The organism is Mesorhizobium album (assembly GCF_033977205.1).
GTDB classification, from domain to species: Bacteria; Pseudomonadota; Alphaproteobacteria; order Rhizobiales; family Rhizobiaceae; genus Mesorhizobium; species Mesorhizobium album.
This window is the reverse complement of sequence record NZ_JAVIIW010000021.1, coordinates 52,153-104,460: the sequence shown is the minus strand read 5'-3', so window position 1 is coordinate 104,460 and position 52,308 is coordinate 52,153. Positions and strand designations below refer to the sequence as shown.

Sequence of the window (52,308 nt, the reverse complement as noted above, 5' to 3'; positions counted from 1 at the left end):
GGTCGATGCCGGGCGCGGAGAAACCGGTGCAAGAGGTGACGATGAGATGGGTGATGCGCGACGCCTCGCCGCCAAGGTGCAGTCCGTCCACGGCGTTTTGCGCCAGCACGGGCGCGGCCTCTGCGAACATCGCCATTCTCGCGGCCGTTCCGGGAAACGCGCCGCGCGGGAACTTTCCACCGAGGTCGGCCGAGGGCCCTTCCGGGTCGAGAGCGGGGGCAAAGCAGGAAAAGCGATGCTCGATGCCGGCGAAGCGGGCCATTCGTTCGAATATCCTCCTGCGATCGGCGGCGAGCATCGAGGCCGCGTAGCGCAGGTAGAACTGATGGACTTCGTGCTCCGGAACCGCTGTCGCGATCCGGTTGATGTAGGCGTTGACAGGCATGTTTTGTCTCCTTGGGCGTCGGGCACGGAAGAACCGTGGCGCTGCTGTCGGAGGATTGTGCTCATTGCAGCCCTGCGCCTTGGGGCGCGCAGCGCGGACGCGGGCATTGAGCGTTGCCTATTCGTTAACGTTTCAGAGACCGATTTCGTCCCAGGAAATCGCCCGGGCGGGCAAAGGACCGGCGTTAAACAGGGGGCCGCGGCTGAGACTCGATGCCGCGCCGGGAGAGATCACGGGCCTGCGACTTGCAAAAGCCGGATTTTGCCGTCAGCCTAAGCGGGCAATGGCTCGACTGTCGCCAAAACACCTCCTGGTCATGCTGCTCGCGGTCTTCCTGACTGCAGGGTTCAGCCTGTCCGCCTCGCAGGCCAGCATCATGTCAGCCAGGATGGCAGGCGAGAACGCCATGGCGATGTCTGTCGCCGGCGGTATGAGCAAGATGGCCGGCGCCATGGACAGCGACTGCAAGGCGTGCCTCAAGGATTCGGGCGGCAATGCCGGACCGATGCATTGTCCGCCGGATTGCATCGCGCCCGTCCTCGCGGTGCTGCCGCAGGGTCCGGCCATGACGATCGTGCCGCGGATGCAGCAGCCATCGGCGCTGCCCACCCCGTTGCTGCGCGGGCGAAGTTCCCTGCCCGACCCATCCCCTCCCCGACCCACAGATCTCGTCTGACGCCGTATCGGCCGCGCAGCGGCTGATACGTGCCGTCTGATCGTCCGCGTCGCGCCATCGCACCGCGGGCGCGCACGGCAATCCGGCTCATGCCGGAATGCCCGTCGTCGATCGAGATCGCAGAGGGCAAAAAATGCATTTCCGTTCCAATCGTTTCCTGTCGCGCCGCGGCTTTCTCGCCGTGGCGGCGGGAGTCGCCATGTCGCGGCCGATGCGTTCCGCCCGCGCATCCGCCGTCGACGAACGCACCCTCAGGGCCGCGCCAGGCCAGGCGCGATTGACCGGCGCTGACAGCGCGCCTACTCCGACCTGGGCGTACAACGGCACCGTCCCCGGCCCGGTGCTGCGCCTGCGGCAAGGACAGCCGGTGCGGATCACGGTCGAGAACAGCTTGGCCGAGGACACCACCGTTCACTGGCACGGCATCCGCTTGCCGAACGCCATGGACGGGGTGCCGGGGCTGACCCAGCCGCCGATCGCGCCGGGAACAAGTTTCACCTATGAGTTCACGCCGCCCGACGCCGGCACCTTCTGGTACCATCCGCATGCCGACGGCCTCGTGCAGCTCGGCCGCGGCCTTGCCGGCGCGCTGATCGTCGAGGAGGCAGAGCTTGTCGCCTTCGACCGCGACCTCATCTGGCTGCTGCAGGACTGGCGGCTTGCCGCCGACGGCCGGATCGCCGGGGGCTTCGGCAGCGCGATGGATGCGTCGATGTCCGGCCGGGTCGGCAACCTCGTCACCGTCAATGGCTCGGCGTCCGCCGATCAGAGTGTGGGGGCGGGCGAGCGCATTCGGCTGCGGCTAGCCAATGCCGCGCTTGCCCGCATGATGGCGCTGCGCTTCGAAGGCCACCGGCCGGTCATCCTGGCGATCGACGGTCAACCCTGCGAGCCGCACGAGCCGGAGGACAGCCGCCTGGTGCTGGCCCCGGCAATGCGCGTCGATATCGTTATCGACATGCTGGGCGAACCGGGCGGCCGGTATCGGGTGATCGACGACTTCTATGATGGCCTTGCCTATACGCTGGCCACGCTTGCCTATGACAAGGCGCCGCCGCTGAGAGCGCATCCACTGGACGCGCCGGCGGCCCTGCCGCGCAATCCCCTGCCCGAGCCCGATCTCGCCAACGCCGTGCGGCAGGAGATCGTCCTGCAGGGCGGCATGATGGGCGGCGGCAAGCTCGCCGGCGTCGGCGGGATGATGTCCGGCATGATGGGCATGAACATGAAGGGCATGGCGATGCCTGGCATGAACGGGACGCCCGCCTGGGCGATCAACGGCGTGTCGATGACCGGCGACGGTCATGCCGGCATGGCGCCGCAGTTCACGCTGCGGCGCGGCGTCACCTGCCATCTGACCATTCGCAACGAAACCGCATGGTGGCATCCGATGCATGTGCACGGGTTCAGCCTTTCGGTGCTTTCCCGCAACGGCTCGCCGGTACCGCATCGGCAATGGCAGGACACGGTGCTGCTCGCGCCAAAGGACACGGTCGAATGCGCCTTCGTCGCTGACAATCCCGGCGACTGGATGCTGCACTGCCATGTCGCCGACCACCAGATGGCCGGGCTCATGACCGTCTTTCGGGTGACCTGATCCCTTCGCTTGGCAACTTCAAAAGGAGAAAACTGACCATGAAACTCACCTATGCCCTTACCGCCCTCGGCCTCGCGGTCGCAACGCCACTGCCGGCGCTCGCGGCGACGATCAATGCGGTGATGTACAAGAACCCGCAATGCAGCTGCTGCGAGGCCTATGCCGCCTATCTCGGGCAGAATGGCTTCAAGGTCGACATCAAGCCGGTCAACAACCTCTCCCAGATCAGCAGCGATGCCGGCGTGCCGGCCGACCTCGAAGGCTGCCACACGATCATGGTCGACGGCTATGTCGTCGACGGCCTGGTGCCTGTCGAGATCGTCAAGAAGCTCCTGATCGAACGGCCGGCCATCACGGGCATCACGCTGGCCGGCATGCCGGCGGGCGCGCCCGGCATGGGCGGCGAGAAGAGCGAGACCTGGACCATCTACGCCTTCACCAAGGACGGCAAGGCGCCGACCGTCTATGCGACGGAGTGAGGCCGCCATGATCCCGGGCAAGCTGGCCATCGCGCTCGCGTTGCTGTTGGTCGCGCTGCCGGCAGCGGCCGCAGGCCCGCCAGCGGATTTTGTCGTTCCGGAAGCACCGGTCGCCGTGCCCGGCATCAGCTTCACCGACGAGGCCGGCAAGCAGAAAACGCTCGCGGATTATTCCGGCAAGGTGGTGCTGCTCAACATCTGGGCGACATGGTGCGCGCCCTGCCGCAAGGAAATGCCGACGCTCGACCGGCTGCAGGCGAAGCTCGGCGGGCCGAACTTCGAGGTCGTCGCACTGTCGGTGGACCGTAAGGGCCCCGACGCCGTGAAGAAATTCTTCGCTGAGACGGGCGTCACGCACCTTGCGCTCAACATCGACACCTCGACCAAGGCGATGTTCACGCTCGGCGCGGTCGGGCTGCCGATGACCTTGCTCATCGATCGTGACGGCAAGGAAATCGCCCGGCTGATCGGCCCGGCCGAGTGGGACGCTCCCGACATGGTCGACTTCATCCGCGGCCGTATCGCCGCCAATCGCGAAGGGAAATGACCGATGCTTTTGCAAACCGGGAGGCGCGGGGTCTTGTTGCCTTGGAACGGATGGCCGCCGATGCTGCGCGGCCTTGCCGCGCTGGCGATGCTGGCCTTGGGCTTTGCCCACGGCGCGCTGGCGCATTCGCTGGATGAAGTCGACGCCTTGCTCAAAGACGACGAGAAATATTTCCAGCCTATCGACAAGCCGGCCCCCGATTTCACGCTGCGCGCCGCCGACGGAACCGCCGTGCGGCTCGCCGATCTGCGAGGCAAGGTCGTGGTGCTGCACTTCATCTACACCTCCTGTCCGGACGTATGTCCCCTGCATGCCGAGAAGATCGCCGAGGTCCAGAAGATGGTGAACGCCACACCGATGAAGGGCCAGGTCGTCTTCGTGACCGTCACCACCGATCCCAAGCGGGACACGCCCGACGTGCTGCGCGCCTACGGGCCGGCGCATGGGCTCGATCCGGTCAACTGGCTGTTCCTGACCACCACCCAGGATCAGCCCGAGGATGCGACCCGGAAGCTGGCCGAAGCCTTCGGCCACAAGTTCACACTGACCGACGGCTACCAGATGCACGGCACCGTGACGCATGTGATCGACAAGGAAGGCCATTGGCGCGCGAATTTCCACGGCCTGAACTTCGCGCCGGTCAATCTGGTCACCATGGTCAACGCGCTTACCAACAACCTCGAACGCCCGCACGCCGAGCCGGACGAAGGCTGGCTGGCAAGATTGCGAAACCTGCTGTGAGGCAGGAGCACTCAACCGACAAGGAAAGGGGAAAACGCATGCTCACCATGACAAGACGGGTAGGCCGCTGTCGCGGCGCCGTCCGGATGCTGCTCATTGCCGGCCTGGCGGGCTGGCTCCTGCTCAATCCCGGCGCCCGGCAACCGGCGAGCGCGGCCGGCGAAATGTCCCAGGACCAGCTCGACCAGCGGATACACGACTACATCCTGGCGCACCCCGAGGTGCTCATGGAGGCGCTGCAAAAGCTTGAGGAGCGCCAGCGCGAGGCGGAGGCGGCCGAGGTCAAGGCCGCATTGTCCAAGCATGCCGACGACCTGTTCCGCGACAGAGAGAGCCCGATCGGAGGCAATCCGCAAGGCGACGTCACTATGGTCGAGTTCTTCGACTATAATTGCCCCTATTGCCGACTAATGGCGCCGATCATGGATCAGGCTGTTGCCGGCGATCCGCAGCTCAGGATCGTCTACAAGGAATTCCCGATCCTCGGCCCGGATTCGGTGTTCGCCGCCAAGGCGGCGCTGGCAGCCGACAAGCAAGGCAAATATACGGCGTTTCACAAGGCGCTTTACGGATCCAGGACGAGAATGACGGAGGCAGCCGTGCTCAAGATAGCGGCCGAGACCGGGCTCGATGTCGAGCGCATGAAGACCGACATGCAGCAGCCCGAGATCCAGGCATCGATCGATCACAATGCGGAGCTCGCCCAGGCACTGCGGATCACGGGCACGCCGGGCTTCGTCGTCGGCGACCAGATCTTTCCGGGCGCGACCGACCTTGTGACGATGAAGAAACTGATCGAACAGGCGAGGAGCAGAAAATGAGCGCGAAACTGAATCGGCGAACGGCCGTTCTCGGCATCATCGCCGCCGCTACCGTATCTGGATTGCCGGAGGTTGATATCCCCGCGCAGGCCGAGGAGGACCCCGGCCTGGCAAGCCGTTTTCAGGATCTGAGCCGCAACGGCAACGCCACCTGCTCGGCCAAATTCACGGAGTCGATCGCGACCATGCCGCCGATGTCGCGGATCAAGGGCTCGTGCTGCAGCCCGATGGAGATGAAACGCTACGTCGAGCAGGTGAAGGGCCTCACGAAATACCGCGCCATAGCGATGATCCCGCCCGACCCCTACGACATTGCGGCTCCGACCGCGCAGCAGATGATGCCTTACTATGACCGACAACTCACTGCCGAGGAGCAGCGCCGTTACGACTTTGCGATGGCCAATTCCAACGAGAAAGGACCGTGCTGCTGCCCGTGCTGGCGCTGGAAGCTTTATGGCGGACTGGCCAAATACCTGATCCGGGAGCACGGCTTTACCGGCGAGCAGATCGTGGATGTCTGGAACCTCTCCGACGGCTGCGGCGGGAACGGGTAGTTCGCGCAGGCTGGCAGGCGGGCCTGACCGCCTTGACGCAAATGCACGAGGAGCTAGTTCACGCTTTTTCGACGATATGCGTCGGCGAAAAAGCCTACCTTCGCCGTCGTAAGGATGATTGGCAATGATAGACGGTTCAAACAGCATGTGGATGATGGGCGGCATGGCCATTGTCTGGGTGCTGGTGATTGCTGCGCTCGTGCTCGCGATTGCCGCGCTCGTCAAATACCTTCGGGCATGACGATCTGCACCCGCGACCTCAAAGCGAGAGAACGCGAGGAGGCACAAGCGCGACAGCACTGCAGCCTGGAGATGCCTGCGCGCGGCGGAGGCCGCTTGAGGCTTTAGGCACGCGCGGCCGCCAGCCCGCCAAATCTCGCTTGACCTTCCAGCTACTGGAACCCGTAGCGTGCGGAAAGGTCGCCTCGGCGGCCTCCCGATCACGATCGAGGAGAAAAACGGTGCATCGACGCAGCTTTCTGGCGGCAGGCCTGGCGACGGTTCTGTCGGGCTCGCGCGCGCTGGCGCAGATGAAGATGGACGGCATGTCGGATATGCCGGGCATGGACATGGGCCATGCGGGCCATGAGATGGGCGCCATGGGCCAAGGCGCTGCCTCGCTGCCCGAAGGCGAGGCGCTGCGCGCATTGCCACCGCTTGCCAACGAGGCCGGCCGGCCGGGTTTGTTCAAGGCGCGGCTGACGGCTCAGTCCGCCACGGCGCGTTTTGTCGCCGACCGGGACACGCCGATCCTTGCCTATAACGGTACGAGCCCTGGCCCGCTGATCGAGGCCTTCGAGGGCGATCGCGTCGAGATCACCTTCGCCAACCGGATTGGCGAGCAAAGCACGATCCACTGGCACGGCATGCCGGTGCCGGCCGACCAGGACGGCAATCCGATGGACCCGGTGGCGGCGGGCGCGGACCGGATCTACGCCTTCGATCTGCCGGAAGGCAGCGCCGGCTCCTACTGGTATCATCCGCATCCACATGGCCGGACGGCCGAGCAGGTCTATCGCGGCCTTGCCGGCGCCTTCGTGGTCAAGGCGAAGGCCGATCCCGTGCCGGCCGCCTATGGCGACACGGTGCTCATGTTCACCGACCTTCGCCTTGCCGCCGACGGCTCGATGCCCGACAGCACCATGAACGACCAGATGAACGGCCGCGTCGGCGACCATGTGCTGGTCAACGGCCAGAAGAACCCCAAGCTGACTGTGGCGATGGGCGCGAAGCGGCGCCTGCGGCTCTACAACGCCACCAATGCGCGCTTCCTCAGGCTCGTCTTCGCCAACGCCGTAATGACGGTGATCGGCAGCGACGGCGGCCTACTGGAGAAGCCGGTGGCAACCGATGAGATCCTGCTCAGCCCGGCCGAGCGCGTCGAGCTGGTGGTCGCCTTCGAAAGGCCGGGCGCGGCGACGCTCACCACGCTCGATTATGACCGCGGCTGGATGGGGCCTGGCCGGCCGGCAGACGCCGGGCAGACGCTGCTGACGGTCGATGTCTCGGACGCGCCGGCCGAGGCGATGCCGCCGCTGCCCGAGCGGCTGAGGTCAATCGCGCGGCTTGCGGCTCCCACCGTCAGCCGCCGCCTCGTCTTCACTGAAACCATGGCGATGAACGCCACCGGCATGGAGATGGGCTTCCTGATCAACGGCAAGGCGTTCGACATGGGGCGCGTCGACATCGTCGCCAAAGCCGGCGAACCCGAGCTGTGGGAAATCGTCAACCAGGCCGACATGGACCATCCGTTCCATCTCCACGGCACGCAATTCCAGGTGGTCGAGCGCGAACGCGGCGGCAGGGTCTCCAAACCGCCCTATCTGGCGTGGAAGGACACGGTCAACGTGGCGCGCGGCGAGACGGTGCGGCTCGTCATGCGTCAGGAACGGCCGGGGTCGCGCATGTATCACTGCCACATCCTCGAGCACGAGCAGCTCGGCATGATGGGCATTGTCGACGTGCAGGCATAGGAGATTTCGCCATGAACATCGGCATCGCATCGGATCGCTCCGGCCTGCCTCCGAAGACGATCCGCTATTACGAAGATATCGGCCTGGTGCGGCCGGATCGCACGGATAACGGCTATCGCGACTATTCGGTGGCCGATATCCACGAGTTGCGCTTCCTGCAGCGCGCACGCAGCCTCGGCTTCTCGGTCGACGAGTGCCGCCAGCTGCTGTCGCTCTATCAGGACCGCAACCGCGAGAGCGCCGACGTCAAGGCGATTGCCGAGGCCAAGCTGGCGGAGATCGACAGGAAGATCGCTGAGCTCGCCAGCCTACGCCGTCTGCTCAGCCACCTGGTCGAGCACTGCCAGGGCGACGACCGACCGGACTGCCCGATCATCGACGAGCTGGCCGGAGAGCGCATGGCGCGTTGAAGCGGCCAACGCCCGCAGCGGCGCTGGTGGCGCTTGCCGTCGCTGAGGTCGATCCGGCCGGCATGCCGGCCGGACATCTCCTGCATCTCATCCTGCAGGACTGCTCGAGCCGCCATTCGAAGTTCCGTCAAAGGTGGAGTGAGGTACGCCCCAAGAAGCCGGTCAACGCTGTTCTGCACAACAAAATCAGCCTGTGCTAATATGCTGTGGCCATGCTCATCGGTGCATGACAGGTTAGGGAGGATGCGATGAAAACGATGAATCGCAGGTCTGCAATCGCTCTCGGCGTGACGGCCGCGACGGTTGCGCCCCTGTTCGCAACGGCGACATTTGCGAAAACCAAGAAGTACGGTCCGAAGGAAGGCAAGGAGATCGCGCCCGGCGTCAGAGTGGTGGAAGTCGGCACCGGCAATTCCGACATTCCCGCCTACAAGAGCATCCAGATCATCGACGCGGTCTTTCAGCCCGGAGCAACCGCTCCCGAAACGGTGATGGACAACGACATGGTGTGCACGATCACCGCGGGCGCGTTCACCATCAAAAAGGTGGACAAGGAGTTCAAGCTCAAGGTCGGCGACGTGTACACTTGCTCCAAGGGCAAGACCGACCAGGCCACGAATACGAGCAAGGAAGTCGGCATTCACCGGATCGCCATCCTGGTCCCGGCGTAAGAGATGGAGCGGTTCAGCCTTCGGGTAGATCGCTGAACCGCACCAATCATTTCTCACGCAATTCCGGACGGACAGTCTTGTGGCGACCTGCCAAGGCCGGCCCGGAGGGTGACGTCACGGCTCGCAAGGCCCGGTGGAGACGGCTGCGCCGCGCGCTCAGCCGGCCATGTGGCGGCGCACTGCCCTCCACTCCTGCCAGATCAGCCACATGACGATCGCGTCGAAGACGGTCAGCACGAGCAGGCCGGGCGAGTGCGTGTAGGAGTAACGGTAGACCTGGTAGGCCATGAAGGCGCCGAGCGCGGCGAGCGAGGCCGGGTAGGACCATAGCTTGCCGCGCAACAGGCCGATGACCAGGAGCAGCTTAATCAGGCCGTGGCTGAGCAGGTAGAAGGCGTAGAACTGCTTGCTCGCGACCGAGAAGTGGCTCGCCATCTGCGACAGATAGCCCGCTATGAAATCGTTCGGATCTTCGATCAACTCTTCCTGGGTGAGGGTGTTGACCCAGGAAGCGATGGTGTCGGTGCTGATGACATAGAGCAGAATGCCGCCGACGCATTCGATCAACGCATGCGCCCCCTTCAGCCACACGCCGATTTCGAAGAGCTGATGGATGCGATGCTCATCGACAGGCTTCACGAACCAGCCCTCATAACAACCCCAAGGAAATCATAGCGCATGGATGCAGCCGTAACCCACTGGATCAATGCCGCTGCCGGCATCAGCACGCTCCTTGATAGGACAATGATCGCCATCTCACAAATCGGCGTGCCGCTGATGGTGATCGCGGTCGCCCTGCAATGGTGGTCGAGGGCCGACCGCAACCATGTGCGATATGCCTGCCTGTCCGCCGGCCTCTCCTTCCTGCTGGGTCTTGGCATCAACCAGGTCATCCTGCTGTTCGTCCACCGCATCAGGCCTTACGACGCCGGCGTCACGCATCTTCTCATCGCGCCCAGCGCCGACTGGTCCTTCCCGTCCGACCACGCGACCGCCAGCATGGCCATCGTCGCCGCCTTCGCCATGCAGGCGCTGCCGCGCCGCACGCTTGCCTTGTTCGCCATGGCGCTGCTGATTTGCTGGTCGCGGCTTCACATCGGCATCCACTATGCCGGCGACGTCCTTGGCGGCGCCGCAACCGGGCTCATCGCCGCTCTGGCGGTGCGGCTCGGCTACCGCGAAAATTCGCGGCTCGATGCCTTGGTGACGAAGATTCTGTAGGCGCTCCGCATAGCGGCTTGGTCGCGCGCACCGTAAAAGCCACGCGCGGCTTAAACGCATATGTGATCAGGTTCGAACAGCTTTATCTGCGGTCGATTCGGGCTGCGCGGCGACGATTCTAGCGGGGCTCATGCCCGCAGGGTTCCTTGTTCGTCGTCGCGCTGACGTAGTTCAGGTTCATGGTTCCGACGGCGCCGCCGCCGGTGATCTTGAATCCGATCTCGATCAACAGTGTCCTGATCGCATTCATGTCGACATGCCCATGCCGGTGGAATCTCGGCAATCTGGATTTGCGCACCGGTCTGCCGAAATCGATGAGCAACAGCCGGCCTCCGGGCTTCAGAACACGTTCTGCTTCGCGGAAGAAGGCCGATCTCGCGGGCTTCGACAGGTGATGCAGCATGAGCGTGCCGATAACGATGTCGAACTGCGCATCCTTGAAGGGAAGCTGCTGCGCCGTCCCGTTGACGAAGGTCAGATCGAGGCCAGACCGCTCGGCCTTCGCACGTGCCCGCCCGATCATTTCGGCTGAAGCATCGACACCCGTGACACTTCCATCCGAACCCACCCGCCTCCTCGCGGCAATCGCGAGCGTTCCCGTTCCGCAGGCGACATCGAGCACCGCTTCGCCGGGCTGGAGCTTTGCCAAGCCAAGCATGGATTCGCGAAAGCGACCCTCGCGGCCAAAGGTAAGAGCGCGCGCAAGCATGTCGTAGGCTGCCGCGCGGTGCAGGACGATGCCGATGCCCCTGTCGCTCGCGCCGTGCGGGTCCTTGCCGAGAAACCGTTTATGACGCAGGCCGCCCCACAGCGCCAAAACCGCGATCGTCGCAAGGACGAGTCCATGGAACCCTGCCGCCCAGGCGCCGGCCGCAATATGGCCCATGCCCAATTGGGCGAGGACAAGGAAGCCGGCGACCAGCAACAGCTTTGCAGGCAGAATTAGCGCTATGCGGATCTTGCGCGAATGCGGCCGGTTGCCGGCATGATGACCAGATGAGAGCATGGTCTGCGACCTCACTGTCGTGGTTGCGTCGTGCCCAAGACATCCATGAGCTTCTGGACTTGGCGTATCATACTGGACACAATGTCCAGAATTGCTATTGCCGGACACCGAACCCTCGGATGTCCAGAACTGGGCGCGGCAAGGGGCCATGACCATGAAAATCGAACGGACGGACGGTGCAAACACGATCGATCGCCGCGTCGCGCGGACGCGGGCCCTGCTGCAGGACGCGCTCATCGCCCTGATCCCTGAGCGCGGATATGCGGCCATCACGGTCGACGACATTTGCCGGCAGGCGAATGTCGGGAGGTCGACTTTCTATACCCACTACGCCGACAAGGACGCCCTGCGCAGCGCGACCATGGAGGTGCACCTGCGCTCGCTCAGCCGCAGGCGCGTGTCGGATGGTCAGGAGACAGGCAAGCGGCTATTCGAATTCAGCCTGCCGATGTTCGAGCACGCGAATGCCTTCCGCTCACTTCATCACGCGCTGCTTGCAACCAGCGGCGACACCATCCACGACGAACTGCGCGAACGGATTCGGCGCACTGTGCGGACCGAGCTCGTCGAGAAGCGGATCGGACACGATGGCGTGCCCGTGGAATTCGCTGTCCAGTTCATTGTCGGCGCGTTCCTTGCAGTCCTCGCCTGGTGGCTTGCCGAAGACGCCGGCCTTCCACCGGCGCAAGTTGACGACCTGTTCCAGCGGATGGCGGCCAAGGGCATCGGCGCATAGGCCACGTGAAGCACCGACCGGCTGGAGCAATTCTAGGAAAAGTATGAAATGGTTAGGCTCGACGACTTCGCCGTAGCCCTCCGTCCGGAATTGCGTCAAAACAAAGAGATAGAGCGGTTCGGTTTTTGATGGAAACGCTGAACCGTCCTAACGAACATCTAAAGACCGAGCGTAGCGGCCGCCAGCGCCAGGTATCGGCTAGCCTTGGCGACGGTGACGATGGCGAGAAAGCTCCATAGGGGCTCGCGCAGCACGCCGGCCATCACCGTCAGCGGATCGCCGATAACCGGAGCCCAGCTCAGCAATAGGCTCCATCTTCCATAGCGGTGGTAGCGCGCCGCCGCGCGGTCAAGCGCGGCAGGCTTTGCGGGGAACCATTTGCTGTCGCGAAAACGATCGATACCGCGGCCCAGCAGCCAGTTGACCGCCGAGCCAAGCACATTCCCGATCGTCGCGACCAGAACCAGCGCGAGCGGCGAATGGGTCCCGGCCAACAGCAGGCCGACCAGCACCGCTTCCGACTGCAGCGGCAGGATGGTCGCGGCGGCGAAGGCGGCCAGGAAGAGTCCGCCGAAGGCGGCAAGGTCACCAAGCATTGCGGCCAGTCAATTCGCCTTTGGTCATTTCGGATGCCGATCATCGACGACTTGGGTTAGAAGGCCATCGCCCCGCCGCGATTTTGACCGGTTCGCATCACAAAAGTAACGCTCTGGCCACGCTATATGCTAGGCTTTCGCAGCCAATACAGGGTTCTCGTCATGGACGCCAGCGAACTGCAGGCCATAGGCGATACGCTGATGCGCCTCGTCACCCCCGACATGACGCCGAAGGAACTGGTCAAGGCCGTCCGCAAGGTGCATCCCGAGGCCAAGAAAAAGGACATCGCCCGCGCCGCCTTCCACGCCATCATCGCCAATGCCGATCAGGATCTCGGCAAATCGAGGAACCTGCAGGCCTTCGCGCTCGCCGAGCGCACCCAGCAGGCGGAATAGCGACCACCGACGATTGCTGCAAATTGCGCCGATCGAATTGTGAGAAAATTAATCAGCGGTTTCTAATATTAAGGGTCACTCGGCAGCAAATTTCCGGCGTGGCCCCATGACCAAGAACCTCGGCAATGCCAAGCCCAACGCCCCTGCGAGGGAGATAAGATCCTCGCCGCTCGGCAGGATCGCGCCGGCCCTGTTCCCGCTGGCGGTCGCTGCGTTGGGCTATCTCGTCGGCAAGCAGTTCTTCGGCTTCTGATCCTCGGCCGGTTTGCCGTGCAGGCGCCTGAGCCTCGCGCGTGCGGCTGGTTGTACTCGGCCGTTTGCGCCCGCCCCACTGCTTTGGTCCTAGGGCCTAGGTCGTTCTTGCCCTAACGTGAGCATAAGCGCATGTTCGAGACAGCCGGCAGGCTCGCAAACTCCGGTCAGGCCCGGCCGCCGAACCCAATACACCCCCCCAGGCTGCCGGGCCGCCGGTGTGCTAGCACGCTGCGCAATAAAGCATTCCACCACATAGCGCGCCTGTTCCGAAACCAGTTCCATCGCCGTGTCGGAAAGCCCTTCGCTCGAATGCGTTCGAGAGGCCCGGCCATTCCGTTACCGCGGCCTGAACATCAGATCGAAGTCGAATTCAGCCGGGCACACCAGAGTTAAGGTTTCTGAACTCGCTTTTATACATGATAGCGGTGTATTTTCGATATTTAATTCCCGATGTCAAATCGACCGGCTTCCTGCTACTATCCCCCTACTAGAGCTCGATGAGCGGAAGCTTGTAGCAATTCATTCCGCCCTAGGATCGTTGTTTTGAGATGCGGTTCCTGAGGCAACGAGCTGGAGCTGCACATGGTGGCAGGCGAACCAGACAGTGTCCGCGTGAAATTCATCAACGGCCAATGGCTGGTGCGCGTCGTCGAAGGTGGCAGGCTGACGCACCAGGTCTTCGACGTCCACGCGCAAGCCGAAGCCTTCGCCGAGGAGGAACGCCACCGGCTGGGACTGCCGGGCGAGCCGCCGACCGAGGAGCCGGTCGAGGCGAAGCGGCGCGGCAAGCGCGGGCGCTGACACGATCCGGTACGCAAGCAACTGGCACGATCGGCTCCCCTCCGCGACCGGGTGGTTTGCGCTTAGCCCCAAAAATGCGAGAACAATCGGCGGACGGGAAGTGCTGCCGATGTGCAATCTCTACAACATCACCACCAGCCAGGAGGCGATCCGCCAGTGGACGCGCGCGCTGCGCGACATCTCCGGCAACCTCGAGCCTTCGGTCGACATCTATCCCAACCAGCCGGCGCCGGTGGTGCGCAACGTGGCCGACGGCAGCCGCGAACTCGCCAATCTGCGCTGGGGCATGCCGACGCCGCCGGAGCGAATGCGCGGCAACGCCGATTCCGGCACCACCAACATCCGCAACCCGCAATATGCGCACTGGCTGCCCTATCTCGGCATCGAGAACCGCTGCGTGGTACCGGTGACGAGCTTTGCCGAGCCCTCGCCGACGCCCGGTGACAAGGACCCGGAAACAGGTGTCCAGAAGAACTTCTGGTTTGCGCTCAGCGAGGACCGCCCGCTGTTCTTCTTCGCCGGCCTGTGGACACCTTGGCACGGCGTGCGCAAGGTGAAGGAAGGCCCCGGCGACCACGAGCTCTACGGCTTCCTGACAACAAGGCCCAACGCGCTGATCGCGCCCATCCACGAGAAGGCGATGCCGGTGATCCTGACCACGCAGCAGGAAACTGAGCTGTGGCTGACGGCGCCATGGTCGGAAGCAAAGAAGCTGCAGCGGCCGGCGCCGGACGACGCGCTGGTGATCGTCGAAAAGCCGGCGACGCAGATCAAGTTTCCGGCCGAGCCGCCGGCGCAGGGGTCATTGTTTTAGGGAAACTATCGCGTCAACAGCCAATCCTTGTAGCGGCGATCGAGTATCGGTTGGATCATCGTATAGGTTTCCCACCCATCCTCAACGGAATAGAGCGATTCCCCGTCGGGGAAGGCATAGCTATAGTCGGCAATGTACGAGACAGGATCAACATCCGGGGCATCGTAGTAGTAGGCTGCGAAAAGATTACCGTCGTCGTTCAAGTCATCGTCAGTGAACTTACCGTCACAGACATCGAGGAACCATTGTCGCGGGGTCAGGCTTCTCGATCTCAGACTTTCCAGCTCGGCCGGGAACTCGTCAGTATGCATCTCCCCGGACAATCCGTTCAAAGCGGCCAGGCAACGAACATTGCAATATGTGTGGCACCGGCTTCGGGAGGCAGTTCCCGTGGAAAGTTTCCTCCGGAATGCCAAGACGCATCATCATACTTCATAGTGCAACCCCCACCACCTGGCAGATTATGTCGTTCATGGCCGACGTTCGCAACTGCGCTCATCGGCCCCTCGCCTTCTGCAGCAGCACCCAGATATAGCCCTTGGGCGGGTGGTCCTGGTCGATGAACTGGGTCTTCACCTCCTAGTTCACGCGCCAGAGGAAATACGGCCAGTCCGGCGTGTCGAAGGGCAAGGCGGTCCAGCGCGGCGACTGCATCGCCCGGTCGCTGACCACCAGTCCGCCTGGTGCCATCAACCCGTCGATCAGCGCCGCCAGCCAGCCGGCCTGGGCGGCGTCGCGGGCGCGGTCCTCGCTGCCGAAATCGGCATGGGCCAGGGCCGCGGACGCACGGCCGGGCAAGGCGGACAGCGTTTCGCGGAAATCGCCCAGCACCAGGTCGGCGCCGGCCGGCGCCGCATCGGCCGGGGCGTGCAGGTCGCGGTCGAAGGCGATGATCCGGCGCTCCGGGAACAGCTTGCGCAGATGGCTGTAGGTGCGGCCCTTGCCCAGGCCGATTTCCAGCACTGGGCCTGGCAGATCCCGGGTCTCCTCCGCCGCCCGCTCCAGTGCCCGGCGCTGGGTGGTGAGGCGGGCGATCATGCGATCGAGGCGGCTGTCCATGGCTCGGCTCCGGGCAGGCTTGAGGGTGTCGAGGGCCGCCACTGTAGGTTCGGCCGGGCACGCCGTCGATCCCATGAGTGCTTGCTGAAATTGGTCAGGTCGTCCTTGAGCGATCGATACGCGGTGGAGAAGCGTCTAGCGACTATGTCCTCGCCTTCTGCAGCACCCAGATATAGCCCTTGGGCGGGTGGTCCTGGTCGATGAACTGTGTCTTGACCTCCGTGTCCTTGCGGCCGCAGCGCTTGCAGCGGAAGCGGATGGCTTCGAGCGGCTTGTTCCAGCCGGCCACCTTGGCCACGTCGTTCGCCTTGAAGCGGCCGACATGGTAGCAGTGGCGGCATTCGACGACGAGCAGCATGTTGGCCTTGGCCGCCCGGCCGACGCTGTCCATGGGTCCGGCCATTTCTCATGTCCGGTCTGAATAATCCTCGGGCAGCGGCAAGAGGCCGAGCCAGGCGGCACGGAAATCGGGTTCCCGGCCAGCCACCGCGCCCATCACCTCATGCAGCCGCTCCACCAAGCCGTTGAGCCGCCAGTACATTTCGCCGTTGGCCTTGAGGTTGAGCTGCGCCGCCAACACTGTCTGGCGCAACTCCAGCGCATCGCGAATGATCGCCTCCGCGTCCGACCGGAACAATTTGTCATAGCGGCTTTTCCGTCTGCCCAACGCGGCTCTCCCTGAATCCTGAGCAACCGCCCCACCTCCTGACAAAATAGGAACCCATTCCTCGCCGAGTCAATTCGTCCTTGACAAATTTGTTCCCTTTTTGTTCACATGCTAATGGAAGCCACGGAGCGACCGCCATGGATCACATCGTCAGGCTCGACAGCCGCCAGGAAGCGGCGCTTCAGGCGATCGCCGAGCGCTTCATCGCCCAGCATAAGGGCGACCCGGTGAAGGCGCTGAAAGAGATGATCGTGCTCAACGGGCACTTGCAGGAAAGGCTCGATGCGCTCGGCGCGCCGAAGCGGGCTGGGCGAGGTTGATGTTCTCGTAGACCGTGAGCCAGGGCAGCAGCGAGTGGTTCTGGAACTACGGCGCGCTCCGATCCGGGGCTGTAGCTAACACAGGATAGGTTAGCGTTCTACGGAGCCCCTGTCGTGCCCATCCTCCGCAACAGCTGCGCTGCAGCTTCGGAGGGTGAACCGGACAGAGAGGGCGCGAAGGATCGCGGCCTCCGAGATTAGCAACGTAGTGACCGAACTGAATCCTACGCCTTCTCCCGCTTCAGCGCCTGGGCCATGCAGTGGATGCCGCCGCCGGTCTTGGAGATTTCGCTCATATCGACCGCCGCGACCTCGAAGCCGCGAGCCTTCAGCTTTTCGATCAACGTCTTGCTGGAGGTCGGCGCGATCACCCTGTCCTTGCCTAGCGACATGAAATTGCAGCCGAGCGCCATCGTGTCCTGGAAGGGCACGTCGATGATCTCGTGGCCCTTGCCCTTCAGCCAGTCGACGATGCCGGGCTCGGTGCAGGCGAGGCACACGGCGGTGAGTTTTTCCGCGATCGGCACCACCATCAGATCGATGTGGACGTAATATTCGTCGATGAAGGCGATGCGCGTCTCCCAGCCTTCCTTGTCGAACCAAGCCTGCACCTGGCGCGCGCCCTCTTCCTGGGTGCGGGCGCCGCCGCAGCCGATCAGAACCACGCCCTCCTCGATGACGTTGAAGTCGCCGCCCTCGAAGGTGCCGGCCGTCACCATGTCGTAGATCGGGATGCCGAGCTTTTCATAGGTGCGGATGGCGGCATAGTTCTCGCCGCGCCGCCACCAGTTGGCCATGGCGGTGATGAAGGCGCCGTAGGGCGTCATGACGCTGGAGTCGCGCGAATAGACCTGCATCGGCAGTTCGGGCGTCGGCTCGTGCCAGTGGATTTTGACGCCGAAATGCTCGTAGGCGGCGACGAGGTCCTTGTGCTGCGCCTGCGCGATCTGGATGTTGCAGGGCGCCTCACGCAAATGCTTCCTCGACAACGAGCTGGTCGACAGATGGCACAGGAAATTGGGCGAGCCGAGCAGCACGTCGGTCAGCACATCGGTCTCATTGGCGAAGCCCCAGGCGGTCAGCGGCTTGGTGCCGCCGGCGGGGTTGCGGCGCTGCAGCGAGAACGGTTCGGCGACGATACGGTCATGGACGGTCATGGTGTTCTCCTCGATTTGATATTTGTCATGCGTTGGCAGCCGGGATCCACCAGTCGCGCCCGTGCGGTGGTGACATATTCCGGCCAGCGGAAGTTTATTGGCGGCTCGTAGTCGCAAAGCGGCGCGATCCAGTTCGAGCCGCCAACGCCGCCGCCGGTGCGGGCGACGAACTCGTCCATTGCGGCGTCGCGCGCGGCCTTGTCTTCCAGCAGGCGCAGTGCCGTCAGCGCGACCGTCTTGGAGGCGCAGATCACCATCGGGTCGATGGTGGCTGAAATGCCGCCCAGCGCGTTCATCACCCAGGCCGGATAGGCGTGGCCGTTCGCCGAACGCAGCGCCGGGCGGGCGACGTAGAAGCGCGCGGTCGGCGCGTGCCAGCTCATGTCGGTGTAGTCGTCGGAGGTCGAGTTCACCTGTGAGGGCGGCAGATCGCGGCGCAGGATCGCCTCCGCCTCCTGCGGCGTGATCAGCCGCTCCAGCTCTTCGATAAAAGGATTTTCGGTCGCCTTACCGCCGGCATTGACCTGGATTTCGCGGGCGATCGCTCTCGCCTCCTCGCTCCACTGCGGCGGGCCGACCGTCGAGAGCGCTGCGTAGGTGATTTCCGCCATGGCGTGGTTGGCCAGCCCCGGCCGCGACTTCGACACCCAGTGGCGCTCGTAGCGGCAGCCGCTCATCTTCGCCGCCGCTTCCGCGTTGCGGTCGAGCACGGCGGTCACCTGCTCGGCCATGGCAATGGTCGGCACGCGGATCATGTACTGGATTTCGGCCAATCCCGCCGGCAGATTGTCGGCGGTCGCCTGTCCCGCCGTCAGGATCGCCTCGCTGATCGACCAGCCGCCCTGGTGCGTCAGCATGGAATCGCGCAGCGCCTTGGAGGCCATGTACATCATCATCAGCGCGTCGTTGGCGCCTGGCGCCCGCACCGCCGAATGCGCCTGCGGGATCGGCGCGCCATCGCTTGCGCGCGCCCAGTTTTCGGGCTCGTCGCACACGAAGCGGTAGATCATCGCATAGGCCGCGCCGCAATGCGTGTCCCAACGCGCCGTGTTGCAGAGCGGCAGCATGTAGAAGGGATGGAAGGAGATCATGCCGGCAAGGCCGTCGTAATAGCCCTTGGCCGCATGGATCGGCTTCGAGCCCCTCACCTTCTCGGCCGGCTCGCCGGTGAAGCGCAGCGTGCCCTGGATGCCGTGCTCAAGCATCGCCGCCTTGGCGGCGAGCAGGCCGCCGAGACTGCCGATGCCGAGGCCCGAATGCGGATCGGTGTGGCCGCCGGCTTCGATGCCGAGCCCGGCGCGCGGCTGCTTCACCGTCGTGGCGTCCTGGCAATTGCCGGGCACGGCGTCATACTCGGCATACATGCCGATCGTCGGGCCCTCGCCGTTCGTCCAGTGGGCGCAGAAAGCGGTCGGCATGCCGCCCGAGCCTTCCTCGACCGAAAAGCCCTCACGCTTCAGCCGCTCGACATACCAGGCCGCCGACAGGTACTCGCGCCAGGCCGTCTCGCCGAAGTCGAAGATGGTACGCGTCCAGGCCGACAGGAGCGGCTGGATGCCGTCGATACAGGCAAGCGCGGTTTCCTGCGCGGAAGTCGTCACCGGTTCCTCCATGCCGCAAAGAAAGCAGTGAAGCGGCCCATCAAAAAGTGATATGTTTTCCCGGCTCGTGCAAATTCGGTTCACCTGAGGCCTCTTGAGAATACCGTCCACGCAGGCGCTGCGCGCCCTCGACAGCTTTGCTCGTCACGGCAGCGTCTGGCGCGCCGCCGATGAGCTCCACCTCACCCGCAGCGCCGTATCGCATCAGCTGAGGCTGCTCGAGCGCGAGCTCGGCTTCGATCTCCTGCAGCGCATCGGCAAGGGCGTGGCGCTGACGCCGCGCGGCCAGCGCTACGCGGCGGATGTCAGGAAGGCGCTCACAGTGCTCGGCGACGCGGGAGCGCAGAACAGCGGCGCCGGCGTCGGCGGCTCCTTCGGCATCTCGTGCCCGCCGGGCTTCGCCTCGATGTTCCTATGCACCCATATCGGCGAGTTCCAGCAGATGTATCCGGACGTTGCGCTTTCGGTGCTGACGCCGCGGCGGCTCGACGACGTCAGCAATCCGGAGGCCGACGCCTTCATCGCCTTCGGCGTCGGCAACTGGCCGAACCGCGCGGTGGAGCTGCTTTGCGAAGTTTCCTTCACGCCGCTCTGCAGCCCGACGCTGCTCAACAAGGTCGGCGGACTGACCAAACCCGCCGACGTGCTGCGCGCCAATCTGCTGCATCTCAGCGACACCGAGGACTGGGCGCGCTGGCTGGCGCTGTCCAAGGTGGAAAATCCCGACACCGAAGGCGGAATCTTCTTTTCCGACATGAACCTCGTCTTCTCGGCGGCGATCGCCGGCCAGGGGATTGCCATGGGCGACGAGCTGACCGGCCGCCGCGCGCTGAGCGAGGGCCGGCTGGTCAAGCCGTTCGAGGCCTCGGTCCCCTCGCCGCGCTCCTATTACCTGGTTTTCGAGCACGCCAAGGCGGGGCACCCGGTGCTCAATGCCTTCAGCGACTGGCTGAGGGCGAAGCTGTCGGAGAACCAGCTGGCGAAGTATTGAGGCGCTAGTCTCCCCCCTCGAGGGGGAGATGTCGCCGAAGGCGACAGAGGGGATCGCCGCACGTAAAACGCCAACGCCTTACGCGAAGAAATACGGCGCCGGCGATCTACGTAAGACGACCCCCTCTGACCGCTTCGCGGCCATCTCCCCCTCAAGGGGGGAGATTAGCGCTCCATCCTCCCCCAAACGTGAATCAAATTTGCCGATCAGGCGAAAACTATTCGGTTGCGGTGAACCGCCGGCGTGCCTACGATTTCGCCCGAGACCCAAGGAAGAGGCAGGATGCAGCAACCCGGCCGGGCCGCAGAGATCAAGGCGAACGGGATCGGCAAGAGCTTCGGCTCGTTCCGGGCGCTGGACGATCTGACGCTCGATATCGGCCGCGGTGAGTTCCTGACACTGCTCGGACCCTCGGGCTCCGGCAAAACCACCTTCCTGATGATCCTCGCCGGTTTCGTGCAGCCGAGCGAAGGCAGGCTTTTCAGCGACGGCGCCGACATCACCGACCGGCCGGCCGAGCAGCGCGCAGCGGGCATGGTGTTCCAGGGCTATGCGCTGTTCCCGCATATGAGCGTGGAGCAGAACATCGCCTTCCCGCTCAAGGTGCGCAAGAAATCCGCCGCCGAGATCAAGCTGCGCGTCGGCGAGATGATCGAACGCGTTGGCCTCAAGGGGCACGAGAAGAAGCTGCCGGCGCAACTGTCCGGCGGCCAGCAGCAGCGCGTGGCGCTGGCCCGCGCCTTGGTGTTCGAACCGGGCGTGCTGCTTCTCGACGAGCCGTTCTCGGCGCTGGACAAGAGCCTGCGCGGCCAGATGCAGGCCGAGATGAAGCGGCTGCACCAGGAGACCGGCACCACCTTCGTCTTCGTCACCCATGACCAGAGCGAGGCGCTGGCGCTGTCGTCGCGCGTCGCCATCTTCAACCACGGCAAGCTGTTGCAGGTCGGCCGGCCCGATGAGGTCTACGACCGGCCGGCCAACCGCTTCGTCGCCGAGTTCCTGGGCGAGATCAACATGCTGCCGGTAAAGGGCGTCATGCCCGCCGACAATGGCGCGACGGGCCTGTGCGAAGACCGCGCGGTCAACATGCGCTGCAAGGCCGAAGCGATCAAGGGCGACGCCATCCTCGCCATCCGGCCGGAGCACATGTCGATCGCGCCGGAGGCTGCCGCCGGCGAGAACGGCATTGCCGCGACCGCAATCGCCTCGACCTATCTGGGGGCGGCGACCAAGCTCGACCTCACCACCCGCCAGGGCGCGAAGGTCACCGTGTCGGTGCCGAACGAGGTGGCGGCGGCGGCACTCAGCAAAGGCAATTCCGTCTGGCTGACCTGGCCGGCGGAAAAGGGCTTCCTCCTCCCGGAAGGAGGACAATGAGCACCGCTGCGGCCTGAAATCGCCGCACCGGCTTCCGGACCAGATCAATGAAAAACAAGGGGAACTGACATGAACGACGATATGAACAACACCCGCAAACAGGCGATCGAATCCCTCTCCGCCAGGGCCAGGCGCGGCGAGATCTCGCGCCGGCAGTTCGCGCAGCTTGCCGGCCTCGTGCTTGCCGGTACGCCGATGCTTTTGCGCTCGACCCAGGCTCAAGCCGAGACGAAAGGGCTAGTGCTGGTGAACTGGGGCGGCGACGCCATCACTGCTTACGACGCGGCTTATGGCCAGGCCTTCACCAAGGATACCGGCATCCCGGTCAAGATGGACGGCTCGGGCCCGACCGAAGGCGCGATCGCCGCGCAGTTCAAAAGCGGCGCGCCGACCTGGGACCTGGTCGACGTCGACCCGTTCTCGGCCATCACGCTCGGCGGCCAGGGCATGCTCGAGCCGATCGACTACAAGATCGTCGACAAGAGCAAGATGCGGCCGGGCTTCGGCTGGGAATATGCGGCGTCCACCTATTTCTTCTCCTATGTGATCGCCTACGACTCGCAGAAATTCGGCTCCAACGCGCCGACCGGCATGGCCGACTTCTTCGACGTGAAGAAATTCCCCGGCAAGCGCTCGCTCTACAAATGGGGCGTATCGAGCTGGGAAGCAGCCCTTCTCGCCGATGGCGTCGCGCCGGCCTCGCTCTATCCGCTCGACCTCAAGCGCGCGCATGACAAGATCGCGGCGTTCAAGGAAAATGTCGTCGCCTATTGGGGCGGCGGCGCAGAGAGCCAGAGCGTGCTGCTCAACGGCGAGGCTTCGATGGCGATCGTGTGGTCGACGCGCGCCTCACTGATCGAGCAGGACTCGGGCGGCCAGATCAAGTTCATCTGGGATCAGGGGCTGATCTCGCCCGGCGCGCTGGCGGTGCTGAAGAACAATCCCGGCGGCAAGGAAGCGGCGATGAAGTTCATCGCCAGCACGCAGGATCCGCAGAAGGAACTGGTGATGTTCGAAAAGCTCGGCCAGGGCCCGGCGAACCCGGCGGCCGACGCGCTGATCCCGGCCGACAAGAAGCGCATCAATCCGGTCGACCCGGACAACATGAAGAAGCAAATTCCGCTCGACATGGACTGGTACGCCAAGAACTACGGCAAGGCGCTCGACGAATACACCAAGATCATCTCCGCCTGATCGGGTCGAGATGTGAGCTGACATGAGAGGCACCCTCTCCGACAGGATGGGCGCGGCGCTTTTGATGGCGCCGCTGCTCCTGTTCCTCGTGATTGCCTATGCCTGGCCTTTCCTCGGCGTGGTGAAGTGGAGCTTCACCCTGCCGACGCCGGGGCTCGGCCAGTACGGCGCGCTGGTCAGCGACCCGCTGGTGCAGTCGGTGTTCATCCGCACGCTGCGCATCGCGGCGATCGTCACGGTGGTGTCGGTGACTGCCGCCTATGCCATCACCGTGGTCTGGGTGCGCGGCAGCCCGCTGCAGCGCGTGCTTGCCGAATTCTGCATTCTGGTGCCGTTCTGGATCTCGGTGCTGACGCGCGCCTTCGGCTGGGTGGCGCTCTTGTCCAACCGCGGCCTGATCAACACTTGGCTGCAGTCGATCGGCTTCATCTCCGAGCCGCTGACCCTGGTGCGCAACGAGTTCGGCGTCGTCGTCGGCATGACGCATTTCCTCATCCCCTTCGCGGTGTTCCCGCTGGCGTCTTCCATGCGCAGCCTCGACGAGCGCGTGCTGCTTGCGGCGCGCGGGCTGGGCTCCAGCCGCATGCGCACCTTCTGGACGGTGTTCGTGCCGATGACGCGCTCCGGCATCATCGGCTCGGCGCTGATCGTCTTCGTCTTCTCGCTCGGCTTCTTCGTCACGCCGGCCATCCTCGGCGGCGGCCGCAGCGTGATGATCGCGGAGCTCATATATCTCCGCATCTTCCAGAGCCCGGACTGGGGGCTGGGTGCTGCGATCAGCGTGGTGCTGGTGATCTTCGTCGGCGCGCTGATGGCGCTGCTCTTCCGCTATGTGCGGCCAAGGCAGTTGGTGTAGCCGTGCCCACCTATCGTCCCGGCCCCGTCTCGCTGGCACTTGCCGTCCTGGTGGCGCTGTTCCTGCTTTTGCCGCTGCTTGCCGTCATCCCGGTGTCGCTGACGCCGAGCCGCATGCTGACCATGCCGACCGGGGAACTGTCGCTGCGCCACTACCGCTCGCTGATCGAGGACCCGCGCTGGCTGGATTCCATCCTGCTGTCGATCCGGATCGGCGTGGTCAGCAGTCTCCTGTCCACCACGCTGGCGCTCACCTTCAGCCTGGGCGTGTGGATGTTCCAGCCGCGTTTTACCGCCGCCCTCGTCGGCTTCGTGCTGTTGCCAATGGTGGTGCCGCCGGTGGTCTCGGCGGTGACGCTCTATTTCCTGCTCACCTCGGTCTCCGGCATCAGCTCCATCTTCGGCTACGACACCTGGCTCGGCGTCGCGATGGCGCATTCGGTGATGACGGTGCCCTTCGCCACGGTTCTGATCCTGGTCTCTCTCAGCCAGCTCGACCGGCGCATCGACCTTGCCGCGCGCGGCCTCGGCGCAAGCGTATGGGAACGCGCGACGCGCATCATCATGCCCAACATCAAGTTCGGCATCGTCACAGCCGCCCTGCTCTCCTTCGTGCTGTCCTGGGAAGAGATCGGCGTGACGCTGTTCATCACCTCGGTGAACGCAATCACGCTGCCGCGCCTGATGTGGATGGGCCTGCGCGACAACATCGACCCGGCGATCGCGGCACTCTCGGTGATCCTGATCATCATCACCGTGCTGGTGCTCGTCGTGCGCAGCGTGGTCACCCGGCGGCGCGCTGCGGCGTAAGGCGTCCGATCCCTGCCCCACATGAAAGAGGCCCGCCGGGAGCGACGGGCCTCGTAAGGCGCCGAAGTGGAAGTTCGGCCCCTTGTGATCCGGGGGTATGGATCGCATGAAGATTAGCCACTGGAGATCCGGAGGGCGATTTACAAATCCGTAAACTTTGCTCAGGCGGGAGCGAGGCGCTCCGGAAAAAGAAGTTTATTATCAAAGCCTTGCTGGCTTCCACAGCCTCTTCGGCGCAGCGCCTTTCAATCAAAAGTGATGGCAACGCACCGACGAGGCCTGGAGACGAACCGGCGCATGACGATCGGTCCGCCGCGGCCTACCGGTCTCCCGGAAGCATCCTGGCCATCACCGTGTCCCGGCAAATGAACTGATGATAGAGCGCGGCCAGGGCGTGTAGCCCGGCCACAATCAATATGCCGTTCGCGCAGAGCTCGTGAAGCTCGCGAACGGTCCGCGCGGTCGCCCTGTCGGGCGCGAACGGCGCGGGTATCGTGAACAAGCCGAAGAAGCTCAACGCATCTCCCCTGAACCAGGTCAGGAGGATGCCGAGCACGGGAATCGCGACGAGCAGCGCATAGAGGGCGAAATGTCCGATCTTCGCGGCGGCCCGCTCCGGGCCAGACATTTCGGCCGGGAGAGATGGCGCTCCCTTTACGCCCCGTAGGGCCACCCGCCACAAGACAAACGCAGCGAGCACAAGGCCGAAGGAAATGTGCAGCCGCCAAATGGCGTCGACTGCCGGATCGCCACGCGGATAGAACTCTTCGCCATATGTCAGCGCATAAAGCAGGACGACGAGGACGAAGAGCGCCCAGTGCAAGAATTTCTGGGCGGAGGTGTAAGCTTTATTGTCGGCCATGCCATGCAGCTCCGTTCGGACAGGTTCCCTGTTTCCGGCGCGTTCCAGGCAGACTTGTGACCGCTAAATTAAGAATTGGTAAGCATTGACCAATTGACGAGTTGGCACGAAGAAAACAGTCCGGCGCCGTACGCACGGCCCGTTGCCATCTTTTGCATCTCCAGGGGCGCCACGCAGGCGAAGGCCCTGGGCCTCGCCTGCTTGGCGGCTGCCGATCAGGCGGCCTGCGGGCGCCGCATCCTCTCGACGAGAGCCTGCCGGGCCGGGCCGGCAAGCGGCCTCTCCATGGCCAGCAGCCCGTCGAGCAGAGCGAGGAGCTCGCGCGCCGCGGACGACTTGCAGGAGTAGTAGACCATCTGGCGGTCGCGGCGGGTGTCGACCAGGCCAAACCTGCGCAGTTTGGCCAAATGCTGGGAGAGCGCAGACTGGCTGAGTTGGACCTTGTCGGCGAGCGTGCCGACCGACAGTTCGCCCTCGGCCAGGTAGTTCATGATGAGCAGACGCTTCTCGTTGCCCATCACCGCAAGAAAGGCTGCCGCGCTTTCTGCGTTGGCGGTAAGTTTCTTCGTGACCATCAATTTCCCCATGTTCATGCTCTTCCGAGGCCATGGGGGCAATGGCTTCAGAGTTCCAGAGCATTTGGTGGGCCTGCTCCGACACGGAATCGGAACCTGCCCTGCTTCTTTATTCGACCAAATCCCTTCGTAACCCGGTTGCCACCACGTCGGGACATTGGCCTCGGACAGCATGCGCCGCGTTGCTGCGGGGCGCAAGTAGGCGCAGACTCGGAATAATTCCGCGCCGCTAATGAGTACCAGCGCTTCGTTGTTTCGGCAACAATATAGCGAAGATAGACACCGCGCCGGTCAAATCCAGGGTGAAAGCCGGAACGAAGAACTTGTGATGCCCGGAACGCGCGTCGTTGGCATTTTCCCGAGACTCACCTCGGCTCGCAATTCGTGGTAACATTAGCCGGAGCACAAAGAGGGGGACAAAGGCTTGGGAGAAGGCCATGTCCGCTACTTCACGAAACGCATTCACACCCGCCGAGACGGCCATGTTTGGCCGCGTCTTCGAGAGCGGTCGTGTGGCCGGAGAAACCGAAGAGCAGAAAGAGGCGCGCGCCTCGCGCATCATTGCGAACTACATGGCCGGCATCACCGACGAGGCGGAACTTGTTGAACTGTCCCGCCAGCCGCTGGGCAGATAGCATAGAACCGTGTCCGCTGCGTGCTGCTCACATCCTGTTGAAATATCGGGATGAAACCAGCCGGGCAGTCGCGCGTTTCTGATCCGCTCACAACGCATCAGGGGTTTTTCGATGATCCAGGGATGGTTTTCCAGGCCGGTCGAAGTGGCCGTCGGCGTGGCGGGCTCGATCCGGCATATTTCCAACGCGCAGCAGGCCGCGGAATTGCTGACGGGCCAGTGGCGCGACGCCGGCAGCGCGTTGCACGGAGCGGCGCTGCGCGCCTGCCGCCGGGCAATGAGCGGCGACGTTCCGCCCGACAATGCCAGGGAAGCCTTCATCAGCGCCGCGCGCGAAGCGCATGTGCTGGTTGAATAGACAAAGGCGCGCGTTCTTTGGCGCCGCGCCGCCGGCGGAGTGGGCCCGCAAGCCGGCCCGGGCGGCGCATCGCCGATCGTGAAAATTCTTCGGAACATTATCGGCGGTGGATGGTTGATGCGCGGGTCCGCCATCGTCCCGGACCCGCATCCCACCGGGCGCCAGCCGGCGCTCGCTGCCGATCAAAAGACCACTATACGAACGGAGGATGTGATGAACGACGTCTGGTTTTCCGAGCCGGTCGTGATCGATTTCGAGCCAAGCGGACAACACAAGGTCTCAAGCTGTTTCGAGGCGATCGAATGCCTCGACCAGCGCTGGCCAAGACGGGCCCGCGACCGCGCCTGGCGGTCGGCCAACCGCGTCTGCCGCGACGCGCTCGACGGCTTGAGAAGCCCCGTCGAAGCCCGCAAAACCCTGCGCAAGGCGGCGAAGGCCGCCGGCCTGCTGTGCTAAGGCAGTTCAGCGCTACGCGATCCGGGACCGAAAACCGGCACCCGGATAAGCTCGCGTTGCCCAGGGCATTGCCCTTGGCGGCCGCAACGGGAAAAATTTCGGAACATTGCAGCCGCCGACCTGTTTCTTCCCTGTAGTCTCCTGACTACGAGGTTCCAGACCCAAGCAGAGCCCGTTCCGGCTGCCCATCGCCGGGGCGGGCTTGATTTTGCGCCGCGCAATTGCGGACGGAAAGCGCTACGCACTTTTCCTGAAATTGCTTGAGGAAAGCAGCGGCCGACGCATACTCGAGAGCGTCGAGAGCGCATCTCGCGGGGTACATGAAAACGTCGGCCGCTGGGCTTCGGGGCGCCTCTTGTTCAGGCCCTTTCATTTCAGCGAGTCGGACATGCGCCTTCAACGCAAAGGCCGGGTCGTGGTGAACGGGAGGTTACTATCCACAGGACTGTCCCGGCGCTCCCAACCAATCGAGCGAACAAGCACGGTTCAAGCCTGCCGGTCAGGCGCTCAACTCCACAGCAGCGATCACTTCGGGAACGATCGCTTGCATGTCGTCGTCGACCATTCGAGACAGGTGTGCGCAGCGCGAACCGGCAGGGAGGCTGCGACCATCGGCTTAGAAGGGCGGTGCTCTGTCCTGCCATGGACCCGGGCCTGCCGTACGCGGGTTTCTGTACTCTATGCAGCGTGCAAGGTCGGAATGGCGCTCACGTCCACTTCCCGCTCCGCATGCCAGGCGTCATAGGCGGCCTGCATGCGCAGCCAGATGGCGGCGCCGTCGCCGAACATCTTTCCGAGCCGCGCCGCGACGGCCGGCGACACCGGCTTCCTCTCGCGGGTAATGTCGTAAAGCTGCTGCCGCGAAATGCCTAGCAGCCTGGCAATCTCCACCTTGGTCTTTCCGGTTGCCGGGATGATGTCCTCAAGCAGCGCTCCCGGGTGGGACGGGCAGCGCTCAATCGGACGCTTCGGCTTGTGCTCGCTCATAGACAGAACCTTCTCCAGTCTGTCCGCCTCAGTGATATTGCTCGAAGTCGACGCGGGCGGCGTCCTTGCCGTCGAGTTCGAATGTGATGCGCCACGGGCCATTCACATGGACCGTGTAGCGGATCGGGTCGAAGCCTTTCAAAGCATGGAAATCAAAACCTGGCAGGTTCATGTCTTCAGACCGTTCTGAGGCTTCGAGACGGTCAAGCAACAAGCGTACAGGGACCGCCGGCAATCTTCGAAGCGCAATCCCCCAAATCTCCGCGGACAACTAACAGAAATGGCAAATCCCGGCAGGATTAGAACCTGCGACCGTCGACTTTAGAAGGCCGAAGGAAAGCGTTGCGATTTCAACAAAATTCCGAATCTGCGTGGGCCCCATTGCGGTCAACGAAATATCTGGTTGCCATTAAATTTTCCCTGGGCCATTGGGTCTGCGATGTAAAACAGGTTTCAGGGTGGGGATTAAGTGTCGAGACTGTCCAGCTGGCTTCGCAGCAAGAAGCTTTTGCCACCGCATTATAGACCGCCCGTAGGCGTAACGGTCGGGCGGCACACCTATGGACTATCGAAAGAGAGTGTATTCATGCCATCAGAGCAGGCGCCTCTGAGCATAGGCTCCTTCTGCTCGGTTGCTCGCGACGTGACGATTATGTGCGACGGGCAACATTCTACCGATTGCGCCACGTCCTACCCGATCAACCTAAATCTCCTGGCGAGGCCGGAACCTGCATCAAATGGTGGGAGAGAGCGCGGCGTTACCATAGGCAATGATGTGTGGCTCTGTCACGGCTCCGTTATCCTGTCAGGCGTCGAAATAGGTCATGGCGCTGTCATTGGCGCCAATGCCGTGGTGACGAAAGACGTGCCACCCTACGCGATCGTCGGAGGCATCCCGGCCAGTGTTATCCGATACCGGTTTCCCGAAGAAACGATCAACAAGCTTCTGGCGATCAAGTGGTGGGAATGGGATGACGAAAAGATAAAGCAGGAGGCCGCTTTCCTGACCGGGCCTATTGAGGCCTTTATCTCTCGCCACATCAAAGAGGTAGCTTAAGTCCACGCCCAAAAGACGTGCCCCCAATTTCCCTCCGTGATATTGAAGTTCTTACCAACGCTTTCTTGACGATGGAGGCGATGGCCATGCTTAAGCCAATGCGGATGTCGATGTCTGCAGCCTGTCAGACTGCGAATAGGCGATCCTGCGTCCCGCCAAGATAGGTGTCCCAGATATGATCTGAGAGCTTCTGGCGATAGTCGAGTTGGGTGGAGAGCCCCTTGTATGAGGCGCCGCCGATGTGAAGTAAGGCGCGATCGAAGGTCTGGTAGCCCACCATGTGACCATCGATGTCGATCAGCGTCTGCGTTTCGACAGCAAAGCCAACGTTCTCGGACCGCAACTTCGAGTAGACAGGAGCCCAGTTACCGCCGCCGGTATCCATGCCCCTTTCCATGGTGGGCCGGAAATCGATCATCTTGTCGCTTACGGCAGCATATTGATAGAAGCAAAGCCCCGCCCAAAGGAACCAGCCCGGGTCATCGACAGGCTGTGTGAAGTAGTAGTTGCTTCCAGGGAGGCGTCGCCAACCGTAAGCCGCCCTGTCCCCAAGCCGCCCACGAAGAGAAAAGGGTTCGATCGGCAAGCAGTCGTGATCGATGAACCCGAACGTTTCTGGCTCGAGGTGCTGCACGATATTGTAATAGACCCAGTTCATCGCGATGCCGTGCGATCGGGCCGGATTGGCTTCAGGGTTCTTCGGAAGCCCCAGATATGGAATGCCGCGCTTTGCGCAGATCTCTTGATGCGCTTTCCGGGCGGCGACCGACGACGAGTTGTCGACAACAACCAACATCACATCGGTCGAATAGGTGACCCATGCTTTGGTCAGCACATCGACGACCCAAGGCGTATTGAACCCGACGGCAAAGCAGAAGTTGTCCCCACCCGTCTTTGCCAATTCCCGCGCAAAAGCGCGCCCACTCTCAACATCCCGCCCTCGAAAACGACGATACACCAGAAGATCACGATATTGCAGCATCGCCCAAACAAGGCGATTTCTGCGAATCGACCGCTCGATATGCTTCAGGTTGACCAATCCTCCGCTCCGCAAACTCGTCCGGAAGCGCTCTCTACAGTATCGGATTGGTTGAGACTAGAACTTTTGTGCTGGGCGAGGATCGCAGCCGGACAAGTCCAAGCGCCTGCACGAGCCCGACCGTCGCGATGGAGGGCGGGATGATCAGGCGCGAACCAGCAGGCGAAATAGACAGATTTGGCTGTCAGTGCAGCGTAAGCCTCGGCCACTCGGGTCTTTTCCGAGTTGGAATTTTTCAATAGGCAGGAGGTAAACCCTTGAATTTATGGCGATCCCGGCAGGATTCGAACCTGCGACCATCGGCTTAGAAGGCCGGTGCTCTATCCAGCTGAGCTACGGGACCGCTGGCCGGCCGGGCCGGCTGATATCACTATGCGGAGCCATTCTATCCAAAATGGATGGTCCGCTCCGATCTTTGTTTACGCAATTCCGAACGGAAAACCGCTGCGCACTTTTCCTGGAATTGCTTAATGCGTCCAGGGCGTCCTGCGGTCATAGCGGAAATTGTCCGAATAGGAAATCTGGCGGCGCTTCGGCTGCTTCGGTTCCTCGACGCGATAGGCAATGCCCTGCTTCTCGGCATAGGCGACCGCCTCTTCCCTCGTATCGAAGGTGAGCCGTACCTGGCTCAGCATGTCGCCTGACGAGGTGTAGCCCATCAGCGGGTCGATCTTCTTGCGCTCGGCCGGATCGAATTCCAGCACCCAGTGGCCGGTCTTGGCCGTGCCGGACTGCATCGCGGTTTTGGCTGGGCTGAAAATGCGCGCGGACATGACCACCTCTTTGCCGCCCGAAGACCGGGCATCCCTTTTTGCGACGCCCGTCCGAAAACCCGCATTGGAGCCTGAGAGCGCGCGCCAGCCCGTCAATACTGTGCAACGGCGCCGGCGGCAAGGCCGTACGCAGCCACGACCCGGCTAGCGGAGGGCGGAACCTCGCGCCGGCCCGGACATTAACGGAAAGTCAGGCGACAGCCCGGCCGCTCCAGCCATTGGTCGAAGGCTGGCAAGTCGGTCGTGTCTCCCCGTGAAGCGTCGCCATCCCGTCACCAAGCCTGGACAATCCGCCATGACCATGACAACCGAACATCCCGTGCTGCAGCTGGCCGTTCTTGTCGGCAGCCTGCGCGCCCAATCCTTCAGCCGCAAGATCGCCAAGGCGCTGGCTATCCGCGCGCCGGATTCGCTGCGTTGCCGCTTCATCGAGATCGGCGAATTGCCTCTCTACAACGAGGATCTGGACGGCGATGCGCCGCCCGCCGCATGGTCGGCGTTCCGCGCCGCCATCAGAGAGTGCGACGCCGTTCTGTTCGTGACGCCCGAATACAACCGCTCTATCCCCGGCTGCCTGAAGAACGCGCTCGATGTCGGCTCGCGACCCTACGGCAAAAACGTCTTCAAGGGCCTGCCCGCCGGCATCGTCAGCGTCAGCCCGAGCAAGATCGGCGCCTTCGGCTCCAACCAGGCGCTCAGGCAGACCTTCGTCTTCCTCGACATGCCGGTGATGCAGCAGCCTGAAGCCTATATCGGCAACGTCGCCGAGCTGCTCGACGACAGCGGCGCGGTGAAGAACAGCGACACGGCCGCCTTCCTGAAAGATTACATAGAGGCGCTGGAGACCTGGATCAGGACCGTGCGGCCGGGCGGCTCGTCCTTCGACGCCTTCATGAAGCAGCGCGAGAAGATCGCCGAGGATTATGTCAACGGCAACCCCACATCGCTGAAAGCGATCGTGACGCATAGCGAGCCCGCCACCTTCTTCTCGCCGCGCGGCGACCATCTCGAAGGCGCCGACGCCGTCGCCGGCCGCTACGAGCGCGATGCGGCGACCTTCCACGAGGGCGGCAGCACCGATCTCGAGGTGCTGCAGGCCTCCGCGAGCGGCGATCTCGCCTTCTGGACCGGGTTGCAGCATGCGAAGGCGCGCATGGGCAAGAGCGACAAGCCGGCCGAGATGACGTTACGGGTGACGGAGATCTTCCGGCTGGAGGACGGCGCGTTCAAGCTGGTGCATCGCCACGCCGACCCGGCTCACTGAGGCGCGTTTGCGTTCGGCCGGCCCTATCTGGGTACCGAGACGCCTTAGCCACTCAACTCCCATCCGCGACACAATGCCGGGGCCTTTGCAACCATGGCCTATTCCCATTGCCTTGCCGGCGGCATATGTCGGATACACGGTCGTGCCACTTGAGGGGCATGACGACGACCAAGACAAGAGTGGGCATGGAAGCGGAAATCTCGGCGGATTGGACCGGCGAGCCGGCGATCCTCGAAGGTGCGATCGTGATCGGCGCAGGCGCGGCGGGATTGGCGGCGGCGCACGCGCTGATCGAGGCCGGGGTCGCCACCGAGATCCTCGAGCGCGAGGGGCGGCTGGCCGAGCCCTGGCACCACCGCCACGAGAACCTGCATCTCAACACGCATCGCGACCTCTCGACGCTGCCCGGCGTTTCCTTTCCGAAAGGCACGCCCGCCTTTCCGCACCGCAGCGCGGTGATCCGCCTCTTCAACGACTTCGCCGCGACGCACCGGCTGCCGATCGCCTTCGGCGTCGTCGTCGAGGCAATCGAACCCCGCGGCGACCACTGGCTGGTGAAGACCAGCGCGGGCTCCCGGGCGGCACGCCACGTGGTGGTCGCCACCGGACGCGACCGCCAACCCTTCATTCCCGCCTGGAAAGGCATGAAGGATTTTGCTGGCCGGATCATCCACTCGGCGGATTTCGGCCGGGCGACAGACTATGCCGGGAAGAAGGTGCTGGTGGTCGGCGCCGGCAATTCCGGCTTCGACGCGCTCAACCATCTTTCCGGCGTCGAGACGGGGCAGATGTGGCTCTCGGCGCGCAACGGGCCCGCGCTGCTGCCGAAGCGCATCCGCAAGATTGCCGTGCATCGTTTTTCGCCCTTCATGGCGCGCCTGCCGGTCAGGCTGGCGGATGCGGTGATGGCGGCGACGCAGCGGCTTGTCTTCGGCGATCTCAGGAAATTCGGCCTGCCCCCTGCCCCATCGGGTGGCGCCAGCCGCCTCGGCTCGGACTATACCGCGATCGCCGCCGACGACGGCGCGGTCGCAGCGATCAAGGCCGGCCGCATCATCGTCGTGCCGCAAGTGCGGGAATTCAGGCATGACGGCGTGGTTCTCGAGAACGGCCACGCAATCGCGCCCGATGTCGTCATTGCCGCCACCGGCTACCGCACCGGGCTGGAGGCGATGGTCGGCAGGCTCGGGGTGCTCGACGCCAAGGGCGTGCCGCTGTTCAACGGCGCCGCCGGCGATCCGAAGCTGCCCGGCCTCTGGTTCACCGGCATGCGGCCGAGCATCCGCGGCTGCTTTGCCAATGCCCGCATCCAGGGTGCGGCGATCGCCGCCAAGGTGGCAAGGCTGAAGCGCTGAAGCGACAGTTCCGCTCGCCACGCCTCCGTTTTTGGGTTGCCTTCCGGGCCACGGAACCCTATACGCCGCGAGCGTCGGAGTGTAGCGCAGCCTGGTAGCGCACCTGATTTGGGATCAGGGGGTCGCGTGTTCGAATCACGCCACTCCGACCACTTAAAAATCAATGCCTTAGCCTGAAGCCCTACCGAGCAAAATGGCGGCGATAACCGGCAGGGGTAACGAATCGGGTAACAGAAAAGCCCGGCCGTAGCAGTCGGGCCAGACCGCCAATTGCCGTGCCAACTCTTTCCTGCGACGATGGAATCTAGCGAATCGTGCAATTCGAAGGGCTAGAAAATGGCGGAAGACAATCGCTCATCCGGCCCGATGATGGGCAGGGATGCCGCAGCGCTGGCCGTTTACAATGACCTCAAGGAATCGCAGCGCGCCACCTTTCAGGTCGCGGCTGAATGGGGGCGCTGGCTGATCGGTTCGCTCGTGCTCGTGCATTCCGGGGCTTTGTTTGGAATGTTCTCACTCTTGAACAATGCAACCGCTGCCCAAGCCACAAATGCGCTGCAGTCGTTCAAGATCCCGGTTTGGTGTTTTGTGTTCGGCTTGCTTCTGGCCTTGGTTTCCGGGCTTTGCGCTTGGGTAAATTGGTCCATGCATTCGTTCAACTACATGGCCCAAGCTCGCTATGACATGCTTTGGGATCCGGCGAAGTGGGTCGGAGATCGGAAATATGTCCGCGGCCTAGATGTCACGAATATCGTAAGTATCGTCGCCGGCGTGCTGTCAGCCCTCTGCATCGCGTTAGGTGCAGCAACAATCCTGCACGGCCAATTCTTGACTGCAGTCTTGGGTCTATGATGTGTGGGACGGCCCCGGCCACATAGCAGCCGGGCCAAAATGCTCAGCGTGAGCGGTTTCAGATCCTCATGGCCTTGATGTCGGCAACGAGGCTTTTCAGGAACTCGATTTCAAGGACCTCGTCGTCGCAATAATCGACCTCCCTTGCCCTCACCTTCGCGAGCAGGCCCTTGAGGCTCTTCGCCCTTGTGTTCATGAGCCGATCGCGCGCACGGCCGAAGGCCTCGGCCCGCTTCTCCTCCTTCGCCTCTGCCTTCTCCCGGCGGACCTTGGCGCGATCCCCCTCCGCCTTGGCTCGATCCTCCTCTTCCTCTGCCGCCGCCGTGCGGGATGTGGCCTTGTTCCAGCGCTTGCTCGCGGCGTTCAGCTTCGCCTCCAGCCGCAGGAGCTTTTTGTCGGTCATGACATATCCTCTCTTTCCAGGAAGGCCAGCGCCGCCGCCTTCAGAACGCCCTCCGCGCTGCATGAGCAAAGCAAATCCTCCTTGAGCGTGTAGCGGATCGCCGCTGCCACACCGCGAACGCTTGTCGCCGGCGGACAGTCCTCGCACAGCCTATCGAAAGCCGGCCCGTAAGTCGCCTGTACGAAGCCCTCCTCGTTCTCCATGGTAATAGAGTCGCTCGGGATGGCATGGAACCTCGCCGTCCCGGCGTAGTAATCGGCGATAGCCTCGGCGAGCGGGTCGGCGGGCGCGGCCGGCAGGGTCGGAAAATTTGCCGGCCCAATCTGATGCGTAGCACCCGCTATGGCAGGGACAGAGCCCGCAGCGGCGCCGAGCAGCAAGGAGCGTCTGGAGAATCTTCCGGTGATGATGGTCATCAGACAGCCCTCCGCAGTGAGGCTTGCGAAACCGGCTCGTGGACCGGGTAGAGCCGCACGAGGACATATGCAGGCTCGTGGCTGACATCCGCCCTCGCCCGGCCGCCATGGATCTTCACCAAGGCCTTACCCAGCTCTTCAGCCAGGACATCGACGAGGCGCATCATCTCAGCGGCTGATTTCACTTCGTCCTTGATTATCTGGTTTGCGCGCGCCTTGAGGCGCTTGGACTTGGCTGCAGGACCTTGCCGAACGATCGAGGGTGTCAGTACCTACCATCAAGCGAATGGAAGGCAGCGAAGGGCCTGCCGTCGGTATGGCCAACAATGTTGATGCTGTATGTCGTGCCCTCGAAGCAGCCGGCGTCGAGTTCATCCCCGAGAACGGAGGCGGCGCCGGTGTGAGGCTGAGGAAGGCTTGACGGTCAATAGGAGGGAGAGGCCATGTTCACGGTACGCAGCATCTGCATGCTCTCAGCATTCGGCATTCTCGCTGGCTGCAATAGCAGCTCGTCAAGCGAGTGGAGGCCAATCGCAACAGGAAGTTATGACGCACGTTTCGAGCGAGCCAAAGCAATCTGCAATGGTCGCGCGGCCGAGACGCAAGTTGCTGCAGGTCGACTATGGATCGCCGGCGCGGTTGCGTCAGGCAGCACCTTCCGCGCGTGCATGGCCGAACAGGGCTTTGAGCCGAAACGTTAGGGACTATGTGTCGCCGATGCGAAAGGCGCCGTTGAGAGATAAACCGACGTAGCGGCACATCCGATTTGATGGCCCCGGAACACAGCCGTTTTACCAAGTTAGCCGCGATGCCTGACCGGCCTACAATCTTCCCAGCCGGCGAAATGACCGCGGCGTTTTCGCCGGTTAGGCCCGGCGGCCGAACCCGAGCCACCCCAGCCCCGGTCGCTGGGCCGCTCGCCAACGCGCGTTTTCTCTCGCCGCTGTCCCTACACGGGCGATGCGCCTCTCGCGCTCTGGCGCTTCTCGCTGACCCGCTGCATGCTGGCGCGATCAAAGAGGAAGGATCGGATCTATGGCCAGGGAAGCCGACTATCAGGAATGACGACATAGTGGTCATCTCGCGCAACCCGCTGATAGGCAAGTTGCTGCTGATCACAGAAGATGACGAAGAGATCGAACTTCACCTCGAGAAGGACAGCGCGGAGGCACTGATAAGCGCGCTGGGTGCCTTCCTGATGGAAGGCGCGATCGGCCCCTTATAGCGACCCGCCAGCGCGCGATCTGCGCCGGCCGCTCTCCTACACCGGCCGCAGGCCTAACGCCTCTGCACGCTTCTCCCCGAGCCGAATAAGCCGCTCCAGATTGCGGGCCTGCATTTCTGCCCGCCAGCGCTCCAAGGCTTCCTGTTGCCCACGCTCCCGCTCGAGCCTGTACACTTCGGGCAGCGGCGTCCAGTCGGCCGGCTTCTTCTTCATGCACCATTGCGGCCGACGATATCCCCAATGCTCGATCGCGACGAGATCTGAGCCGTCGAACCAGCATGAGACGTTGAGCTTGGGGAAGTGGAGCACCCGAGCCGCCCACCATACGTCATCGATCCGGCCGTGTGGCGCGCCCGATGTCCATGGGGTCCAGCCCTTGCCGGGACGTTCCGTAAGCTCGCTGTCACGCATTTAGCGCTCCGATGTCGGGGAGTGCGCGGATAATGCATAAGTCTCGACTTATAGGCAAGACAGACTGATCGCCGGCTGACCGCGAGCGTGTCGAACCTCGCCTTGGTCCTACTTAGGCAGGACGAGACCAGACGTAACCTGGTGGACGATCATAATCACTGCCGTCAACATTCCGGCGCCAAAGATGCCAATGACCGTCGTGAGAAATAGTCTCTCGACCCGTTCGGACTGAAGTTGCTTCTCAATGCTTCCGAACACGGGTTCTGAGAAGATTTGAGATTCAAACAGTACGTTTTCTTGGCCGCATTGCGGACAATTCGGCGTCTTCGAACTAATCACGGTCGCGCAGCCAGCACAGATGACCAGCATGTAGATATGCCCCCGCTCTTCCCCTACATCCTCCCCAGAGCGTCATTAAATTAGCACGAGTGCGTATATTTGATAGCCGCTCCGCAGAAGTCTTACATCGGCTGGTAAACAGGGAGAGGCGCGTGCTCAGAAGGCCCGCGCCAGCGCCCGCATGACGTGCACGCTAAACCGTCTCTGGACTCTTAGTTGCTTCAGACGCATTCTCCTGCTGGGGAGAGAGGGCGTGGGCAAGGTTTATCGCTTTCAAGGAGCGGGCCAGGCGAGCCGGCGCAGGAACCGCACCGGACGACGCTCCAACGCGCCTACGCGGCTGGTCATCGTGACTGTGGCTGCTGCTGCCGCCTTTGCCACCCAGTATTTCATCACACACGGCACTACTATAGTGCCGACTGCGAGTTCCAATTATCTCGGCATCGGCTGCAACATCAAAGGCAACATCAGCTATTACGGTGGCGAGCGCATCTACCATGTGCCGGGCCAGGAGTATTACAGTGAGACGCGCATCAATCTGCTCAAAGGCGAGCGGTGGTTCTGTAGCGAGGCTGAGGCGCGCTCGGCTGGCTGGAGGAAGGCAAGGCGATGAAACGCGATGCCGCCGCCGCGACGAGAGAGAGGCGGCAGCTTCCGGCGGTACCGGTCTACACGCCAGCGGATTATCCCCTTATCCCACTTGGTCGACCGTCAGGTTCTGTTACAGCGTGGTATTCCTCCGCAGGCTTCATATTCTTTCAAGCATGCACTCATTCAGGAGGCAGCCTACCAATCTCTGCTTCGAAGCTCGCGGCGCCGCTATCATCTGCGGGCCGCCGAGGCGCTGATTGTTCAGTTCCCGGATTTCGCCGAGCGGCAACCGGAGCTGATAGCTGGGCATCTCAACCTCGCGGGAGACAAAGAGCGCGCTATAGACTACTGGCAAACAGCCGGCGAACGAGCGCTGAGCCGCTATGCAAACCTCGAGGCGGAAGCTCACTTCCGAAAAGCGTTGGCTGCGATCATGAGCCTTCCTTCCTCGCGCCAGCGCCAGCAACAAGAGGCTTCGCTCTTGATCGGGCTTGGCACTGCGCTGACCGCGATCAGAGGTTGGGCCGCTTCGGAGGCTGAGCACATCTACGCGCGAGCGCGTTTACTATGCCAGACTATCGGAGACCCCCCAGCTCGCGGCTGCCCTTCGAGGTTTGCAGTCGTACTACCAAGTGCGAGGACCTGTTCAAGCGGCTCGAGAAATCGGCGAACAACTCCTTGAGGTGGCAGACCGGGGTACTGATCGGTCAATCCAAGTCGAAGCTCGACGCGCCCTCGGCTGGTGTCTCTTCTGCCTCGGGAAATTCACCGCAAGCAGGATACACCTCGAGGCCGCCCTCAACGGCTACGATCGAGCATTGTCGCGCCGAAACATCCTCGCATACGGAAGCGACCGTAAACCCGCCGGGCGAGTCCCCAACAACCTCAAGCCCGGCGAGCCTACAACCCGATCTGGAACGCGATCGGGACCGGGATCAACCGGCGTGTCTCACGGTGCAAGCTGGATGCCAACGGAGCCGTCCCGGAATGGGACAGATGCGAACTCTTCCTTCTCGCCTTGTGAGAGAAGGTGGATCGGCGCGCAGCGCCGAGACGGATGACGGGAGCTGGAAGAAATGAGACGTCTGCGTTCCCTGGAACACCCCTCATCCGGCCGAGCTTCGCTCAGCCACTTTCTCCCAATCCAAACAAAGGGGAGAAGGAGGGGCTCTAAATATCGAATTCGCCCTGCCCTTCGTCCATGGCGCTGACGGTCTCGGCGGCGAGCGCGCGGGTGATGGGGGTCTTGCGCTCGAGCGCGGCGCGGTCGAGGCGTTCGACCACTCGCATGGCGGTCGCCAGCGAGCGCTCGATGCGCCTCACCAGATATTGCACGACGTGCGGCTCGACCTCGACCTGGCGGTCGGCGAAGAGCTTTGTGATGACGCCGGCAAGCAAAAGGTCGTCCGGCTCGTGGATCTCGATCGTCGCCGCCGCCTTCAGTCGCGAGATGAGGTCGGGCAGCGCGACACGCCAAGCGGAAGGAAAGCGCCGCGCGGTCAGGAGCAGCGTGGAGCCGGCGCTGCGCACGGTGTTGATCAGGTGGAACAGGCCCTGTTCGTCGATCGGGCCTTTGTCGATATCGTCGATCAGCGCGGGGCTCGCGCCAAGCCTGCCAATGTGATCGCCGATCCTGTCGGGAGCGATGGCGATCGCCTGCGTCTGTGTTTGCCAGATATGGGCAAGATGCGTCTTGCCGGAGCCCGGGGGGCCGGCCAACACCACCACCGGCGAGGGCCAATCCGGCCAGCGGTCGACAAGGGCTACGGCCTGCGCGTTGGTGCCGGAGACGACGAGCTCGTCGCGCGAATAGCCGGTGCCGTGGCCGAGATCGAGCGGCAGCTGGCGCGGCGGGTCGGTTCGCTCAGAGGCCATGTCAATCACGCTGCGAACGGTGGCCGCCGCCGCGATCCGCGGGAAGCGACGGCGCGGGCTCCGTGGCGCGGCCTTTGTATAGCGGCGATTCAAGATAGCGGGCGATGGCGAAGCGCACCAGCACCGCGATCGCGGCGGAGGCCGGCACCGCGATCAGCAGGCCGACGAAGCCGAAAAGCGCGCCGAAGGCGAACAGCGCGAACATCAGCCAGACCGGGTGCAGGCCGACGCTTTTGCCGACCAGCCGCGGCTGCAGGATGTTGCCCTCGATGAACTGGCCGACAAAGAACACGCCGGCCACCAACACCACCATGGTCCAGTCCGGCCAGAACTGGACGAAGGCGACGCCGACGGCAAGCACCAGGCCGGTCAGCGAGCCGACATAGGGGATGAAGGAGATCAGTCCGGCGAAGAAGCCGATGAGGATGGCGAAGTTCAGCCCGGTCAGCGTCAGCCCGGTCGCATACATGGCGCCAAGCACCAGGCAGAGGGTGCCCTGCCCGCGCACGAAGCCGGCGGTGGCGGTATTGATTTCGCGGGCGAGCATGCGCACCGTCTCGACATAGTCGCGAGGTACCCAGCTGTCGACCTCGGCCACCATACGGTCCCAGTCGAGCAGCATGTAGAAGGCGACGACCGGGGTGACGACGAAGAGGCTGACCACCGAAACCAGTGCCACGCCCGAGCTCCAGATCGAGGTGAAGACGGTGGTGAGCAGCCCGAAGCCGGTGGTGAGCAGCGAGTTCAGCCCGTCGCGCAGACTGGCGGCATTGACGCCGAAACGCTGCTCCAGCCATTTCGGGTCGAAGCTGGTGATCAGCGACTGCAGGCGGGTCAGATATTCCGGGAGCTTACGGGCGAAATCGGCCATCTGCGTCGCCAGCACCGGCACCAAGATGACGAAGGCAAGCACGACGACGACAATGAAGGCAATCAGGATCACCACCGTCGCCATCAGCCTGGAGAGGCCGAGCCGCTGCAGCCAATCGGCGACGGGATCGAGGAAATAGGCGAGCACCATGCCGGCGACGAAGGGTAGCAGGATGCCCGAGAAGACGTAGAGAAACAGCGCCAGAAGGACGGCGACGATCAGCCAGAACGCGATCTGGCGGCGCAACGCGGTCGATGCCGCGGCCGTCCAGGCTTCGCTTTCAGGTGCCCGTCTTGGAACTGCCCGACTTGGTGTTGCTCGTCTGGGAGCCTTCGCCATTGCCGCTCATATGCCTTAGCCAGGCCACGAGATAGGCCGCGGCCGAAGCCACGGTCAAGACCCCGGACAGCAAGATGAGCGCCGGCCGAAGTGGATCGAGATGGATGGAAAAGGCAAGCTCCGCCAGCACCAGCGCCGCCAGCACGATCTGAGCGGCGGTGTTCACCTTGGATACAAAGAGCGGCTTCATCTCGACCGGATTCGCCATCACGCTCGACAAAAGCACGGCGCAGACGATCAGCGCGTCGCGCGAGACCATGGTCACCACCAGCCAGAGCGGCAACTCGCCGGCATAGCCCATGACGACGAAGACCGAGACCAGCAGAAGCTTGTCGGCCATCGGATCGAGATAGGCGCCGAGCTGCGTGAACAAATGATAGCGGCGGGCGAGAAAACCGTCGACGGCGTCGGAAACGCCGGCGACGAGGAAGCCGGCAAAAGCCCACTCCCAGCGCGCCTGCAGCATGGCCAGCACCACGGCGGGCACCAGCAGGAGCCGCATGATCGTGATCATGTTGGGAATGGTCACGTGATGTCCCGTCGTGGCTTTGTTGGGAAATAGATGATGGAGATGAGAGGTTGGCGCAAGAGCGAGGCGCTGAAGGTGCCAGTCTTCCCCCTTGCGGGCTTGGCAAGCGGTGCTGTCCTTGGCGTCTCCGGGAGTTTTTTCACCTGCACCGGCAGACCGATACCGGTAGGCTAGCGTTCCTTCACTCCTCTGTCCTGCCGGATATCTCCCCCGCATCGGACCCGCATGGGAAGGGAGATTTGCCGTCGCCTCGGCCTTCGCCAATCACCGCGCTTTTCCCCGGGGAACAAATTCCCTCACCCGCGCGTCATCCTTGCTCCTCGAAACCATTCATGCGAAGAGCCCGCAATGGAAACAGGGACGAGCCGACAATGAGCAAGGGCGACAGGGCCAAGCGCAAGAATGGGCTCACCTATGCCGAGGCGGGCGTCGATATCGATGCCGGCAATCTCATGGTCGAGAAGATCAAGCCGCTGGTGCGCGCGACGCGCCGGCCGGGTGCCGATAGCGAGATCGGCGGTTTCGGCGGCCTGTTCGACCTCAAGGCCGCCGGCTTCACCGACCCGGTGCTGGTCGCGGCCAATGATGGCGTCGGCACAAAGCTCAAGATCGCCATCGATTCCGGCAAGCACGACACGATCGGTGTCGATCTCGTCGCGATGTGCGTCAACGACATCGTCGTGCAGGGCGCGGAGCCTTTGTTCTTCCTCGACTATTTCGCCACCGGCAAGCTCGACCCCGAGCAGGGCGCGGCAATCGTCGGCGGCATCGCGCACGGCTGCCGGCAGGCTGGCTGCGCCCTGATCGGCGGCGAGACCGCCGAGATGCCCGGCATGTATCACGACAAGGACTACGACCTTGCCGGCTTCGCCGTGGGCGCGGCCGAACGGGGTCAGCTGCTTCCCACAGACGACATCGTCGAGGGCGACGTGCTGCTCGGCCTCGCCTCCTCCGGCCTCCACTCCAACGGCTTTTCGCTGGTGCGTCGCATCGTTGCCGCGAGTGGGCTTGGCTGGGGCGATCCGGCGCCTTTCAACGAGGAGCTCAGCCTCGCCGAGGCGCTGCTGGAACCGACCCGCATCTATGTGAAGTCGATCCTGAAGGCGATCCGCAACACACATGGCATCAAGGCGCTCGCCCATATCACCGGCGGCGGTTTTCCGGAAAACATCCCGCGCGTGCTGCCCAAGGATTTTTCGGCCGAGCTCGACCTGGAAGCGATCGACGTGCCGCCGGTATTTTCGTGGCTGGCCAAGACTGGCGGCGTCGCGCCGGAAGAGATGATGCGCACCTTCAATTGCGGCATCGGCATGATCCTCGCGGTCGCCTCCGGCCAGGCGGCGCAGGTGGCAGCGGTGCTGCAGGAAGCGGGCGAGACGGTGACGCCGATCGGACGCATCGTGCCGCGCCGCGACGCCGGCGTGATCTATCGGGGCTCGATCGGCCTATGAGCAGGAAGCGCACGGTCGTCCTGATCTCGGGGCGCGGCTCCAACATGACGGCGCTGATCGCGGCCGCCGCGGACCCGACCTATCCGGCCGAGATCGTCGGCGTCATCTCCGACCGGGCGAACGCGGCCGGCCTCGGCATCGCGCAGTCGCGCGGCATCGCCACCAAGGTGATCCAGCGCGCCGACTATGCAAGCAAGGACGCGCATGACGATGCGATCGACGCCGCGCTCACGGGCTTTGGCGCCGAAATCGTGGCGCTTGCCGGCTATATGCGCATCCTCGGCCGCGGCCTCGTAGAGAAATGGCAGGGGCGCATGGTCAACATCCACCCTGCCCTGCTGCCGGCCTTCAAGGGGCTGGACACGCATGCCAGGGCCATCCGCGCCGGCGTGCGCATCCATGGCTGCTCGGTGCATTTCGTCACGCCAGAGATGGACGACGGCCCGGTGATCGCCCAGGCTGCCGTGCCGGTGATGGTCGGCGACAATGAGGACACACTGGCCGCGCGCGTGCTGAAGGTGGAGCACCGGATCTACCCGCTGGCGCTGGGGCTGGTCGCGGAGGGCAAGGCGCGCATGGAAAAGGGCCACACCGTCTTTGCCCATTTCGCCGATGACGCCGAAAACGCCACCTCGGTGGTGATGGCGCCGGACCCGCTGCGCGAGGAAACCGACCTCGAACAGCTGGCGCGGATCACGCCGTAGGGCCTTGGCCGGGAATTGCAGCATGGCGCTTACCCCTGAACTGCCGAGCCAACCCCTGGGTCAAACCGAAACAGACCGGCTGCGTAAGGCTTGGATAGACGGGTTAGGCAGCGGCCCGTTCGCTCCTTTCAACATCGACGAGATCAAGCGGAAGGCCCGCGCCCGACTGGACAGCAATCGTGGTCCTGAACAACGCCGATGAGACAACTGCTTATCTTGCGGCACGCCAAGTCGAGCCGTGACGATCCCAAGCTTGACGATTTCGACCGGCCGCTCGCCCCGCGCGGGCTGAAGACGGCGCCGCTGATCGGGCGCGAGCTTTCGCGGCGCGGCTGGCTGCCGGAGCTCGCGCTGGTCTCGCCGGCGCTGCGCACCCGCGACACTTGGCGGCTGGTTGCCGAGGAACTGCCGAAGCATGTGCACGCGGAATTCGCGGAGGAACTCTACGAGGCGGCGCCCGCCGCCATCCTGGCGCGCGTGCGACAGGCCAAAGCATCCAGCCTGATCGTGATCGGCCACAATCCCGGCCTGCAGAATTTTGTGCTCAGGCTCGCCGGCGCCGGATCGGATGCCGGTGTGTTCGGAAAAATCGAAGCGAAGTTTCCGACGGCGGCGCTTGCCCGTTTCACGGTGGATGAGGATTGGGCGAGCCTCGAATTTGGCGGTGCTCGGCTGACGCATTGCGTGAGGCCGAAGGATTTGGGTTAGACGTCGAAGCTGCTAATCTCCCCCCTTGTGGGGGAGATGCCTGGCAAGGCAGAGGGGGGCGCTGTCCCGCCGACGTTCCGATGTTTGCCCCTCAGCCCATCAGGCGAAATTGCTCGGGCAGCGTTCCTTCGCGCCACCCTCTGTCCTGCCGGACATCTCCCCCACAAGGGGGGAGATCGGCAGCTTCATCGCTCCGCAAAATCACGAGACGAAATATCAATTTCCCCAGATGCCCTGGCCCGGGTCCGGCCAGGCCTGCGACAGTGCGGCTCCGGTCGTCATCGAGGTGTCGACATTGGCCGGCTTGGCGGTCTCGTGCTTGCGCACCGAAGCGGTGAGCCCGCGGTCGACGCCGGCGGTCGGCTGGTTGGCATTATCGGCGCCGTAATGGTCGCTGCCGGCGAAGGCAGAGCCCATGGCGAGAAGCATGGCGGCAGCGGTGAGAGCGATCCTGGTCATTTCAGAAGTTCCTGTCGTTGAGTGTGGATGGGAGTTTTCGAGTCACTTGCCCCAGAGGCCGTCGTCGTTGTGCCGGGCGATGATGTCGGCCGCGGTCTGGCTGGTTGCGGCCGCCACCGAAGCCTGATGATGCGCCATATCCCGCACGCGGATCGAGCTGGTCATCATGCGGTCGGTGCCGGCGGTCGGCTGATTGGCGCCGTCGGCGCCATAATGGTCGCTGCCGGCAGAGGCGCCGCCCATGGCAGCGACGAGCATGGCGGCCGCGACGAATGCGATCCTGGTCATCTCAGCGTTCCTTGTCCTGTCGTTTCATCGGCGGCGCCTTGGGAGGATGGCCCCGCTGCCGACAAGACCCGGAACGGCCCGGATTTATTCCCGGGGAAATTTCTTCTTCGCCGATCGCTTCGCAGCCGCAGCCGCGGCCCCGCTTGGAAAGCTCATCTCGGACAATGGGTTAGAAGGAGCCGCCGCCCGACTGATTCGAGCCCGCCGATAGCCGGCTCCGTAAAATCAGAGCGGCGGGACAAGCCCGCCGCTTTGAGGTCTATCGATGATCGGACCGTTCAGCGGTTGCCGAACAGGTCGCGGTCGGCGCCCTGGGTGACCGGCTTCTGGACATTCGCACCCGACTTCTTGATCGAAGCAGTGTAGGAGGTGTCGACCGAAGCGGCCGGCTGGTTGGCGTTGGCCGAGCCATAATTGTCGGAGCCGGCGAAAGCGGCACCGGTGGCAACGAGAAGGGCGGCGGCGGTAAGAGCGATCTTGGTCATTTCAGCTGCTCCAGATTTGAAGATTGATGGTTAGGTTGGTTCGGTTCGGGACGAGGCCGGCTTAGCGGCCCCAGATGCCCTGGCCGGATTCCGGCTGGACCGATTCCGGCGTCAGCTGGAACGCGCGATGCGCGACGCGGTGTTCGACCGGCCTGCGAATCGAAGCCGTGAAGCTGCGGTCGATGTTGTCGGCAGACTGATCCACCGCCGACTGGTTGGCGGTCGGCTGGTTGACATTGTTCGAACCGTAATGGTCGCTGCCGGCAAAGGCACTGCCCGTGGCAACGAGAAGGGCCGCGGCGGTAAGAGCAATCTTGGTCATTTTAGGTACTCCGGATTTTCAAAAGCGTGTCCGTCAAGTGGCGTGCCGTAATGGAAATTCGCGTCGCTCGGACAACCCCGAAATGGGTCCGCTCCATTGCCATTTCCAATCACGAAAAAGTGCAAATCGAACCCATTGGTTCGATCTTTAAATCACGCGAACCGCGCGGCTTCCACATTATCATTGTTTAATATCAATGACTTACCGAAACAGCGTGCAGCTTGGCACCATAGTTCGACGAACCAGCGTTCACCTGGATTGCACGAACCGTCAACATAATTTGAACCGAACCGTTCGGTTCTATCCGAGGCGCCGACTGAACCGCCCCTGAACGGCCCCGTTCGCGCCGGCCTTAGCCGGCGTTTGCCTTGCCGGCGGATCGATATTATCGATTGCCTTCAACTGTCCGTTCGAGCGGCAGGCCGCGCTCGCGAAAAGCCGGCGCCACCCGGACGGAGGCATTCCTGGATCGCAACGCACGATGCGGCTCTTGCTTGTCGAAGACAATCGCGAACTGGCCGATTGGCTGAGCAAGACGCTGCGCCAGGCGAGCTATGTCGTCGATGTCGTCCATGACGGCGAGGACGTCGAGCATGCGCTGGCCGCCGGCGACCATGCGCTGATCATTCTCGACCTCGCTTTGCCGCGGATGGGGGGCATGGAGGTGCTGAAGCGGCTGAGGGCGCGCGGCAACCCGGTGCCGGTGATCGTGCTCACCGCCAATGCCAGCCTGGACGGCCGGGTCAAGGGCCTCAACGAAGGCGCGGATGACTATCTCGCAAAACCCTTCCAGATCGAGGAGCTGGAAGCGCGCATCCGCGTGCAATTGCGCCGCGCCAACGACCGGACGGCGCCCGTCATCTCCTGCGGCGACCTCGTTTTCGACACCAACACCAGGCTGTTCTCGCTTGCCGGCGAGACGTTGTCGTTGACGCCGCGCGAACATGCGGTGCTGGAGCAGCTGGTGGTCAAGGCCGGGCGCACGGTGAGCAAGGCAGCGCTTTCGGCGGCGATCTACGATTTCGAGACCGACGCCGATCCCAGCGCCATAGAGATCTACGTGCACCGCCTGCGCAAGAAGCTGGAAGGATCGCGCGTCCAGATCGCTACCTTGCGCGGCCTCGGCTATCTGCTGCGCCATGAGGATTAGTCGCGATGCGGATTAGTAGCCTCCGCCTGCAATTGCTGGCTTGGGTCGTGCTGCCGCTGGCCGGCCTCGCCACGGTCAACCTGTGGACCAGCCATGGTAATGCGCTTGCTACCGCCGATCTTGTTACCGACCGCATGCTGGTCGGATCGGCCCGAGCGATCGCCGAGCAGGTGGCTATGGACGACGGCGTGCTCTATGCCACCATTCCGCCGGCGGCGCTCGAGATGTTCGACACCGGCGACCGCGACCGTGTCTATTACCGCGTCGAAACCGCCGGCGGGCGGCTGCTGACCGGTTATCCCGACCTGCCAAAGGCCACTCAACGCGACAGCATCGAGGCTTCCTACCGTGATCACCGGCTCCGCCTCCTGACCCTCAGCCAGGCCGTGATCGGCGCCGGCGCGGATTCACCGATCAAGGTCACCGTGGGCGTCACGCTTGCCGGGCATGACGCGATGGTGAAACGTCTGTGGCTCGGCGCCTTCGCACAGCAGCTGGCGCTGGTGGCGATCGCGGGCCTGTTCGTGCTGCTTGGCCTGCGCCGCGGCCTTGCGCCGCTGATAAGGCTGCGCGATGCGGTGCGTTCGCCCAGCCGCAGCGAGCTCGACCCGGTCGAGGTTCCCGGCGCGCAAAGCGAGATCAGGCCGCTGATCGATGCGCTCAACGCCTATATGGCGCGCGTGCGGGCGCAGATGGCGGCGCAGCGCCGCTTCATCGCCAATGCTGCGCACCAGTTGCGCACGCCATTGGCGCTCTTGTCGACGCAGGCAAGCTATGCGCTGCGCGAGACTGCCGCCGATCAGCGCCAGGAGGCGCTGGTGGCGCTGCAGGCGAGCTCCGGCCGGCTGGCGCGGCTTGCCGAACAGCTGCTCACGCTCTCGCGCGCCGAGCCCGGCAGCCGCCGGCCGCGCGCCGACCGCATAGACCTCACCGAAGCCGCCCGCCAGGTGCTGGAAGCGCACGCGTCGAGGGCAATCGAACGCGACATCGATCTTGGGCTGGAGGAAACCGGGCCGGTCCCCGTGATCGGCGACGGCACGATGCTGCGCGAGATGATCGTCAATCTCGTCGACAACGCGCTGCGCTACTCCAAGCCCGGCGGCAGCGTCACTGTGAAGCTCGCCGCCGTCGGCAGCGAGGCGCAGCTCACGGTTACCGACGAAGGACCCGGCATTCCGCCGGAGGAGCGAGAGCATGTCTTCGAGCGCTTCTACCGCATTCCCGGTTCGAGCGAGGAAGGCAGCGGGCTGGGCTTGGCAATCGTGCACGAAGTGGTCGAAAATGCCGGCGGCAGCGTCGCGCTTGGCGACGCCGCCGCCGGCGGGCTTAAGGTGGAGGTGCGGCTGCCGCTAAATGGCAGTTAAGGATTGACCCACCGCGTTAGCGCTCTCACTGCGTCTCGTGCAGCGGCTGCGGCCGCCATTTCGCCAGCCGGTTCTCGACCAGCGTCATCAGATATTCGGCGCCCAGCGCCACGACCATGACGATGACGATCGCCGCATACATGCCGGCCGCGTCGAACGAGCCCTTGGCGATGTTGATCAAGAGGCCGATGCCGAAGCGCGAGCCGACGAACTCGCCGACGATGGCGCCGATGATGGCGAACCCGAAGCTGACATGCAGGCTGGCGAAGATCCAGCTCATCGCCGACGGCACGATGACCTGGCGCGTCAACTGCCAGTCGGACGCGCCGAGGATGCGGGCGTTGGCGATCATCGCGCGGTCGGCCTCGCGCACGCCCTGGAAGGCGTTGTGGAAGACGACGAAGAACACCATGACGAAGGCCAGCGCCACCTTGGAGGCAAGGCCAAGGCCGAGGATCATGATGAAGATCGGCGCCAGCACCACGCGCGGGATCGAATTGATCAACTTGATGTAGATGGAGAAGATGTCGGCGGCCATGCGATTGCGGCCGAGCGCGACGCCGATGATGATGCCGGCCACCGAACCGGTGACGAAGCCCAGCACCGATTCCTCCATGGTGACATAGAGGTGATACCAGAGCGGACCTTCCGAGGTCCCTTCGGTCGCCCACTCGTAGAGCCGCCCCGCGATCGTGCTCGGCATGGCGTAGAAGAAGGGGTCGATCCAGGCCATGCGCCCGGCGAGCTCCCATGAGCCGAGGAAGACGACGAGGATGGCAAGCCGCCAGAAGAGGACGGTGCGGCGGCGATTCACGGCCGCCTTGGCGGCGGCGGCCTCGATCTCTGCATCCGAAGTTCCCGGCCGGAAGTTTGCCGCGGAAATGTTTATGGTCGCGTCGGTCATTTCAGCCTCCTTCACGCCGCCGCGCGGGCATAGCTGGTCTCGACCTCTTCCTTGAGATCGGCCCAGATGGTGCGCGAATAATCGACGAAGCTCTGCTCGTAGCGGATGTCGGCGACGACGCGCGGGCGCGGCAGGTCGATCGTATAGACGGATTTCACCGTCGCCGGCCCGGCGGTGAGCACATAGACCTTGTCGGCCAGCGCGATCGCTTCCTCGAGGTCGTGGGTGACGAAGACCACCGACGCCTTCGCCTCGGACCACAGCCGCAGCAGTTCCTCATGCATCAGCACGCGGGTCTGCACGTCGAGCGCCGAGAACGGCTCGTCCATCAGCAGGATCTCGGGACCGTTGATGAAGGTCTGCGCCAACGCCACGCGCTTGCGCATGCCGCCCGAAAGCTGGTGCGGATAGTGCTGCTCGAAGCGCGCCAGGCCGACACGCGCCAGCCAGTCGCGCGCCGAAGCCTGGGCCTCGGCCTTCGGCTTGCCGCGAAACAGCGGTCCGGCCATGACGTTCTCGATCACCGTGCGCCACGGGAAAAGCGCGTCGGTCTGGAAGACGAAGCCGATGCGCGGGTCGATGCCCTTGACTGGCGCGCCCATGACGCGGACCTCGCCGGCGCTCGGGCTGGCGAGGCCGGTAACGAGGTTGAGCGTCGTCGACTTGCCGCAGCCGGTCGGGCCGACGACGGCGACGAACTCGCCGCGCTCGACCGTCATGGTGAAATCGCGGATCGCGGTCAGGGATTTGCCGGTGGGGGAAAGGAAACGGCGGCTGACATTGATCAGCTCGATCGCCGGAGCGGTCTTTTCAACAGCCATAGTTGAGCAAACTCCAATAGCGGGCGACCGCCGTACGGGGATCGCCGGACGTGGACCAAGATAGGGCGGCGGCGCGAGTTCGGAACCTCGCGCCGCTTAGTCCGCTACTTCACGTTCTTCACGAATTCCGTGGTGTAGGTCTTGGAAAGGTCGATCTGCTTGCCCTGCAGTTCTTTCTTGAAGGCCGAAAGCACGGCCAGCACCGTTTCCGGTCCACCCTGCGGCATCACGCCATCGGGGGTGAACATCGCCTTGCCGGCGTCGAGCGCCTTTACATAGCCTTCCTTGTCGCCGACATAGTAGTCCTTCGGCATCTTCTCGGCGATCTCGGCACCGCTGTGGGTGCTGATGAACTTCAGCGTCTTGACGAAGGCGTTGGTGAGCTTCTGAACCGTTTCCTTATGAGAGTCGACCCACTCGGTCTGCATGTAGAGGGATGCGGCCGGATAGGTACCGCCAAGTGCCGCCTTCGTGCCTTCCACGGTGCGCATGTCGACGAGCACCTTGGCCTCGCCGGTCTTGAGCAGCCGGGTGATCGTCGGCTCGGTCGTCATGCCGGCCTGGATCTTGTCCTGCTGCATGGCGGCGATGAAGGTGTTGCCGGCACCGACCGGCACGGAGGTGAATTCGCCGAGCTTCAGTCCGTTCTTTACCGCAAGATACTCGGTCAGGAAGTTGGTCGAGGAACCGAGACCGGTGACGCCGAGGCTCATGCCCTTGAAGTCGGCGGGCGACTTGATCTCGGGATGCTTCGCCGAGACCAGTTCGACCTCGCCCGGCGCCTGGCTGAACTGCACGACGGATTCGACGAACTTGCCCTTGGCCTGCAGGTCGATGCTGTGGTCGTAGAAGCCGACCACGCCCTGCACGGCGCCTGCCAGCATCTCGTTCTCGGCATCGACGCCGGCCGGCTCGTTGAGCAGTTCGACGTCGAGGCCCTCATCCTTGAAATAGCCGAGCGCCTCTGCGAGCTTCGCAGGCAGGTAGATCTGTTTTTCGTAGCCGCCTACCATGATCGAAATCTTGTCGGCGGCCGACGCAGTCGTTGCGCCTGCGGCAACCATGGCAAGCGTCAGCACCGCGGAACGCAGGGCGCATTTAGAGATGAAACCGGTCACGTAACTTCCTCCACCTGGGCGACGCGCCTCCAGGCTGCGCCGCATTTCCTCCTTGCCGGCCGCTCCCGGACCGGTCACGCGGCGAACGCCGCAAAACTGTCATGGCACGACCAAGCTTTCAGCTGGCTTTCAGTCGTTTTAGCGGCCGTTGAAATGAAATTCGACCGGATTTGCCTGCCACGGGGCGCCAAAACCAAGCACATCTTGCATGTCATATTCACCGGGCGAGCGTCCGGCGACCCAGAGCGCCGCCGCGATGGCGGGGGGAGATCGGCAGTTCCACCGGCAGCGCTTTCACACCGCCTTGCGCAGCCACACCTTGTTGTCGTGAAGCGCGGCGCCTCCATAGGGCGCAGGCGCGTCGGCGCCGGTCAGCACGTTGATGCCCTCGCCGCGCTCATGCGCGCTGTTCGGCCAGATGCCTTCGGCGACCACCACGCCGCGCTTCACGCCGTCGAAGAGCTTGGCGTGCAGGATGAGGTCGCCGCGCTGGTTGCCGACCTCGACGCGGCCGCCATCCTCGACGCCGAGCGCCGCCGCATCCTCGGGATGCAGCAGCAGCTCCGGACGGCCTTCCTTGGCCTTCGACACCGGCGTTTCGGAGAAGGTCGAA

Annotated in this window: 67 protein-coding genes, 2 tRNA genes and 3 pseudogenes (2 of these 72 cut by a window edge); 38 read left to right on the top strand and 34 right to left on the bottom strand. The window is 63.6% G+C overall.

All coding sequences use genetic code 11. The features are described from left to right. A protein-coding gene (locus tag RFN28_RS18795; protein WP_320288814.1) for a type III polyketide synthase crosses the window boundary here: on the bottom strand, positions 1-385 show its beginning. Its footprint begins 683 nt before the window's first position; only the first 385 of its 1,068 coding nucleotides appear in the window; the start codon lies at positions 383-385; its stop codon lies beyond the left edge, outside the window. 106 nt (positions 386-491) lie between these two features. On the opposite strand from RFN28_RS18795, the gene RFN28_RS18790 reads away from it, so the two are divergent. The 11 genes from RFN28_RS18790 (at position 492) to RFN28_RS18740 (ending at position 8,854) form a co-directional block, all read left to right on the top strand. Beyond that, positions 492-1,061, top strand: coding sequence for a hypothetical protein (locus RFN28_RS18790; RefSeq protein ID WP_320288813.1), 570 nt, complete (start codon positions 492-494; stop codon positions 1,059-1,061). Positions 1,062-1,194: 133 nt separating this feature from the next. After that, positions 1,195-2,658, top strand: coding sequence for a multicopper oxidase family protein (locus tag RFN28_RS18785; RefSeq protein WP_320288812.1), 1,464 nt, complete (start codon positions 1,195-1,197; stop codon positions 2,656-2,658). Between the two features lie 38 nt (positions 2,659-2,696). Next, positions 2,697-3,137: a DUF411 domain-containing protein gene (locus RFN28_RS18780; RefSeq protein ID WP_320288811.1), complete on the top strand. Its 441-nt coding sequence runs from the start codon at positions 2,697-2,699 to the stop codon at positions 3,135-3,137. Between the two features lie 7 nt (positions 3,138-3,144). Continuing rightward, the gene (locus RFN28_RS18775; RefSeq protein WP_320288810.1) at positions 3,145-3,684 is read left to right on the top strand and encodes a TlpA disulfide reductase family protein; all 540 of its coding nucleotides are present in this window, start codon (positions 3,145-3,147) and stop codon (positions 3,682-3,684) included. A gap of 60 nt (positions 3,685-3,744) precedes the next feature. Beyond that, entirely contained in the window at positions 3,745-4,425 is a 681-nt protein-coding gene (locus tag RFN28_RS18770; RefSeq protein ID WP_320288809.1) for an SCO family protein, read from the top strand. A gap of 38 nt (positions 4,426-4,463) precedes the next feature. Then, positions 4,464-5,246 carry a DsbA family protein gene (locus RFN28_RS18765; protein ID WP_320288808.1) on the top strand — a complete coding sequence of 261 codons (783 nt, stop codon included), beginning with the start codon at positions 4,464-4,466 and terminating at the stop codon, positions 5,244-5,246. Further along, the gene (locus RFN28_RS18760) at positions 5,243-5,800 is read left to right on the top strand and encodes a hypothetical protein (protein ID WP_320288807.1); all 558 of its coding nucleotides are present in this window, start codon (positions 5,243-5,245) and stop codon (positions 5,798-5,800) included. The genes RFN28_RS18765 and RFN28_RS18760 overlap by 4 nt, the downstream gene beginning before the upstream one ends. Before the next feature lie 461 nt (positions 5,801-6,261). Beyond that, positions 6,262-7,773 (top strand): multicopper oxidase family protein, encoded by a 1,512-nt coding sequence (locus RFN28_RS18755; protein ID WP_320288806.1) that lies wholly within the window; start codon positions 6,262-6,264, stop codon positions 7,771-7,773. Positions 7,774-7,784: 11 nt separating this feature from the next. Then, on the top strand, positions 7,785-8,183 hold the full coding sequence (gene cueR / locus RFN28_RS18750) for a Cu(I)-responsive transcriptional regulator (protein ID WP_320288805.1): 399 nt from the start codon (positions 7,785-7,787) through the stop codon (positions 8,181-8,183). Next, positions 8,180-8,383, top strand: a complete 204-nt coding sequence (locus RFN28_RS18745) for a hypothetical protein (RefSeq protein ID WP_320288804.1) — start codon at positions 8,180-8,182, stop codon at positions 8,381-8,383. The genes cueR and RFN28_RS18745 overlap by 4 nt, the downstream gene beginning before the upstream one ends. A 48-nt stretch (positions 8,384-8,431) precedes the next feature. Continuing rightward, complete coding sequence (locus RFN28_RS18740; RefSeq protein WP_320288803.1) at positions 8,432-8,854, top strand: hypothetical protein; 423 nt, start codon at positions 8,432-8,434, stop codon at positions 8,852-8,854. Positions 8,855-9,010: 156 nt separating this feature from the next. Here RFN28_RS18740 and RFN28_RS18735 read toward each other — a convergent pair whose 3' ends face one another. After that, entirely contained in the window at positions 9,011-9,493 is a 483-nt protein-coding gene (locus RFN28_RS18735) for a DUF2127 domain-containing protein (RefSeq protein WP_320288802.1), read from the bottom strand. A 39-nt stretch (positions 9,494-9,532) separates the two neighbouring features. Between RFN28_RS18735 and RFN28_RS18730 the strand changes: the two genes are divergently transcribed. Continuing rightward, complete coding sequence (locus RFN28_RS18730; RefSeq protein ID WP_320288801.1) at positions 9,533-10,075, top strand: phosphatase PAP2 family protein; 543 nt, start codon at positions 9,533-9,535, stop codon at positions 10,073-10,075. 118 nt (positions 10,076-10,193) lie between these two features. Here RFN28_RS18730 and RFN28_RS18725 read toward each other — a convergent pair whose 3' ends face one another. Beyond that, entirely contained in the window at positions 10,194-11,081 is an 888-nt protein-coding gene (locus tag RFN28_RS18725; protein ID WP_320288800.1) for a class I SAM-dependent methyltransferase, read from the bottom strand. A 148-nt stretch (positions 11,082-11,229) separates the two neighbouring features. Between RFN28_RS18725 and RFN28_RS18720 the strand changes: the two genes are divergently transcribed. Beyond that, positions 11,230-11,817 carry a TetR/AcrR family transcriptional regulator gene (locus RFN28_RS18720; protein WP_320288799.1) on the top strand — a complete coding sequence of 196 codons (588 nt, stop codon included), beginning with the start codon at positions 11,230-11,232 and terminating at the stop codon, positions 11,815-11,817. A gap of 158 nt (positions 11,818-11,975) precedes the next feature. On the opposite strand, the gene RFN28_RS18715 is transcribed toward RFN28_RS18720, so the two are convergent. Beyond that, a complete protein-coding gene (locus RFN28_RS18715; protein WP_320288798.1) occupies positions 11,976-12,413 on the bottom strand; it encodes a YqaA family protein in 438 nt (145 codons plus the stop codon). 162 nt (positions 12,414-12,575) lie between these two features. Between RFN28_RS18715 and RFN28_RS18710 the strand changes: the two genes are divergently transcribed. The 4 genes from RFN28_RS18710 (at position 12,576) to RFN28_RS18695 (ending at position 14,679) form a co-directional block, all read left to right on the top strand. Next, positions 12,576-12,809, top strand: a complete 234-nt coding sequence (locus tag RFN28_RS18710) for a hypothetical protein (protein ID WP_320288797.1) — start codon at positions 12,576-12,578, stop codon at positions 12,807-12,809. A 106-nt stretch (positions 12,810-12,915) separates the two neighbouring features. Further along, positions 12,916-13,062, top strand: a complete 147-nt coding sequence (locus tag RFN28_RS18705; protein ID WP_320288796.1) for a hypothetical protein — start codon at positions 12,916-12,918, stop codon at positions 13,060-13,062. 584 nt (positions 13,063-13,646) lie between these two features. Next, a complete protein-coding gene (locus tag RFN28_RS18700) occupies positions 13,647-13,865 on the top strand; it encodes a hypothetical protein (protein ID WP_320288795.1) in 219 nt (72 codons plus the stop codon). 109 nt (positions 13,866-13,974) lie between these two features. Further along, on the top strand, positions 13,975-14,679 hold the full coding sequence (locus RFN28_RS18695; protein ID WP_320288794.1) for an SOS response-associated peptidase: 705 nt from the start codon (positions 13,975-13,977) through the stop codon (positions 14,677-14,679). Between the two features lie 5 nt (positions 14,680-14,684). Here the strand turns inward: RFN28_RS18695 and RFN28_RS18690 are convergent, their stop codons facing one another. The 5 genes from RFN28_RS18690 to RFN28_RS18675 form a co-directional block, all read right to left on the bottom strand. Continuing rightward, positions 14,685-15,002 (bottom strand): DUF7832 domain-containing protein, encoded by a 318-nt coding sequence (locus RFN28_RS18690; RefSeq protein ID WP_441328173.1) that lies wholly within the window; start codon positions 15,000-15,002, stop codon positions 14,685-14,687. A gap of 5 nt (positions 15,003-15,007) precedes the next feature. Further along, entirely contained in the window at positions 15,008-15,115 is a 108-nt protein-coding gene (locus RFN28_RS35025; RefSeq protein WP_441328174.1) for a DUF7832 domain-containing protein, read from the bottom strand. 143 nt (positions 15,116-15,258) lie between these two features. Beyond that, positions 15,259-15,738 carry a class I SAM-dependent methyltransferase gene (locus tag RFN28_RS18685; protein WP_320288792.1) on the bottom strand — a complete coding sequence of 160 codons (480 nt, stop codon included), beginning with the start codon at positions 15,736-15,738 and terminating at the stop codon, positions 15,259-15,261. Between the two features lie 142 nt (positions 15,739-15,880). Continuing rightward, positions 15,881-16,141 carry a hypothetical protein gene (locus RFN28_RS18680; RefSeq protein WP_320288791.1) on the bottom strand — a complete coding sequence of 87 codons (261 nt, stop codon included), beginning with the start codon at positions 16,139-16,141 and terminating at the stop codon, positions 15,881-15,883. A 3-nt stretch (positions 16,142-16,144) separates the two neighbouring features. Beyond that, the gene (locus RFN28_RS18675) at positions 16,145-16,405 is read right to left on the bottom strand and encodes a hypothetical protein (protein WP_320288790.1); all 261 of its coding nucleotides are present in this window, start codon (positions 16,403-16,405) and stop codon (positions 16,145-16,147) included. A 137-nt stretch (positions 16,406-16,542) separates the two neighbouring features. Here RFN28_RS18675 and RFN28_RS18670 point away from each other — a divergent pair, with 137 nt between their 5' ends. Further along, on the top strand, positions 16,543-16,725 hold the full coding sequence (locus RFN28_RS18670; RefSeq protein WP_320288789.1) for a hypothetical protein: 183 nt from the start codon (positions 16,543-16,545) through the stop codon (positions 16,723-16,725). Here the strand turns inward: RFN28_RS18670 and RFN28_RS18665 are convergent. The 3 genes and pseudogenes from RFN28_RS18665 to RFN28_RS18655 all read right to left on the bottom strand — a co-directional run. Beyond that, a pseudogene (locus tag RFN28_RS18665) lies at positions 16,715-16,793 on the bottom strand (ABC transporter ATP-binding protein); the annotation flags it as partial. The gene RFN28_RS18670 and the pseudogene RFN28_RS18665 sit on opposite strands and share 11 nt — an antisense overlap. A gap of 156 nt (positions 16,794-16,949) precedes the next feature. Next, positions 16,950-17,882: a dimethylarginine dimethylaminohydrolase family protein gene (locus RFN28_RS18660; protein ID WP_320288788.1), complete on the bottom strand. Its 933-nt coding sequence runs from the start codon at positions 17,880-17,882 to the stop codon at positions 16,950-16,952. Positions 17,883-17,907: 25 nt separating this feature from the next. Then, positions 17,908-19,495, bottom strand: a pseudogene (locus tag RFN28_RS18655) (zinc-binding metallopeptidase family protein). Between the two features lie 82 nt (positions 19,496-19,577). On the opposite strand from RFN28_RS18655, the gene RFN28_RS18650 reads away from it, so the two are divergent. The 5 genes from RFN28_RS18650 (at position 19,578) to RFN28_RS18630 (ending at position 24,710) form a co-directional block, all read left to right on the top strand. Then, on the top strand, positions 19,578-20,474 hold the full coding sequence (locus tag RFN28_RS18650; protein ID WP_320288787.1) for a LysR substrate-binding domain-containing protein: 897 nt from the start codon (positions 19,578-19,580) through the stop codon (positions 20,472-20,474). Positions 20,475-20,756: 282 nt separating this feature from the next. Next, a complete protein-coding gene (locus RFN28_RS18645; protein WP_320288786.1) occupies positions 20,757-21,851 on the top strand; it encodes an ABC transporter ATP-binding protein in 1,095 nt (364 codons plus the stop codon). An 81-nt stretch (positions 21,852-21,932) separates the two neighbouring features. Next, positions 21,933-23,045 (top strand): ABC transporter substrate-binding protein, encoded by a 1,113-nt coding sequence (locus tag RFN28_RS18640; RefSeq protein ID WP_320288835.1) that lies wholly within the window; start codon positions 21,933-21,935, stop codon positions 23,043-23,045. Positions 23,046-23,067: 22 nt separating this feature from the next. Continuing rightward, positions 23,068-23,901 (top strand): ABC transporter permease, encoded by an 834-nt coding sequence (locus RFN28_RS18635; RefSeq protein ID WP_320288785.1) that lies wholly within the window; start codon positions 23,068-23,070, stop codon positions 23,899-23,901. Between the two features lie 2 nt (positions 23,902-23,903). Next, positions 23,904-24,710: an ABC transporter permease gene (locus RFN28_RS18630; protein WP_320288784.1), complete on the top strand. Its 807-nt coding sequence runs from the start codon at positions 23,904-23,906 to the stop codon at positions 24,708-24,710. A 319-nt stretch (positions 24,711-25,029) separates the two neighbouring features. On the opposite strand, the gene RFN28_RS18625 is transcribed toward RFN28_RS18630, so the two are convergent. Then, complete coding sequence (locus tag RFN28_RS18625) at positions 25,030-25,572, bottom strand: cytochrome b (RefSeq protein ID WP_320288783.1); 543 nt, start codon at positions 25,570-25,572, stop codon at positions 25,030-25,032. Between the two features lie 215 nt (positions 25,573-25,787). Then, positions 25,788-26,147 (bottom strand): ArsR/SmtB family transcription factor, encoded by a 360-nt coding sequence (locus RFN28_RS18620; protein ID WP_320288782.1) that lies wholly within the window; start codon positions 26,145-26,147, stop codon positions 25,788-25,790. A gap of 437 nt (positions 26,148-26,584) precedes the next feature. Here RFN28_RS18620 and RFN28_RS18615 point away from each other — a divergent pair, with 437 nt between their 5' ends. The 3 genes from RFN28_RS18615 (at position 26,585) to RFN28_RS18605 (ending at position 27,595) form a co-directional block, all read left to right on the top strand. Next, complete coding sequence (locus RFN28_RS18615; RefSeq protein WP_320288781.1) at positions 26,585-26,782, top strand: hypothetical protein; 198 nt, start codon at positions 26,585-26,587, stop codon at positions 26,780-26,782. Between the two features lie 111 nt (positions 26,783-26,893). Beyond that, positions 26,894-27,139: a DUF982 domain-containing protein gene (locus RFN28_RS18610; protein ID WP_040972227.1), complete on the top strand. Its 246-nt coding sequence runs from the start codon at positions 26,894-26,896 to the stop codon at positions 27,137-27,139. 39 nt (positions 27,140-27,178) lie between these two features. Next, positions 27,179-27,595, top strand: coding sequence for a DUF982 domain-containing protein (locus RFN28_RS18605; RefSeq protein WP_320288780.1), 417 nt, complete (start codon positions 27,179-27,181; stop codon positions 27,593-27,595). Positions 27,596-28,273: 678 nt separating this feature from the next. On the opposite strand, the gene RFN28_RS18600 is transcribed toward RFN28_RS18605, so the two are convergent. Beyond that, positions 28,274-28,582 (bottom strand): HigA family addiction module antitoxin, encoded by a 309-nt coding sequence (locus RFN28_RS18600; protein WP_040972222.1) that lies wholly within the window; start codon positions 28,580-28,582, stop codon positions 28,274-28,276. A gap of 28 nt (positions 28,583-28,610) precedes the next feature. Further along, a pseudogene (locus tag RFN28_RS18595) lies at positions 28,611-28,790 on the bottom strand (type II toxin-antitoxin system RelE/ParE family toxin); the annotation flags it as partial. Between the two features lie 378 nt (positions 28,791-29,168). Between RFN28_RS18595 and RFN28_RS18590 the strand changes: the two are divergent. Beyond that, the gene (locus RFN28_RS18590) at positions 29,169-29,639 is read left to right on the top strand and encodes a CatB-related O-acetyltransferase (protein ID WP_320288778.1); all 471 of its coding nucleotides are present in this window, start codon (positions 29,169-29,171) and stop codon (positions 29,637-29,639) included. 124 nt (positions 29,640-29,763) lie between these two features. Here RFN28_RS18590 and RFN28_RS18585 read toward each other — a convergent pair whose 3' ends face one another. The 3 genes from RFN28_RS18585 to RFN28_RS18575 form a co-directional block, all read right to left on the bottom strand. Then, on the bottom strand, positions 29,764-30,678 hold the full coding sequence (locus RFN28_RS18585) for a hypothetical protein (protein ID WP_320288777.1): 915 nt from the start codon (positions 30,676-30,678) through the stop codon (positions 29,764-29,766). Between the two features lie 266 nt (positions 30,679-30,944). Further along, positions 30,945-31,021: transfer RNA gene (locus tag RFN28_RS18580), tRNA-Arg, on the bottom strand. 124 nt (positions 31,022-31,145) lie between these two features. After that, positions 31,146-31,451 carry an ETC complex I subunit gene (locus RFN28_RS18575; protein ID WP_320288776.1) on the bottom strand — a complete coding sequence of 102 codons (306 nt, stop codon included), beginning with the start codon at positions 31,449-31,451 and terminating at the stop codon, positions 31,146-31,148. A gap of 295 nt (positions 31,452-31,746) precedes the next feature. On the opposite strand from RFN28_RS18575, the gene RFN28_RS18570 reads away from it, so the two are divergent. From RFN28_RS18570 to RFN28_RS18555, 4 genes are all read left to right on the top strand, one after another. Continuing rightward, positions 31,747-32,715, top strand: coding sequence for an NAD(P)H-dependent oxidoreductase (locus RFN28_RS18570; RefSeq protein WP_320288775.1), 969 nt, complete (start codon positions 31,747-31,749; stop codon positions 32,713-32,715). 158 nt (positions 32,716-32,873) lie between these two features. Next, positions 32,874-34,070, top strand: coding sequence for a flavin-containing monooxygenase (locus RFN28_RS18565; RefSeq protein WP_320288774.1), 1,197 nt, complete (start codon positions 32,874-32,876; stop codon positions 34,068-34,070). Between the two features lie 75 nt (positions 34,071-34,145). Next, positions 34,146-34,222 (top strand) — tRNA-Pro (locus tag RFN28_RS18560). Positions 34,223-34,406: 184 nt separating this feature from the next. After that, on the top strand, positions 34,407-34,922 hold the full coding sequence (locus tag RFN28_RS18555) for a hypothetical protein (RefSeq protein ID WP_320288773.1): 516 nt from the start codon (positions 34,407-34,409) through the stop codon (positions 34,920-34,922). A 58-nt stretch (positions 34,923-34,980) separates the two neighbouring features. On the opposite strand, the gene RFN28_RS18550 is transcribed toward RFN28_RS18555, so the two are convergent. The 3 genes from RFN28_RS18550 to RFN28_RS18540 are packed head-to-tail and all read right to left on the bottom strand — an operon-like array spanning position 34,981 to position 35,926. Next, the gene (locus RFN28_RS18550) at positions 34,981-35,325 is read right to left on the bottom strand and encodes a hypothetical protein (protein WP_320288772.1); all 345 of its coding nucleotides are present in this window, start codon (positions 35,323-35,325) and stop codon (positions 34,981-34,983) included. Further along, positions 35,322-35,741, bottom strand: a complete 420-nt coding sequence (locus RFN28_RS18545; RefSeq protein WP_320288771.1) for a hypothetical protein — start codon at positions 35,739-35,741, stop codon at positions 35,322-35,324. The genes RFN28_RS18550 and RFN28_RS18545 overlap by 4 nt, the downstream gene beginning before the upstream one ends. Then, positions 35,741-35,926, bottom strand: a complete 186-nt coding sequence (locus RFN28_RS18540; protein ID WP_320288770.1) for a hypothetical protein — start codon at positions 35,924-35,926, stop codon at positions 35,741-35,743. The genes RFN28_RS18545 and RFN28_RS18540 overlap by 1 nt, the downstream gene beginning before the upstream one ends. A gap of 887 nt (positions 35,927-36,813) precedes the next feature. Here RFN28_RS18540 and RFN28_RS18530 point away from each other — a divergent pair. Beyond that, positions 36,814-36,966, top strand: a complete 153-nt coding sequence (locus RFN28_RS18530) for a hypothetical protein (protein WP_320288769.1) — start codon at positions 36,814-36,816, stop codon at positions 36,964-36,966. Positions 36,967-37,002: 36 nt separating this feature from the next. Here RFN28_RS18530 and RFN28_RS18525 read toward each other — a convergent pair whose 3' ends face one another. Continuing rightward, the gene (locus tag RFN28_RS18525) at positions 37,003-37,377 is read right to left on the bottom strand and encodes a hypothetical protein (protein WP_320288768.1); all 375 of its coding nucleotides are present in this window, start codon (positions 37,375-37,377) and stop codon (positions 37,003-37,005) included. 592 nt (positions 37,378-37,969) lie between these two features. On the opposite strand from RFN28_RS18525, the gene RFN28_RS18520 reads away from it, so the two are divergent. Beyond that, on the top strand, positions 37,970-38,329 hold the full coding sequence (locus tag RFN28_RS18520) for a sunset domain-containing protein (protein ID WP_320288767.1): 360 nt from the start codon (positions 37,970-37,972) through the stop codon (positions 38,327-38,329). Positions 38,330-39,477: 1,148 nt separating this feature from the next. Here RFN28_RS18520 and hdaA read toward each other — a convergent pair. The 3 genes from hdaA to RFN28_RS18505 are packed head-to-tail and all read right to left on the bottom strand — an operon-like array spanning position 39,478 to position 41,921. After that, positions 39,478-40,182, bottom strand: coding sequence for a DnaA regulatory inactivator HdaA (hdaA, locus tag RFN28_RS18515; protein WP_320288766.1), 705 nt, complete (start codon positions 40,180-40,182; stop codon positions 39,478-39,480). A gap of 1 nt (position 40,183) precedes the next feature. Next, positions 40,184-41,392: an AI-2E family transporter gene (locus RFN28_RS18510; RefSeq protein ID WP_320288765.1), complete on the bottom strand. Its 1,209-nt coding sequence runs from the start codon at positions 41,390-41,392 to the stop codon at positions 40,184-40,186. Next, the gene (locus RFN28_RS18505) at positions 41,334-41,921 is read right to left on the bottom strand and encodes a CDP-alcohol phosphatidyltransferase family protein (RefSeq protein WP_320288764.1); all 588 of its coding nucleotides are present in this window, start codon (positions 41,919-41,921) and stop codon (positions 41,334-41,336) included. Before RFN28_RS18505 ends, RFN28_RS18510 begins: the two co-directional genes overlap by 59 nt. Before the next feature lie 371 nt (positions 41,922-42,292). Here RFN28_RS18505 and purM point away from each other — a divergent pair, with 371 nt between their 5' ends. From purM to RFN28_RS18490, 3 genes are all read left to right on the top strand, one after another. After that, positions 42,293-43,372 carry a phosphoribosylformylglycinamidine cyclo-ligase gene (purM, locus tag RFN28_RS18500; RefSeq protein ID WP_320288763.1) on the top strand — a complete coding sequence of 360 codons (1,080 nt, stop codon included), beginning with the start codon at positions 42,293-42,295 and terminating at the stop codon, positions 43,370-43,372. Next, positions 43,369-44,076: a phosphoribosylglycinamide formyltransferase gene (gene purN / locus RFN28_RS18495; protein ID WP_320288762.1), complete on the top strand. Its 708-nt coding sequence runs from the start codon at positions 43,369-43,371 to the stop codon at positions 44,074-44,076. The genes purM and purN overlap by 4 nt, the downstream gene beginning before the upstream one ends. Before the next feature lie 198 nt (positions 44,077-44,274). After that, on the top strand, positions 44,275-44,784 hold the full coding sequence (locus RFN28_RS18490) for a SixA phosphatase family protein (RefSeq protein ID WP_320288761.1): 510 nt from the start codon (positions 44,275-44,277) through the stop codon (positions 44,782-44,784). Between the two features lie 216 nt (positions 44,785-45,000). Here the strand turns inward: RFN28_RS18490 and RFN28_RS18485 are convergent, their stop codons facing one another. The 4 genes from RFN28_RS18485 to RFN28_RS18470 all read right to left on the bottom strand — a co-directional run bounded on the left by RFN28_RS18485 (position 45,001) and on the right by RFN28_RS18470 (position 46,338). Continuing rightward, positions 45,001-45,243, bottom strand: a complete 243-nt coding sequence (locus tag RFN28_RS18485; protein WP_320288760.1) for a DUF680 domain-containing protein — start codon at positions 45,241-45,243, stop codon at positions 45,001-45,003. 42 nt (positions 45,244-45,285) lie between these two features. Next, positions 45,286-45,531, bottom strand: a complete 246-nt coding sequence (locus RFN28_RS18480) for a DUF680 domain-containing protein (RefSeq protein WP_320288759.1) — start codon at positions 45,529-45,531, stop codon at positions 45,286-45,288. A 278-nt stretch (positions 45,532-45,809) separates the two neighbouring features. Then, positions 45,810-46,016 carry a DUF680 domain-containing protein gene (locus RFN28_RS18475; RefSeq protein ID WP_320288758.1) on the bottom strand — a complete coding sequence of 69 codons (207 nt, stop codon included), beginning with the start codon at positions 46,014-46,016 and terminating at the stop codon, positions 45,810-45,812. A 61-nt stretch (positions 46,017-46,077) separates the two neighbouring features. Continuing rightward, positions 46,078-46,338: a DUF680 domain-containing protein gene (locus RFN28_RS18470; protein ID WP_320288757.1), complete on the bottom strand. Its 261-nt coding sequence runs from the start codon at positions 46,336-46,338 to the stop codon at positions 46,078-46,080. A 481-nt stretch (positions 46,339-46,819) separates the two neighbouring features. Between RFN28_RS18470 and RFN28_RS18465 the strand changes: the two genes are divergently transcribed. Then, on the top strand, positions 46,820-47,488 hold the full coding sequence (locus RFN28_RS18465) for a response regulator (RefSeq protein ID WP_320288756.1): 669 nt from the start codon (positions 46,820-46,822) through the stop codon (positions 47,486-47,488). Positions 47,489-47,493: 5 nt separating this feature from the next. After that, positions 47,494-48,852, top strand: coding sequence for a sensor histidine kinase (locus tag RFN28_RS18460; RefSeq protein ID WP_320288755.1), 1,359 nt, complete (start codon positions 47,494-47,496; stop codon positions 48,850-48,852). 25 nt (positions 48,853-48,877) lie between these two features. Here the strand turns inward: RFN28_RS18460 and RFN28_RS18455 are convergent, their stop codons facing one another. The 4 genes from RFN28_RS18455 to RFN28_RS18440 all read right to left on the bottom strand — a co-directional run. After that, entirely contained in the window at positions 48,878-49,756 is an 879-nt protein-coding gene (locus RFN28_RS18455; protein WP_320288754.1) for an ABC transporter permease, read from the bottom strand. 11 nt (positions 49,757-49,767) lie between these two features. Then, positions 49,768-50,577 (bottom strand): ABC transporter ATP-binding protein, encoded by an 810-nt coding sequence (locus tag RFN28_RS18450; RefSeq protein ID WP_040972200.1) that lies wholly within the window; start codon positions 50,575-50,577, stop codon positions 49,768-49,770. A 104-nt stretch (positions 50,578-50,681) separates the two neighbouring features. Beyond that, the gene (locus RFN28_RS18445; RefSeq protein ID WP_320288834.1) at positions 50,682-51,641 is read right to left on the bottom strand and encodes an ABC transporter substrate-binding protein; all 960 of its coding nucleotides are present in this window, start codon (positions 51,639-51,641) and stop codon (positions 50,682-50,684) included. Positions 51,642-51,989: 348 nt separating this feature from the next. Then, positions 51,990-52,308, bottom strand: the 3' portion of a protein-coding gene (locus tag RFN28_RS18440; protein WP_320288753.1) for a molybdopterin-containing oxidoreductase family protein. The gene runs 1,790 nt beyond the window's last position; the window shows 319 of its 2,109 coding nt (coding positions 1,791-2,109); its start codon lies off the right edge, out of view; its stop codon occupies positions 51,990-51,992.

What these genes read in the sequence shown, in the direction of transcription:
- RFN28_RS18785 (WP_320288812.1), top strand. Translation starts at nt 1,195, where the DNA reads ATGCATTTCCGTTCCAATCGTTTCCTGTCGCGCCGCGGCTTTCTCGCC.
- RFN28_RS18780 (WP_320288811.1), top strand. Translation starts at nt 2,697, where the DNA reads ATGAAACTCACCTATGCCCTTACCGCCCTCGGCCTCGCGGTCGCAACG.
- RFN28_RS18775 (WP_320288810.1), top strand. Translation starts at nt 3,145, where the DNA reads ATGATCCCGGGCAAGCTGGCCATCGCGCTCGCGTTGCTGTTGGTCGCG.
- RFN28_RS18770 (WP_320288809.1), top strand. Translation starts at nt 3,745, where the DNA reads ATGCTGCGCGGCCTTGCCGCGCTGGCGATGCTGGCCTTGGGCTTTGCC.
- RFN28_RS18765 (WP_320288808.1), top strand. Translation starts at nt 4,464, where the DNA reads ATGCTCACCATGACAAGACGGGTAGGCCGCTGTCGCGGCGCCGTCCGG.
- RFN28_RS18760 (WP_320288807.1), top strand. Translation starts at nt 5,243, where the DNA reads ATGAGCGCGAAACTGAATCGGCGAACGGCCGTTCTCGGCATCATCGCC.
- cueR (WP_320288805.1), top strand. Translation starts at nt 7,785, where the DNA reads ATGAACATCGGCATCGCATCGGATCGCTCCGGCCTGCCTCCGAAGACG.
- RFN28_RS18740 (WP_320288803.1), top strand. Translation starts at nt 8,432, where the DNA reads ATGAAAACGATGAATCGCAGGTCTGCAATCGCTCTCGGCGTGACGGCC.
- RFN28_RS18730 (WP_320288801.1), top strand. Translation starts at nt 9,533, where the DNA reads ATGGATGCAGCCGTAACCCACTGGATCAATGCCGCTGCCGGCATCAGC.
- RFN28_RS18725 (WP_320288800.1), bottom strand. Translation starts at nt 11,081, where the DNA reads ATGCTCTCATCTGGTCATCATGCCGGCAACCGGCCGCATTCGCGCAAG.
- RFN28_RS18720 (WP_320288799.1), top strand. Translation starts at nt 11,230, where the DNA reads ATGACCATGAAAATCGAACGGACGGACGGTGCAAACACGATCGATCGC.
- RFN28_RS18715 (WP_320288798.1), bottom strand. Translation starts at nt 12,413, where the DNA reads ATGCTTGGTGACCTTGCCGCCTTCGGCGGACTCTTCCTGGCCGCCTTC.
- RFN28_RS18710 (WP_320288797.1), top strand. Translation starts at nt 12,576, where the DNA reads ATGGACGCCAGCGAACTGCAGGCCATAGGCGATACGCTGATGCGCCTC.
- RFN28_RS18705 (WP_320288796.1), top strand. Translation starts at nt 12,916, where the DNA reads ATGACCAAGAACCTCGGCAATGCCAAGCCCAACGCCCCTGCGAGGGAG.
- RFN28_RS18700 (WP_320288795.1), top strand. Translation starts at nt 13,647, where the DNA reads ATGGTGGCAGGCGAACCAGACAGTGTCCGCGTGAAATTCATCAACGGC.
- RFN28_RS18695 (WP_320288794.1), top strand. Translation starts at nt 13,975, where the DNA reads ATGTGCAATCTCTACAACATCACCACCAGCCAGGAGGCGATCCGCCAG.
- RFN28_RS35025 (WP_441328174.1), bottom strand. Translation starts at nt 15,115, where the DNA reads ATGAAGTATGATGATGCGTCTTGGCATTCCGGAGGAAACTTTCCACGG.
- RFN28_RS18685 (WP_320288792.1), bottom strand. Translation starts at nt 15,738, where the DNA reads ATGGACAGCCGCCTCGATCGCATGATCGCCCGCCTCACCACCCAGCGC.
- RFN28_RS18680 (WP_320288791.1), bottom strand. Translation starts at nt 16,141, where the DNA reads ATGGCCGGACCCATGGACAGCGTCGGCCGGGCGGCCAAGGCCAACATG.
- RFN28_RS18670 (WP_320288789.1), top strand. Translation starts at nt 16,543, where the DNA reads ATGGATCACATCGTCAGGCTCGACAGCCGCCAGGAAGCGGCGCTTCAG.
- RFN28_RS18660 (WP_320288788.1), bottom strand. Translation starts at nt 17,882, where the DNA reads ATGACCGTCCATGACCGTATCGTCGCCGAACCGTTCTCGCTGCAGCGC.
- RFN28_RS18645 (WP_320288786.1), top strand. Translation starts at nt 20,757, where the DNA reads ATGCAGCAACCCGGCCGGGCCGCAGAGATCAAGGCGAACGGGATCGGC.
- RFN28_RS18640 (WP_320288835.1), top strand. Translation starts at nt 21,933, where the DNA reads ATGAACAACACCCGCAAACAGGCGATCGAATCCCTCTCCGCCAGGGCC.
- RFN28_RS18635 (WP_320288785.1), top strand. Translation starts at nt 23,068, where the DNA reads ATGAGAGGCACCCTCTCCGACAGGATGGGCGCGGCGCTTTTGATGGCG.
- RFN28_RS18625 (WP_320288783.1), bottom strand. Translation starts at nt 25,572, where the DNA reads ATGGCCGACAATAAAGCTTACACCTCCGCCCAGAAATTCTTGCACTGG.
- RFN28_RS18620 (WP_320288782.1), bottom strand. Translation starts at nt 26,147, where the DNA reads ATGGTCACGAAGAAACTTACCGCCAACGCAGAAAGCGCGGCAGCCTTT.
- RFN28_RS18615 (WP_320288781.1), top strand. Translation starts at nt 26,585, where the DNA reads ATGTCCGCTACTTCACGAAACGCATTCACACCCGCCGAGACGGCCATG.
- RFN28_RS18610 (WP_040972227.1), top strand. Translation starts at nt 26,894, where the DNA reads ATGATCCAGGGATGGTTTTCCAGGCCGGTCGAAGTGGCCGTCGGCGTG.
- RFN28_RS18600 (WP_040972222.1), bottom strand. Translation starts at nt 28,582, where the DNA reads ATGAGCGAGCACAAGCCGAAGCGTCCGATTGAGCGCTGCCCGTCCCAC.
- RFN28_RS18590 (WP_320288778.1), top strand. Translation starts at nt 29,169, where the DNA reads ATGCCATCAGAGCAGGCGCCTCTGAGCATAGGCTCCTTCTGCTCGGTT.
- RFN28_RS18575 (WP_320288776.1), bottom strand. Translation starts at nt 31,451, where the DNA reads ATGTCCGCGCGCATTTTCAGCCCAGCCAAAACCGCGATGCAGTCCGGC.
- RFN28_RS18570 (WP_320288775.1), top strand. Translation starts at nt 31,747, where the DNA reads ATGACCATGACAACCGAACATCCCGTGCTGCAGCTGGCCGTTCTTGTC.
- RFN28_RS18565 (WP_320288774.1), top strand. Translation starts at nt 32,874, where the DNA reads ATGACGACGACCAAGACAAGAGTGGGCATGGAAGCGGAAATCTCGGCG.
- RFN28_RS18555 (WP_320288773.1), top strand. Translation starts at nt 34,407, where the DNA reads ATGGCGGAAGACAATCGCTCATCCGGCCCGATGATGGGCAGGGATGCC.
- RFN28_RS18550 (WP_320288772.1), bottom strand. Translation starts at nt 35,325, where the DNA reads ATGACCGACAAAAAGCTCCTGCGGCTGGAGGCGAAGCTGAACGCCGCG.
- RFN28_RS18545 (WP_320288771.1), bottom strand. Translation starts at nt 35,741, where the DNA reads ATGACCATCATCACCGGAAGATTCTCCAGACGCTCCTTGCTGCTCGGC.
- RFN28_RS18525 (WP_320288768.1), bottom strand. Translation starts at nt 37,377, where the DNA reads ATGCGTGACAGCGAGCTTACGGAACGTCCCGGCAAGGGCTGGACCCCA.
- hdaA (WP_320288766.1), bottom strand. Translation starts at nt 40,182, where the DNA reads ATGGCCTCTGAGCGAACCGACCCGCCGCGCCAGCTGCCGCTCGATCTC.
- RFN28_RS18510 (WP_320288765.1), bottom strand. Translation starts at nt 41,392, where the DNA reads ATGGCGAAGGCTCCCAGACGAGCAACACCAAGTCGGGCAGTTCCAAGA.
- purM (WP_320288763.1), top strand. Translation starts at nt 42,293, where the DNA reads ATGAGCAAGGGCGACAGGGCCAAGCGCAAGAATGGGCTCACCTATGCC.
- purN (WP_320288762.1), top strand. Translation starts at nt 43,369, where the DNA reads ATGAGCAGGAAGCGCACGGTCGTCCTGATCTCGGGGCGCGGCTCCAAC.
- RFN28_RS18490 (WP_320288761.1), top strand. Translation starts at nt 44,275, where the DNA reads ATGAGACAACTGCTTATCTTGCGGCACGCCAAGTCGAGCCGTGACGAT.
- RFN28_RS18485 (WP_320288760.1), bottom strand. Translation starts at nt 45,243, where the DNA reads ATGACCAGGATCGCTCTCACCGCTGCCGCCATGCTTCTCGCCATGGGC.
- RFN28_RS18480 (WP_320288759.1), bottom strand. Translation starts at nt 45,531, where the DNA reads ATGACCAGGATCGCATTCGTCGCGGCCGCCATGCTCGTCGCTGCCATG.
- RFN28_RS18475 (WP_320288758.1), bottom strand. Translation starts at nt 46,016, where the DNA reads ATGACCAAGATCGCTCTTACCGCCGCCGCCCTTCTCGTTGCCACCGGT.
- RFN28_RS18470 (WP_320288757.1), bottom strand. Translation starts at nt 46,338, where the DNA reads ATGACCAAGATTGCTCTTACCGCCGCGGCCCTTCTCGTTGCCACGGGC.
- RFN28_RS18465 (WP_320288756.1), top strand. Translation starts at nt 46,820, where the DNA reads ATGCGGCTCTTGCTTGTCGAAGACAATCGCGAACTGGCCGATTGGCTG.
- RFN28_RS18460 (WP_320288755.1), top strand. Translation starts at nt 47,494, where the DNA reads ATGCGGATTAGTAGCCTCCGCCTGCAATTGCTGGCTTGGGTCGTGCTG.
- RFN28_RS18455 (WP_320288754.1), bottom strand. Translation starts at nt 49,756, where the DNA reads ATGACCGACGCGACCATAAACATTTCCGCGGCAAACTTCCGGCCGGGA.
- RFN28_RS18450 (WP_040972200.1), bottom strand. Translation starts at nt 50,577, where the DNA reads ATGGCTGTTGAAAAGACCGCTCCGGCGATCGAGCTGATCAATGTCAGC.
- RFN28_RS18445 (WP_320288834.1), bottom strand. Translation starts at nt 51,641, where the DNA reads ATGGTTGCCGCAGGCGCAACGACTGCGTCGGCCGCCGACAAGATTTCG.